Consider the following 57,671-nt stretch of genomic DNA (forward strand, 5'->3'; position numbering starts at 1 on the left):
CCGGCTGAAGCCGGTTGTCGCCCCCCGTCGGGGTTTCTCACCCACCCTCTACGGAGCAATATGCAAAAAAAAAAGTCTGAACGTAAGCTCAGACTTTCTCTTTAAAAATGGCGGTGAGGGGGGGATTGACTCGCTTTGCTCGCCCTTCGGGCAGTTCGTCCGTAGGGCGTCCGACCTGTCCAACCGTCTGAAGCCGGTTGTCGACCCCCGTCGGGGTTTCTCACCCACCCTCTACGGAGCAATATGCAAAAAAAAAGTCTGAACGGTTGCTCAGACTTTCTCTTCAAAGATGGCGGTGAGGGGGGGATTCGAACCCCCGATACGTTGCCGTATACACACTTTCCAGGCGTGCTCCTTCAGCCACTCGGACACCTCACCGTTTTGTTGCCGCAACCAGGTTGCTGACGGGCGCTAATGTAGGCAAAAGCACCGCCGCGGTCAACTCCCTTTCTGCACTTTTCCGTGTCTTTTGCCTGTTTTACGACTGACTGCTGCTTAAATCGCCGGAAGAGGGGGGATTTGCAGCGCTACGGTCGCGCAACACCGCATTTCCCTGCCAGGCGAAAGCAATGATGGCTGCCGAAACTCTTACTCTGCTACCATTTTTTGCTTGCCAGTCGCGGCGTTTTCCCCGAGCCTGAAGAAAAAACAGGAGAGCTAACGTGGATATCATTTACTACCACCCGTCATTTAATGCAGAGATGTGGATCAACAGCTTACAGCAGCGCCTTCCGACGGCGCGTATCCGTCAGTGGCAGGCAGGAGACGACGCGCCGGCCGACTATGCGCTGGTCCGCCAGCCTCCCGTTGATATGCTGCGGGGACGCAGGCTGAAAGGCGTCTTTGCACTAGGGGCGGGCGTTGATGATATTCTCGGCCAGCTTCGCCAGCACCCTGAAATGCTGGCTGAAGGCGTGCCGCTGTTCCGGCTGGAAGATACTGGCATGGGACGGCAGATGCAGGAGTACGCGGTTTATCATGTGCTTGGCTGGTTCCGCCGCTTTACCGAATACCAGCAGCAGAAAACCCAGGCTCTGTGGCAACATCTGCCCAATTATGACCGTGCGGATTTCACCATTGGTATCCTCGGCGCTGGCGTGCTGGGACGCAGCGTGGCGGAGGGCCTGAAGTTCTGGGGATTCCCGGTCCGCTGCTGGAGTCGTTCAGCCAAAGACCTGCCCGGTATCACCAGCTTTCACGGCGCGGAACAGCTTGGCGAGTTCCTTGCCGGTAGTCAGGTATTGATCAACCTGCTGCCGAATACGCCGCAGACGGAAGGTATCCTTAACCGCGCGCTGCTCAGCCAGCTCAGGCCGCAGGCATTCCTGCTCAACCTCGCGCGTGGGCCGCATCTGGTGGAAGAGGATCTGCTGGCAGCCATTGACGCCGGTGAGATCAAAGCCGCTGCGCTGGATGTTTTTGTGCAGGAACCGCTGGATACCCGACACCCTTTCTGGGCGCATCCGGCTATCGCCATCACCCCGCATAATGCTGCTGTCACCTTGCCACACGAAGCTATGGATTATATTGCGAAGTCGATCGTACAGCGGGAGGCGGGAGAAATGCCTTCCGGGCTGGTGGACCGGTCTCGCGGTTATTGAGCCAACCCAGGGCAGGGATGCTATTCTTGCCCTAAGCCTTCAGGAGAAATTTATGTACCCCGTTGACCTTCATATGCACACCGTTGCCAGCACCCATGCCTACAGTACGCTGCGTGATTACGTTCTCCAGGCGCAAACCTGCGGCGTTAAGTTACTGGCGATCACCGACCATGGCCCGGATATGGCCGATGCGCCGCACTACTGGCACTTTGTGAATATGCGCGTCTGGCCGCGAGTGGTGGATGGCGTTGGCATTCTGCGCGGTATTGAAGCAAACATTAAAAACACCGACGGCGATATTGACTGCACCGGGCCAATGATGGATTCGATGGATATTGTGGTCGCTGGATTTCATGAGCCGGTATTCGCGCCGCGCGACAAGGCCACGCATACCGAAGCGATGATCGCCGCCATGGCGAGCGGCAATGTGCATATTATCAGCCATCCCGGCAACCCGAAGTATCCGGTTGATATCAATGCGATTGCGCAGGCGGCGGCAAAATATCATGTGGCGCTGGAGCTGAACAACTCCTCCTTTACCCATTCCCGCCCCGGCAGCGAACCAAACTGCCGGGCTATCGTCGCTGCCGTACGCGATGCGGGAGGGTGGATCTCCTGCGGTTCCGATTCGCATACCGCCTTTACTCTTGGAAACTTCGAACATTGCCTGCGAATCATAAAGGAAGTGGATTTCCCTGAAGATCGCGTATTAAATGTCACGCCGCGCCGCCTGCTGGATTTTCTCGAGCAGCGGACCGGCAAGAAAATTGCTGAATTTGCTGACATGTGACAATGTCACAATTAACCTCTGAATGGACTGACCGTTATGAATGAATTTTCCATCATCTGCCGTATTCTCGGCTCGCTGTACAACCGCCAGCCGCAGGATCCGCTGCTGGTGCCGTTGTTCACCCTGCTACGCGAGGGCAAATTGCAGCAGCACTGGCCGCTTGAGCAGGATGAGCTGCTGACCCGGTTACAGGAAAATAGCGACCCGCAGGCGCTGGCCGCCGATTACAACGCGCTGTTTGTCGGCAGTGATTGCAAGGTACCGCCGTTCGGTTCGCACTGGGATAACGGTCCGCAGGAGAGTGAAATCCGGGGTTTTCTACAGAACCGGGGAATGCCGCTTGGCGATTCGCCCGCCGACCACATCGGCGCGCTGCTGCTGGCCGCTTCGTGGCTGGAAGATCAGTCCGAAGCGGATGAGTCACAGGCGCAAATTACCCTGTTTGATCAGTATCTGTTGCCATGGGTTGGTCAGTTCCTGGGCAAGGTTGAAGCCCATGCCAGCACCGCGTTTTACCGTACGCTGGCCGCGCTGAGCCGCGAAGCCATTCAGGCGATGCGTGACGAGCTGGAAGAAGAAGGGGAAGTCTGACCTTTTGCCCGCTCACCAACTTGTCATAAATAGCCTTCCGGAAGCCAGCGAAACACTGGCCGACGGAGGGTTTTTTATTGGCTATTTCAGCCAGAAAGGCGCTTCGGAACCGAGAGGCGAAGCAGAGCGTGACCAGAGCAGCGGCGTGCCGGGCAGCCACACCGGCGAGCGCAGACGATAGCCGATCCCCCAGTGCGTCAGTTCCGCTTCGACATTATCATCCTGAGGCCTGGCGAGGCCAATACCGGCTGGCCGCTCATCTTCCTCGTAAGGGTTCTCCGTCAGCAGGCACGCTGTCCTGGCAAGAGACAGACGGGCGGTGAAGCCGGTATTATGCAGCAGCCGCTGGCGCAAACCTTCAAGCACCGCCGCCGCCATTAAGTAGCCGGTAGCATGATCGAGCGCCTGTACGGGAAGCGGCGAAGGGGCCTCGCTCATTTTCCAGCGGCGTCCGCTCTCAGCAATGCCGCAGCCCATCTGCACGAGGCTGTCAAAGCCGCGGCGATTGCGCCAGGGACCGGTCCAGCCCCAGGCGTTCAGGCTGACGTCTGTCAGACCTGGCGCGAGCTTTTGCAGCGTCTCGGCGTCGTATCCCAATGCGGGCAGCGCGTCGGCGCGGTAGCCATGCACCAGCACGTCCGCTTCACTTAACAGCGCTTCAAACCGCTGGCGTCCCTCCGCTGATTTCAGATCCAGCCTGGCGCAGCGTTTGCCTGGGGTGAGCTCCTCCTCCAGCGTCGGCTCCTGCCAGTCCGGCGGGTCAAGGCGCAAGACCTCTGCTCCCAGCCCGGCCAGAAACCTTGTTGCCACCGGTCCGGCGATAATTCGGGTCAGATCCAGCACGCGAACGCCGTGCAGGGGGCGGGCGGGTAATAAGCGCCAGAGCGGTGCGGAGGCTTCCGGTTGCAGCGTCTGCTCAATCAGCGATTCGCGCTTTACCGCCTGTCCCTGAGGATGCTGCTGCCACGCTTGCAGGCTGCGCATCCCGGCCGCACAGCCTCCGGCGATAATCACCGCTTCTTCCAGCGCGCTCTTGTCCCACTGACTGACAGCCTGTGCCAGGCTGGCTCGATCCGCGTGGCGGCCAAGTACGCTCTCAACGGCGGCGCGATGGTGGGGCGCATTAGTATGCAGACGGATCCAGCCGTCGCGCGTGGCGTAATCGCCCGCGAACGGGTCCCATAAGGCCGGTGCCGGGCGGTTGAGCGGGCGGAAGCTATGCTGAAACCAGCGCGAGGCCAGATGACAATCGACCTCGGTTTGATGCTGATTCCCCACCAGCTCGGCGGCGGCCTGCATCGCCAGCGCAATGCTGGTGCTGGCGAGTTCGGTCACCGGATACAGAGAGCCGAAGCGCGCCTCGCCGTTAAATTTTACCGCTGGCAGCGGCGTGTTGGCATTGCGCAGCCCGTGCCAGAGCTGCTGCCAGAGCCGTGTCGAATACCTGTTGTCCATTGCTCTCTCCCTTTGTGAGGGTCAGTACCTGGCAACCAGGGCGTTTTCCCCCTCACGCTAACGCAGGCGGCGGAATTTGGGCAGCCTGGCGTGCATCCGCAGATTGCGCAGGTTAATCACCGCAATTGCCGTACCCGCCACCACCAGCAGCGCGCCGATAATTTTGAATATGTTCATGCTGTCTCCCAGCACTATCACGCCCATGATCACCGCCAGCACCGGCGTCAGCAGGGAATAGGGCATGATCAGGTTGACGTTGTAATTGCGCAGCAGCGAATACCACAGCGAATAGGCGACAATGGATGAGAAAATAGCGCTGTAGAGGATGCCAAACCAGCCGCGCCAGCTGGAGTGGATCAGGCTGTGGATCTGGTGGGATTCCAGCAGGAAGGAGGCCAGCCCGACGATGGGAATGGCGAGAAAAGAGAGCCAGCCGGTCATTGCCAGCGGTTTGATTGCCGGAGATTTTTTTACCAGCATATTGCTGATGGCCCAGCCAGCCGCACTGCACAGCAGCAGGCAAAGCACCCACCAGGCGGGGATGGTCGGACTGCCGGCCAGCACCACTACGCCGGTCAGCGAGACAGCGATGCCTGACATCTGTACCAGCGATAACTTTTCCTTCAGGATCACCATCGCCAGGATCATCGCAAACGGCGTGCCGAGCTGCACCACAATCGCGCCGGTTCCGGCATCGGTATACTTCATGCCGACGAACAGCAGCGAAAAATGCAGGAAACCAAAGGTAAACGCCAGCGGCACCAGATAGCGCAGCTGTTCGCGAGTGACACGAGTAAAAGGGACCAGAATCAGCGCGACAACCACAAAGCGCATCAGGGTCAGAAACAGCGGAGGCAGGTCGATCAGCCCCCATTTAATGGCGACGTTATTGAACGCCCAGAGGGTTACCACCAGTAAAATCAGTAAAAAATGACGCAAAGCCACGAGAGGGTCCTGTTGTGGAGGTTATTACCCGGTAATCATGGCATGAATTGACGCTGAATTAAGCAGAGAAAAACGATTTTTTTTCGCGCTGCCCGCCGATCCACGCCGTACGGGTTATCACTTTTTGTCTGCAAGTCCTCAGAAAAAGTGATGAGACAGCCTGCCCGCAAAATGCCATCATTAGCCTCTGCCCGTGATGAAAAAATAAGGATGCCCTCACGCTATGAGTTCTTCGCTCCCGTTAGCCATCATTCAGTTTGAAACGCCTCCTGAAGCGGTCATCGATCGCGTGGGTGAACAGCAGCACTGGTTTATTGCGGCCCTGGGGTTGCAGCCTGGCGACTTTATTGTCGTCCGTCCCGATTTGGGCGAGGCCCTGCCGGAGCCTTCCTCCGTCGCGGCGGCGGTGCTCAGCGGTTCCTGGGCGATGGTCACTGACCACGCTGAGTGGAGCGAACGCAGCGCGGCCTGGGTCCGCAGCGCGGTTGAACAGCAACTCCCGCTGCTTGGCGTTTGCTTTGGTCACCAGCTAATGGCCTATGCGCTTGGCGGCTGGGTAGACGACAACCCGCGCGGCTGGGAACGCGGGTTAAAGCAGCTGGAGATGAATGAATGCTCTGCTGGCGATCCGCTACTGAGCCAGCTTCCCACGCATTTTTCTGCCTGGCTTTCCCACCGCCAGTCGGTGCTCCAGCCGCCGCCTGGCGCGCAGGTGCTGGCGTCGTCTGCGCAGGATGACTGCCAGATTATCCGCTATACCCCTCAGGCGCTTTCCGTGCAGTTTCACCCTGAGTTTACCGGCGGAATCATGACCGCCTGCCTGCAAAACGGGCAGAGCTCGGCCAGCCTGATGGAACATCAGCAGGAACCTGCCAGCCCGCTGCATCTGCTACAGGCGTTCTGGCGCCAGCACCGCCAGGCAAGCAGACTCGCCTGATCCCCGTCATTCCCCTGAAGCGTGACGCCTGGCTACCGTCAGGCCGCGCGCTTCAGCCTTCTTTTTGCCTGCAAATTTGTGTGCGTTACCTCACAATGAGAGCCAAACCTCCGTTTATCCTGGCACCCCGGTCACAGTTTCCTCCCCGGCGATCTGACATGCTCATTTTTAGCAATATTGTTAATGATGGGTTATTTAATTGTTAATATCACTACGGCGAATTTCTCCCGAGGAGAACGATCATGCGCTATGCCTATCCGGGTACTAAAGAGTCACTGATTACGCTGAAGCCGCAATACGGCAACTATATCAACGGTGAGTTTGTGCCGCCGGTCAACGGGGAATACTTCTCTAACACTTCCCCGATTAACGGTTCGGTGATTGGCGATTTTCCTCGTTCTGATAAGGACGACGTGGAAAAAGCGCTGGACGCCGCTCATGCCGCCGCAGACGCCTGGGGGAAAACTTCCGCTCAGGCGCGCTCGCTGGCGCTGCTGAAAATTGCCGACCGGCTGGAAGAGAACCTTGAATATATTGCGGTCAATGAGACCTGGGATAACGGCAAGCCGGTGCGTGAAACGCTGGCGGCCGACCTGCCGCTGGCGGTCGATCATTTCCGCTATTTTGCTGGCTGCATTCGTGCGCAGGAGGGCACCTCGGCCGAGATCGACGAATTCACCGCGGCCTACCACTTCCACGAGCCGCTGGGCGTGGTGGCGCAAATCATTCCCTGGAATTTCCCGCTGCTGATGGCCGCGTGGAAGCTGGCACCCGCGCTGGCAGCCGGGAACTGCGTGATACTGAAACCGGCCGAGCAGACGCCGCTCTCCATCACCCTGTTTGTTGAACTGATTGCTGACCTGTTGCCGAAGGGCGTACTGAACGTGGTTCATGGCTACGGTCGCGAAGCCGGCGAAGCGCTGGCGAGCAATCCCCGTATTGCGAAGGTCGCCTTCACCGGGTCAACCGCCACCGGGGGGCATATTCTTGAGCTGGCGGCGAAAAACCTTATCCCCTCCACGGTTGAGCTGGGAGGCAAGTCGCCGAACATTTTCTTTGAAGACATCATGCAGGCCGAGCCGTCATTTATTGAGAAGGCGGCCGAGGGTGTGGTGCTGGGCTTTCTGAATCAGGGCGAGGTGTGTACCTGTCCTTCCCGCGCGCTGGTGCAGGAGTCGATTTATGAGCCCTTTATGGCAGCGGTGCTGAAGCGGGTGAAAACCATCAAACGTGGCGATCCGATGGATACCGAAACGATGGTGGGCGCTCAGGCCTCGCAGCAGCAGTTTGATAAAATTCTCTCCTACCTGGATATCGCGCAGCAAGAAGGGGCGGAAATCCTGGCTGGCGGCGGCGTTGAAAAGCTGGAAGGCGGGCTGTCGACCGGCTATTACATCCAGCCTACGTTGCTGAAGGGCAACAACAGTATGCGCGTGTTTCAGGAGGAGATCTTTGGGCCGGTGGTCGGCATTCTGACCTTTAAAGATGAGGAGGAGGCCATTGCTATCGCTAACGACTCTATTTATGGCCTTGGCGCGGGCGTCTGGACGCGGGATATTAACCGCGCCTGGCGCGTCGGACGGGCGATTAAAGCCGGGCGCGTCTGGACCAACTGTTATCACCTTTATCCGGCTCATGCCGCTTTTGGCGGCTATAAAAAATCGGGCATTGGCCGCGAAACTCACAAAATGATGCTCGATCACTATCAGCAGACCAAAAACCTGCTGGTCAGCTATGGCGTTCAGCCGCTGGGCTTCTTCTGATCCTTGCTTAACGGGGCCGCAAGTGCGGCCCCTCGGTTGCCTTTTTGCCGACGCTCACATATTGATTTTTCTTATGACTCATCATCTTGCCGACGAAAGCCAAATATGGCACGCTGCCATAGGGTTGTATATACAAGACTAACTACGCAGCCCGGACACTTCATCACGCCACTTTGTCTCATGACGTTCCCATGAGCGGGCGGCTCCCTTTCAGGCAAGGAGTTGGTTATGTCATCAGCATCATCTGCGCAGCAGAACAGCCGGCGTGCGGAAAGCAAACTGATTGAGACGCGCAGCATTGACTATATCCCCGAATCAGAGCGTCACGGCAGCGTGTTCAGCCAGTTCACGCTGTGGTTTGGCGGCAACCTGCAAATCACTGCCATCGTCACCGGCGCGCTGACCGTCGTGCTGGGCGGCGATGTGGTCTGGTCGCTGACTGGCCTGCTGGTTGGCCAGATTATCGGTGCTGGCATCATGGCGCTCCATGCGGTGCAGGGGCCAAGGCTTGGCCTGCCGCAAATGATCACCTGCCGCACGCAGTTTGGCGTGTACGGCGCGGTGATCCCGCTGGTGCTGGTCTGCGTGATGTACATTGGCTTCTCAGCCAGCGGCACCGTGCTGGCCGGGCAGGCGCTGGCGCATCTCGCCAGCATCAGCGACCGGGCGGGGATTGTGGCGTTCGGGCTGATCATCATTGTGGTCGCCGCGCTGGGCTATCGCCTGATCCATGGGCTGGGCAAAGTGGCTAGCGTGGTGGGAGTGCTGACCTTTATCTATCTGTTTTTCCGCCTGCTGCTGGAAAACGACGTTGGCGCACTGCTGAGCAATAGCCACTTCTCGCTGTCGATGTTCTTGCTGGCGATGTCGCTCTCTTCCTCCTGGCAGATTGCCTTTTGCCCCTACGTTTCCGACTATTCGCGCTATCTGCCGCGCAACGTCTCCGCCGGAAAAACGTTTGCCGCGGTGTTTGCCGGTACGGCGCTGGGCACGCAGCTCTCAATGACGCTAGGCGTGGTTGCCGCCGCGCTGGCCGGGAAAGCGTTCTCGGGCAATGAAGTGGGCTATATTGTCGGGCTGGGTTCGACGGGAACGATGGCGCTGGTGCTCTATTTTGCTATTTGCTTTGGTAAAATCACCTTCACCACCCTCAACGCCTACGGCAGCTTTATGTCGCTGACCACCATTGTTTGCGGCTTCCGCAAAACGGCGACCATCACCAGAGCTGGCCGCATCACTTTTATTATCTGCATGGTAGCTATCAGCTGCGCGATCGCCATTCTCAGTGAACCCTCTTTCCTTAAGTCCTTCACTCAGTTCCTGCTGTTTCTGCTGGCCTTTTTCGTTCCGTGGAGCGCAATGAACCTGATGGATTACTATTTTATTACCCGGGGGCACATTGATATCCCGGCGCTTTCTAACCCTGACGGGCGCTATAAGCGCTGGAATCTGGCGGGGATAGGGACTTATGCGGTAGGGGTGCTGATCCAGCTGCCGTTTATCTCCAACGGTTTTTACAGCGGTTCGCTGGTCTATCTGTTCGACGGTAACGATATCTCATGGATCATTGGCTGGATATTTACCGCGCTGTGCTGGCTGCTGGTGAACCGACAGAGCAAGGCTGTCCGCCTGGAAGCCACCATTTTCCCTGAGGGCTGATAAAAGAGAAGGGCGGAATAACCTCCGCCCTTGCTGTCCCCTTGCACCGGGCGGACAGTTCCGTCCGCCTCAGCTGGCCTTTCCTGGCGTCAGCAATCCCGCGATCTGATCCTTTGATACTGCTTCAGAAAACAGATAACCCTGGAGCTGATTGCAGCCCGCTTCGGCCAGCGCGGCCATCTGTAGCTGAGTTTCCACCCCTTCGGCGGTCACCGTCAGCCCCATGGCCTGGCCCAGTTTCACCACCGATTCGATAATTGCCATCGAATTTTCCGTTACCCCCAGCGACTGGGTGAAAGAGCGGTCTATTTTGATCTTGTCTACCGAGAAATGGCGGAGATAGTTCAGGCTGGAGTAGCCGGTGCCAAAATCATCCAGCGCGATATGGAAGCCCGCCTCACGCAGCTGGTCCATGATCTCCTGCGCGCCTTTTTCATCCTCAATCAGCACGCCTTCGGTGATCTCCAGCTCAATGCGCGTGGCCAGCGTTTGCTCCTGCCTGACGATAGCTTTGAATCGCTCGACAAAACCGGCCGAGCGGAACTGCAATGGCGAGACGTTAACCGCAATGGTCAGGTCGGGCCACGCCAGCGAGACGCGGCAGGCTTCGCGCAGTACCCATTCGCCGATCTGAGTAATCAGCCCCATCTCTTCCGCCAGTGGGATAAACTCGCTGGGCGCGATTGCGCCGTGCACCGGGTGATTCCAGCGCATCAGCGCTTCCAGCCCCACGACCTTCTGCCCGGAAATATCCATCAGCGGCTGGTAATAGACCGCCAGGTTTTTCTTACTCAGCATGGCAAGGTGCAGGTCGGCAGCTATTTGCTGGCGGTTTTTTACCGATTCATCCATCACCTGCTCAAAGACCCGGAACTGTCCGCGCCCCCTGGTTTTCGCTTCATACAGCGCGATATCAGCTTTGCGCATCATCTCGGAACGATCTACCGCATCCTCTGGCGCGACGGACACGCCGATGCTGACGCCTATCCAGGCATCGCTGCCCAGCAGCGTAAACGGGCGAGAGAGCGCCGTGATAATTTCTTCGCACATCCGCTCTATATCCTGTGAGGCGTGTACGGCTTCCAGGATCACCACAAACTCATCGCCCCCAAGTCTGCCCACCGTGTTGTGCTCGCCGGCCAGCTCGCTGACTCTGTGGCCAACCTCAATAATCAGCGTGTCACCGGCGTTATGGCCGTAGGTGTCGTTGATCAGCTTGAATCTGTCCAGGTCCAGCAGCAGCAGCGCGACTTGCTGTCCATTACGCATCAGCCTGCCCAGAGCCTGCGTCAGGCGCTCTTCGACCAGCGCGCGGTTGGGCAGGCCGGTCAGCACATCGTGGAACGCCAGGTGCTGAGCCTGCGCCTCGCTGGCGCTGAGTTGCAGCAGCGACTGCGACAGGCGCTGTGAGGAAAGCCACAGGCGGCGGAGCATCACCATGCAGATCAGCGTAATAACAATGACCACAACCAGTACGACTGGGCCAATAACCGCCAGCATGTGGGTCCCCGGCGTATTGGGCTGCCAGGAAAGATGCCCAAGGGGCTGACCGTCGTGACTGACCAGCAGATAGTTGGCGCCGTTTTCGATCGGATTTCCGTCGGTGTAGCGTAAATCTTTGAGCAGGCTGCGCTGCGACAGCGCGTTGAGGTAGTGGTCATCAAGGTATTTGACGCTGAGCAGGGTAAAGCTTCCCGCTGGTCCACCGCTGCCATCAATGGTTTCCATTGCCAGCACGGCAGGGCGACTGTCGATCAGCGTAAAGTCGATGACCTCACGGTGGCCGTTCTCGCTGTCACCAGACGCCTTCAGCCGGGTCATAAAGGCGCTGACCGGCTGTTGCAGGTGAGCAAACTGTGAGTTGTCAACGTTATGACCATTTTCCCAGCGGTAAACCGGCTGATTATCCGCATTAAGGATATAAACCAGCTGGTGACCAAACATGCTCGAAAGCCAGGCACCGACGTTCTCATTAAGCCAGGCGGTATCCGGCGGCGTCCGGTTCAGGCTGCGGCCAAGAGGCTGCCACAACGCCAGGCTTCGCTGTTGCCTGATAGTTTCGTCAAGGCTTTGAGAAAGTGAGGTTTTTATGATTTGTTGCTGCTGCTCCGCCGCGTTGGCGTTGCTTTTTGCCGTTGCCCACCACACGGTGAAGCTGGCCGCAGAAAAAGTAAAAATCAGTACTAAGACCAGAGGGATAAGCACTTCACGGACAAAATGGACGCGAAAACTTTCGGATATTTTCATCTTTTTTATTAACCTGCTCTGCCTGAAGCGCTGCTGCAATCTCCTTTCAGGCTAGCATAAATCTGATTTCTGACTTTTCCAGCGAGTCTGAAACGTGCGCCATGTTGATTTTCAGGCGTTTTATTGTGAAGAAAATTTTAACTTATGCCTTTTATTGCTCTTCAGGTGATTTTTGCTGGCTGGCGGCGATCTTTGCCTGTCGCCAGTTCAACAGCGGCGTGACGGAAATGCCATGCATAATCACGCTGGCTACGATTAGCGTAAAAGCCATATCGGCCATGCGGCTGACCTCTGAGCCGACCAGCCCGTGAGTATAGGCCCAGGCAATATAGTTAATGCTGCCAATCCCACGGATCCCCAGCCAGCCAATGATCAAACGCTGCTCCCGGGGGGCTTTCATGCCGACGGTGGCGATCCACACCGCAAGCGGGCGAATGACGATAAATAGCAGGGCGGCCATCAGTAGCCCCTGCGGGTCCCAGTGTTGGGCCAGCGTCACGCCAAGGACGATGATGATCCCGGCGGCGAACAGCCTTTCCACCGTATCGCCAAACGACAGCGCGTCGCCGACCACCAGACCGACCGAACTGGCGGCATTGGTTTCGCCCGGCTCGTGGCGAATGTGGGGGTTGACCAGCACCTCGGCCGGGGGGCGATTGTCGCTGTCGGAGAAGTCATCCGCCGGCTGACGATTAATCACCCGCATTTCGGCGCGGCGCAGGCCGACCCCGGCGGCAAAGGCGGCCAGGAAGCCAGAGGCATCCAGCGTCTGGGCGGCGGCATAGCTCAGGGCGATCAGCGCCAGCGCGAGGAAATCGTTAGGCGCCACGTCCTGATGAGTATGGCGCAGGTGGGTGATGTACTGACCGACAAACCGTCCAAGCAGGAAGCCAATGCCCAGGCCGCCAACCATCGCCCACGCGACATCAATCAGCGCCCAGTGCGCGAAGGCGGGCAGGGAGAAATCGTGCTGAGTAGTCAGTAGCATCACCGCCAGCATCAGCAGCGGCAGGGCGGTGCCGTCATTCATTCCCGCCTCGCTGGAGAGCGAAACGCGCAGGTTGTCGTCATCCCTGGCGTCGTTGACCGAGATCAGGCTGGCGAGTACCGGGTCCGTCGGGGCGACAATCGCGCCGAACGCCAGCGATAGCGCCCAGGGTAAATCCGTCAGATAGTGCGCGACCACGGTCACGCCTGCTACCGTCAGCAGCATTCCGGGAAATGCCAGCCGCAAGCCGATGCGCCAGCCCTGACTTTTTAATGGCAGCCTGAGTTTCAGCCCGGTAATAAACAGCGACGCGGCCATGGCAATCTCAGTCAGATTTTTGGTCAGCGCCGCGTGGGCGGCAATATCGATCTGCAATACGTTCAGCGCCCACGGGCCGCAGGCAATGCCCGCCGCCAGATACAGGGCAAATGCCGTCACCGGGCCACGGTTTATCCAGCCCGATGCCAGCGACATCAACAGTAGCAATCCGCCGATGGCGGCGGTCCAGCCAAGAAATCCCATTGCACCTCCTTTCTGCTTTATGACCATTAGTATGGACGCTAAAAGCGTGACGCGAAGGATATCCTGTTGAAAAGAAATATTTTTAGCGAGGAGGGATGAAAGATGGCCGCCTCAGCGCGGGCGGCCTTTGATCACGCCTTGCGGTTTTTGCGTGCCCGAACGGCCAGCGCCTCCAGCTGAGCGGCAAGATGGCGCAGAGTATCTTCGTCTTTGACCTTGCCCGTTTCGCCATCAATGCGGGCGAGCGCCTGACCAATCATAATTTCAGGCTTGTTCAGCGTATCGGCATTGAGAAACACCAGGCTCTGACGCAGATGATACTGCGCGCGAGCGCCGCCAATCATGCCCGGTGACGCGCTCTGGATCGCGACGGGTTTAGCTGAAAATGGGTTTTCCGGCAGACGAGACAGCCAGTCGATAGCGTTCTTCAGCGCGCCAGGCATGGAATAGTTGTATTCCGGCGTGACAATAATCACGCCGTCGGCGGCGGCAATGGCTTTTCCCATGGCGACGACTGCTTCCGGGAAACCCTCCGCCTGAATATCGGCATCGTAGTGCGGCAGATCGGCTATTGAGCCCAGCGCGGTTATTGTAACATCGGCTGGCGCCAGAGCGGGCAGGCTCGCGGCCACGGCGGCATTGAGCGAGGCCTTGCGCAGGCTACCCAACAGCGTAACAAAAGTTAAAGAGCTGCCTTCAGACATGACAATCCCTTAATTATCAGAAAAGTGAGAGGGGAAATACGGCATTTATAGCTCAAATCAGTATCCCCCTATCCGTCAGCGGGTGTCAAAGCGCCGGACAATATTACGCATTCCGTGCCGTTATCACCGCGGCCAGAGCGGCAAATATTGTCAGGCTGCGCTCAGAGGTATACTGTTAGCAGACTTCTTTTTTCTCACCGGCGGCTGTTTTTCGCCGATGATTCTCCGCTAAACCGAGGTTGTTGTGTCCAGTTATACGCCTAACCAACGTCCAAGACGTCTGCGTCAGACCCCCTCTCTTCGTGCCCTTTTCCAGGAAACGTCTCTGAGCATCAACGATCTGGCGCTGCCGATTTTTGTTGAGGAAGGTCTTGATGACTATAAAGCCATTCAGGCCATGCCGGGCGTGATGCGTATTCCAGAGAAGCGTCTGGCTTATGAAATCGAACGTATTGCTAAAGCTGGTATCCGTTCGGTAATGACGTTTGGTATTTCGCACCATACCGACGCGGATGGCAGCGATGCCTGGCAGGAAAACGGTCTGGTTTCCCGTATGTCGCGTATTTGCAAAGAAACCGTGCCGGAAATGATCGTGATGTCCGATACCTGCTTCTGCGAATACACCACTCACGGACACTGCGGCGTGCTGCACGATCACGGCGTTGATAACGACGCCACGCTGATCAACCTGGGCAAGCAGGCCGTTGCCGCCGCTCACGCTGGCGCCGATTTTATCGCGCCCTCGGCAGCCATGGATGGGCAGGTGGCGGCTATCCGCCAGGCGCTGGACGCCGCCGGTTTCACCGACACGGCGATCATGTCCTACTCCACCAAGTTCGCCTCGTCTTTCTATGGTCCGTTCCGCGAGGCGGCGGGAACTTCGCTGAAAGGCGATCGTAAAACTTACCAGATGAACCCGATGAACCGCCGCGAAGCGCTGCGTGAGTCGTTAATCGATCAGTCTGAAGGCGCAGATGCGCTGATGGTGAAACCGGCCGGGGCGTATCTGGATATTATCCGCGACGTACGTGATCACACGGAGCTGCCGCTGGCGGCCTATCAGGTTAGCGGCGAGTACGCGATGATCAAATTTGCGGCACAGGCGGGCGCGATTAGCGAGCGAGACGTGGTGCTGGAGAGTCTCGGGGCGATTAAACGCGCCGGTGCGGATCTGATCTTCAGCTACTTCGCGCTGGATCTGGCAGAAAAGAAACTGCTGTAGCCCTGCGTGGCGCAGAAAAAACCGGCTGCTATGCCGGTTTTTTTTATGTCTGACGGCGGGTTACGCCACCACTTCAGCGAGCCATTTCACCGATGTGATATTGGTAAAGTTGTCCACGTCACCGACAATCTCGTCCAGATGCCCGGCCATGCCTTTTTGCAGCTCTTCGGCCGAATGACAAATCAGATGGCAGGCCGCCACGTAGGGCGCTGGCGATCCGTCCGGGCTGGTGAGGATTTTGTCGATGCTGTAAGAGACCAGATAATCACCCATCCGCGCCTTGATCAGCGGCAAGTGCACGTCGCGATAGTAGTCATGATCAAAGTGGCCGTTGTCGGTTGTCGGATAGAACACGCTGTATTTAATCAAAACTTCACCTCGTTGAGTTACCCCGGTGCGCCTCCCGCACCCTTTCTTCTAGTATAGCGAAGCTGCCAGCGACGTGATGAGCGCTCTGAGCCACCGCTGGGCAGAGGAGGTTTCGTGACGGCGGTGCCAGATCAAATCGAAAGGGATGACGGGCAGCGCCAGCGGCGGTGGATAGATTGCCAGCTGGCCGCTTACCGTAGCATATTGCGCTACGCGCTTCATGACCGTTGTGCTCATGTCGCTGGCGGCCACGATGGCTGGCGCGGCAAACATCTGCGGCAGCGTCAGCGCGCAGGTGCGGCGCAATCCCTGCCGATCCAGCGCCTGGTCGACAAGGCCATAGCCGTCTCCCTCCGGGGAAACCAGCACATGCCGCAGCGCCAGAAAGGTGGCCAGGTCCAGCGTTTCCCCGGCAAGGGGATGATCCCGGCGCAGCAGCGTGACAAATTCATCCTGTAAAAGAGGGTGGGAAAGGATGCGGTTGTCCTGCTGTCCCGTTGGCACGCCAATCGCCGCGTCGATTTTACCCGCGTCCAGCAGCGTGACGGCATCGTCACGATGGCTGATGGCCAGCACGTTCAGCGTGATGCCGGGCGCCTGCCGTTCAAGCGTCTTGCTCAGCAGCGGCAGCAGCACGTAAGCCGGGTATTCAGACAAGCCGAGTCGGAACGTCTGGTTAACCTTAGTGGGATCAAAAACCGGTCGGGTAATCAGCGTCTCCTCCAGCTGCCGCAGAACGTTAGCTACCGGTACGGCCAGTTCTCTGGCTCTGGCCGTGGGCTGTAGCCCCTCAGCGCCGCGCTGAAAAAGAGGATCGCCAAACAGCGTACGCAGGCGACCCAGCGCCGCACTCATTGCCGGTTGGCTGACGCCAACGTGGCTGGCGGCGCGGGTAACGTTGCGCTCCTCAATCAGCGCATTAAAAGCGACCAGCAGGTTGAGATCGATACCGTGGAAATCCATAAATCGTATAAACATCTATATCGGTTATTTGTTGGATTGATAATAGCCGCCGATTTATGCTCAGGCAATCACTTACCCATCTGGAGCCTGACCATGAGCCATTCCGACACTGCCCGCCTGCTGGACGAACGCACTGCCGTTGAGACACTGTACCGCGCGTTTAACGATAAAAACCCTGACCTGCTGGATAGCGTCGTCAGCGCCGACTGGCAGGATATCCCGCTGGCACCGGGACAGGGACCGGGCGCGGCGGGTTTAAAACCGATTATCCTTGGCTTTATCGCCGCGATGCCGGACGTGCATATCCAGATTCACGATCTGATTCAGACACCGGGTCGCGTTGCCGTGCGGGCAGAAATTACCGGCACGCACCTCGGCAGCTTTATGGGGATTGCCGCCACCGGGAAAAAAGTAAGCTTCGCCATTCATGAATTTCACCATTTCACCGCCGGGCGGATCGCCACCACCTGGCATCTTGAAGACTGGTTCGGTCTGTTCCGCCAGCTTGGGCAGTTTCCCGAGTTGAGCTGAGAGGGCATTGGCTAATGGGGAGGAGGAGAGGCATTTTCTCCTCCTGTCTAAATTTATAGCCTGTTCAAACGCTTGTTGGAATCTTCTGACAAGGCCCTTGATTCGCCGCTGCATTCAGTAATGCTGTATATAAACACAGTATTGTCAGGATAAACACCATGCAGTTCACTCGCCCCTCTGAGATTTACCCTACCGTCACGCTTCCGCTGTTCACCGAGCGCGTACCCTGTGGCTTTCCCAGTCCGGCACAGGACTATATTGAAGATCGGATTGATCTCAACAAGCTGGTCATTAAGCACCCCAGCGCGACTTACTTTGTCAAAGTCAGCGGTGATTCTATGCAGGGAGCCGGGATTAGCGATGGCGATCTGCTGGTGGTCGATCGTTCACTTTCTGCCGGGCATGGCGATATTGTTGTCGCGGCGGTGGCTGGCGAATTTACCGTCAAAGAGCTTCGTACTCGTCCATTTGTACAGTTAATGCCCCACAATAATAATTACTCTGCCATTTTATTTCAGCGTGAGGAAGAGCTGGAAATATTTGGTGTGGTCACTTTCTCTATCAAAGCCCATAAGTAATTATGTTTGCTCTTGTTGATGTGAATAGCTTTTATACTTCTTGCGAGGTTGTTTTTCGACCTGACTTGCAGGGGAAGGCCATTATCGTGGTGTCCAATAACGATGGCTGTGTTATTTCCCGATCCGCCGAGGCAAAACAGCTGGGAATAAAAATGGGGGAGCCTTACTTTAAATTAAAAAATAAATCCTACAATGCCCAACTCCATGTCTTCAGCTCTAATTATGCGCTCTATGCCGATCTCAGTGAGCGCGTGATGCAGACGCTTACGGATATGTCTCCCGCCATTGAGCGTTATTCAATAGATGAAGCATTCGTGAATTTATCTGCAGTCAATAATTGCGTCTCATTAGAAGCGTTTGGGCATGACATGCGCAACCAGGTGCTTCGTCATACCGGACTAACGGTAGGTGTAGGGATTGCACAAACCAAAACGCTGGCAAAATTAGCTAATCATGCCGCAAAAACATGGCGAGGGACTGCCGGTGTGGTCGATCTGTCAAACAGGGACCGGCAGCGTAAACTGCTGGCGCTTGTTGCGGTAGAGGATGTTTGGGGGATTGGCAGACGCCTTAGTAAAAAGCTAAATATGATGGGAATCGAGACGGCACTCGATCTGGCCGAAAGCTCGCTGTGGGTCATCAGAAAGCATTTTAACGTGGTGCTGGAAAGGACGGTCCGTGAACTCCGTGGCGAGCCATGTCTGGAGTTGGAAGAGTTTACGCCAACGAAACAGCAGATCATTTGCAGCCGCTCCTTTGGTTACCGCATTACGCAATATATTGATATACATCAGGCAATCTGCGCCTATGCGGAGCGTGCGGCAGAGAAGCTTCGGGGTGAGCGTCAGTTTTGCCGTTTTATCAGCGTATTTGTCCGCACAAGTCCACATGCGGATGACGAAGTATTTTATGGCAATCAGGCTTCAATTCGCCTCACGATCCCTTCTAATGACACGCGGGATATTATCTGTGCGGCGACACAATGCCTGGAGCGTATATGGAAAGAGGGGCATCGTTATATGAAAGCTGGCGTAATGCTGGCTGATTTTTTCAGCAGCGGGGTAGCGCAGTTCGATTTATTTGATGACGGCGTACAGCGAGCCGACAGTGCCGTATTAATGAAAACGATTGATAATATAAATTCATCAGGAAAAGGGAAAATATGGTTTGCCGGACAGGGAATTGAGAAGGCCTGGGCGATGAAGCGAGAGATGCTTTCACCTGCTTATACGACAAGATACTCCGATCTGCCGGTAGCAAAATAGTGCTAATTACTGGCCCGGTAAAGGTAGCCGGTGATTTCCCGACAGGCGGTTGAAGGCTGTGTCAGCTAATCACTGGCGGTGCCTGATGACACCGTCAGTTTCTGGGGGCATAACTTAACTCTGCGCCTTTGCCGCCAGCGCCGCCGCTTTGTTACTAAAATCAGCGGCAAGTTCGATCATCGCTTTTTTGACATCAGCAGGCGCGGTTTGCATCGACCCGGGCAATTGCAAGCTTGCAACGGAGTATTATCTTACGCTGACGCATTACGGTTTTCCTTCTCAGGGAACACATATTCCGACCGGTGCGATCGGGCGCGCGCACCGGTCGGGCTAATCAGAACGTCACATTAATTTTTGCCCATCCGGTTCTGCCAGGCTCGCTAACCGGCGTGTTGGCGGAATAGCCAAAGCTGCTGTTCCCGGCGAGATTAAGGTGCTCGCTGTAGGCGGTATCAAACAGGTTGTCGACGCCGACGCTGAGCTTCACATGCTGGGTGGCTTTATAAGCGACATTGGCGGAGAAGATGGCGAAGCCTGCGCTGCGACCAAAATCCTTACCCACCACGTTCCCCTCATTTTCCGCAAGGCGATGTTGAGCGCTGACCAGCCTTAACAGGCCGCCGCTGCTCCATTTGCCAGACTCCCAGTTCAGCCCAAGCCGTGCTTCCAGCGGTGGGATCTGCGGCAGCGGCTTATGGTCGTCGCGATTTTGCGCGTATGAATAGGCCAGGCTGGCATCCGTTTTCCATCTGTCGGTAAGCTGGTAGCTGAAGCCGGTTTCGCCGCCCAGGGTGAGGGCATCAACATTGTCGGCCTCGCTGATACGGGCATTATTGGGGTCATAGCGGAACAGAATAAAATCGTTTACCTGGCCCATATAGGCCGACACCCAGCCGGTAAAGCGCTGGCCGCTGTACTGTGCGCCGATATCCAGCTGCGTGGTTTTTTCTGTTTTCACCGTGTCGAACGCGCTGGCGCTACCGCCAGGTCCGTAGGTTGGCGAGAAGAGCTCCCAGTAATCTGGGAAGCGTTCGGTATACCCGACGCCTGCGTAGAGCATGAGCGGCATGTCGCTCAGCGTGTGTTCAAAGCGGATAAAACCTGCGGGAAGGGTGGCGCTGCGGCTGTCTTCGCCGGTGCCGGTATAGTTATCGACAATCGCCCGGTCCAGACGAGCGCCGCCGATGGTCTTGCTTTTGTCCGTGGTATACCAGGTGAGTTCACTGAAAACCCCGTAATCGTGGAACCGCGCATCTTTCGTCCAGCCGTTGTCGCCCTTGCTCCGATGGCTGTTGAGCTGCATATCTGCGCCGCTCTGGAGCTGGAAGTCCTGCCACAGCCAGGTTCCCATCATGCGGCCGCCTACCGTGCGGCGATCGAGCTGCATCGCCATCGGCGTGCTCATGTTCATGGAGGAGCCCCCAGACATCGCCATAGACGAACCCATATCCATGGAGGAGCCCATACTCATGCCGGCGCTCATGCTGCCCGGCGATCGCAACGAGTAGTTATCCATGATGTGATTGGCGTAATTGTAATAAGCGCTGGCTTCAAACTTATCGAACACGTCGCCAATGTTAGATTTTTCAAAACGTATGCCGAGACTTTCACGTTCGAACTGCGATCCGTCCATGCTGCGACCAGCGTAGCGGGCTTCTCCGTTGCCTTTACCCGCCGTCAGCTCCAGCAGCGAGTCCGTATCCGGCGTCCAGCCCACGGCGACATCGGCATTCCACTTGTCCCATTTCGACGGAACGCGATCGCCATTGCCGTCTTTATAGTCTCCGGCGCGGGATTTATTGCCGGTCAGACGGATATACCCCTGTTCGCTGCCCAGGCTGACGTCCGCGTTTTCATCAAAACGGCTGTTGGAGGCCGCCAGCAGGCTGGCGTTGCCCTTGATGCCTGGTTTATCAAACTGCGGCGGCTCGCGGTCAAAGCGCAATGTGCCTGCCGAATTACCCGGTCCCCATAAAACGGTTTCAGGTCCTTTAATCAGCGTCAGCACATCGAAGCTCTCCGGGGAGATGTAAGAGCTCGGTGCATCCATGCGTGCGGGGCAGGCGCCCAGCATTTCACTGTTATTGGTCAGGATACGCAAACGCGAGCCAAACATACCGCGGAATACCGGGTCACCATTGGTGCCGCCGTTACGGATTTGTGAGAAGCCGGGGATGGTTTTCAGATAATCAGAACCGTCACTGGCAGGCACCGGCTGGCGAGGCGTTTTAAGATTGGTCACCACGGTCAGCGGTGAGAGATCGGGGGCCGTTACGGTCATTACCGGATCGGACGGCGGCGTTTTGGGTTTAGCAACTTCATGCGCTGAATGAAGTTCATCAGCCCAGGATATTGCTGGCATAAAGCAACCGATGGCAACAGCAAAGCTGAGTGCCCGCAGAGGAAAGTAATCCTTATACATAATCTGTCCTGATTTTAGCGTGTAATAATCCTGTCCGCTGCCGTTGGCAGAAGATATGTGAGCGTTGGCAGGGCCGGACGTTTTAAAAAGTCAATTAACAGATGGCGCTATATTTCAGACTGGCGCCTGGTTTATCTGTATCTGAAGGTGAAAATTACTTTCAGAGTGCTTTTTTAAAACGATATTAACCCTGCGCCGTGCGCATTATTTTTGAAAAATAACGGGGCCAGCTGATATAGAAAAATTAAGCTGACAATAAGCAAGGTTAATTAACTGGAGGTGCGCGAGGTTGCGCCGTGCCGGGGAAGAAAAGAGTGAACGTCGGGAGGATAAGACGCGGCGGCGGTGCGTTCGCCACTCTGATGATAAGCCAGATAATGGCGACAAATATCCAGAGCATCAGCGGAAGATGGAGCAGCATGACGCAGTAATTACAGGCGATATCATCCATCATGCTGCCAGACATCATCCCAGCCATGCCGGGCATCGGAGAAGGCTGCTGGGCATGAGGGGGCATATCATGATGCAGGGGCATCTCCGCAGAGCTCATCGCCATGCCTTCCATCATGCCCGACATATCATCGACGTTGGAACTGCTGTCAGCGTCATGCACAGAGTGCATATTATCTGCATCGGGAGTGGCTGGCTGTTCGTTATGGTTCTCCATCCGCCGGTGTTCCAGCGTTTTCGACACTTCCGGCGCAACAAACAGCAGCAGTATCGCAATAATTGCGATACAGGCAGGCAGCTTATTCCGGGAAAGTCTAATAAGAGAAAACAATTCCGCACATCCATGACAGTTTTATCAGAGAGTGCAGTGTAAGTGAATTACCCCGGCTTGTTAATATTATTCTTAGTCTTTTGTCTTAAGTGTCTGGTATTTGTGTTAACAATAATATAACATTTCCTGCCGTTATCTTCCCGTGGTTAAATTAGCTTTTCAATTTAGTATTTAACGGACATAGCCGAATAGAGAACGGTTTAAACTGAGCGACAGGATCTGCGGGTTACCGAATAGAGCAATGATGAGAGGGGTAAATGGAAGAGATCCGAATAGATGTATCAGAAAGTATCACAGCAGAACATCTGATTCCGATCGAGGAAGGCCTGAATGTGTTTAACGACGAGATGGCCGGGTTCAGCGATCGTAAACCTTTATCCGTAGTTATCCGGGGAGCCGATAGTGGGAAAGTCCTCGGGGGCATGTTGGGGCGTTCGTCCCTGGGATTATTGTTCATCGATCTTCTTTATCTTCCCCCTGAACTCAGGTCGATGGGGCTGGGAAAAGAACTTTTACAGCGGTTTGAAGAAGAAGGAAGGCAACGAGGCTGCGTGGCGGCATTCCTGTATACCATCAGTTTTCAGGCCCCCGATTTTTACCGGAAAAATGGCTGGGAGGAATTTGGTAAAATTGACTGTTTACCCGATGGGACCAGCCGTATTTTTATGAAAACAATGCTCTGAACATTAGGGTAACGGCTTAAACGCGGCGGTAATGTATGTAAAAAGGCCCCGAACGGGACCTCCCTTATCCTGGCATCAGGCGATGAAAAACGCGCTCAGCTCCCGCGCTATAGCCTGCGGCTGCTCCTCCGGCAGGAAATGGCCGCAGTGCGATACCACTACGCCAGAAACCTCTTTCGCGTAAGGCCGCAGCGGCGCGGCCATATCAGCAATCGACCCCTGGTCCGCGCTGATTGCAAGGATCGGCATACTGAGCAGGCCTTCCGCCTGTAGCGCTTTGTTCTGCGCGGCGGAAAGCGCGGCTGAGCGATAGTAGGCAAGGCCCGCGCGCAACCCGCCGCTGCTGTTCAGCACCCGCAGATATTCCGTCATATCTTCTTCAGAAAACACGTCTGGACAGGCGGTTTTTCGCTTCAGGAACCACTCAAGGTAAACGCGTTCGTGACCAGCGATCAGCGCTTCGGGCAGATCGGGGATAGCATGAAAAGCAAAGTGCCAGGTTTTCCAGGCCTTGTCCGGCGTCACGGGCAGGGCATCCGGCAGGGTAATGCCGGGGATGCCGGCATCCAGCAGGGCCAGCCTTTTGACCTCGTCGCCAAAAAGGGCCGCATAAGGCCATGCTACCCAGGCCCCCACATCATGTGCGGCAAGAAAGTAGCGGGAGAGGCCAAGTGCGGAAAGCAACCCATGAATTTTCTCCGCCAGCGACTGCGTATCGTAGCCCGTTTCCGGGCGATCGGAATCGCCCTGGCCGGGCAGATCGGGGGCGATAATATGGTAAGTCGGCGCCAGCAGCGCCATCACCTGTCGCCAGGCATACCAGCTCTGAGGAAACCCGGCCAGCAGTACCACAGTTTCTCCGTCAGGATTGCCGCCAGAGACGTAATGCAGCCTGACGCCGTCGACGGTGGCGTAGCAATGGGCGAAACCGGCCAGCGTCGGGTCGGCGAATGTCGTCGGCTGCGCGTCGCTGTGGCGGAGCGTCGGGAGCGGAGCGGTTTGTTTAGTTTGAGTTGGCATCACTGGACCTCTGTGGTTAATTTCCCGTGACTGCACGGGAGATAATTAGGAAATGATTAATTCCTAAATGGATAAATTTTTAATCAAGCAGCTTCATTGCCAGACTTAGGGTGGGTTCTCTGGCGGTAACGTTTTGCATTTTCCCGACGATGCGCATACCGAAAGTCAGGCAGAGGATCAGTTCAGCGGCGACCTCTGTGTCAAGACTTGCCGACACGGAACCATCCTGCTGACCCTGAGCCAGCAGGGAAACAAGCAGGCTTTTATTACGGATGACGGCCTGACGGACCAGCCCGGACAGCGCTTCATCCAGTACCTGAAGCTCCGTAGCGCTGCCGACTACCAGACAGCCACGCCTTCCCTCAACGTCCTGCGCCGATTCAAGATAGAATCTCAGCAGCTCTGCGAGCTTTTCCCGGCCGGTGGCTTGTGTCGCCAGGCGCTGGCGCAGCGCCTCATTGCGCAACGAGGTGTAGCGCTCGAAGACGTTAAGAAACAGGGTGCGCTTATCCTTAAAAGCCTTATAAATGCTGCCTGCGGTCAGATGCATCGCCTCGCCCAGCTCGGCAATGGAGGCGGCATGAAACCCTTTTTCTCTGAACACTAGCATGGCGTTATCCAGAGCCAGTTCGGTATCAAACTCTCTTGGTCTGCCGCGATCTTTATTTTTCCCATTGGGTAAGCGTGAACGGTTCATAGTGTCTGAATAAGGAAATGAGTGCTTCCAAAATACAGCGATCGGTTTGAGCTGGCAAGGGGAGAGCACGATAAAGGCAGAATGCGGCTGGCGTGGCCAGCATATTTATTCCAGCCGTGGCCTGTATTACTCTGCCTCAACACAGAGATCGCATCAGGAGTGAACGTGGCTATACGTATTGCAATACCGGACGATTACCAACGGGCAACCGCCAGCCTCAGCTTTTTGCAGGATAACCCGGCTTTCAACTGCACCGCGTTGGGTGACCTGACAAGCGATCCTGACGCCCGTTCAGTATTAGCCCGCGCCCAGGGGCTGATACTGATCCGTGAGAGAACGCTGATCGACGAGGCTTTCCTGCGGAAAACGCCGGAGCTGAAGATCATCAGCCAGACTGGAAAGCTGGCGCGCAATATCGATCTTGCCGCCTGCCGTCGGGCTGGCGTGGTGGTGGTCGAAGGCTCTGGCTCCCCGGTGGCGCCAGCCGAGCTGACCTGGCTGCTGATCATGGCGTCGCGCCGCAGGCTGGTGTCGTCAGTTAACGCCATGAAGGCCGGGCAATGGCAAACGGAGCTGGGCAGGGCCGTTCATCGCCAGACGCTGGGCATTCTCGGCTATGGCAAGATCGGCAGGCGAATCGCCCACTACGGTAAAGCCTTTGATATGCAGGTTCAGGTATGGGGCAGCGAACGGGCCAGGGAAGAGGCGCGGCGTGAGGGCTGCCTGGTGCCCGACGATCGGGAAACTTTTTTCGCCACCTGCGATGTGCTTTCGGTGCATCTGCGGCTGGTAAAGGAAACGGAGGCGTGTATTGATGAAGGGGATCTGCTGGCAATGAAGCCAGATGCGCTCTTTGTCAATACCAGCAGAGCTGAGCTGGTTGCGCCGGGGGCGCTACTGGCGGCATTACGCCAGGGACGACCCGGCTTCGCGGCGCTGGACGTGTATGAACAGGAGCCGGTCTACGACCCGGCCGCTCCGCTGCTCCAGATGCCAAACGTCCTTTGTACGCCGCATCTCGGCTATGTGGAGCAGGCCAGCTATGAATCCTATTTCCAGACGGCTCTCGACAACCTGATGCGCTTCTTTAACGACGATTTTTCCCCTGAGATGGACCTTGCGGCGCAAAGTTAGCGATCTTTTTTTGTAAGTAAAATGTAAAAACTGCACGCATCCCTCGTAACCCTTCAAGCTTTTAACGGGCAGGCCGATACCAGAGCTGATGGCGGCGCAAGCCCAGGAGGTGGAGGATGATAAGACGAATTCCGGTACAGGAACTGCGCATCGGAATGTATGTGCACAAGCTTGAAGTGTTCTGGCTGAAGCACCCGCTGGTTCACAACCATATGCTGCTGACTGCCGACCGGCAGATCCAGGTGATTGCAGAAAACGGCATTAAAGAAGTCTGGATCGATTTGTCGAAAGGGCAAAGCCCGGATGAGTTCGGACAGCAAGCCGCAGAGGAGCACGCTGCCGTCTCTCGTGGCTTCGTTAGTATGCATGAAGAAGTTGAGCAGGCGCAGGCCATCTGCCTGAATGCCAAAGGGCAGGTGATGGAGATGTTCAGCGATGTCCGGCTGGGACGCACTATCGATACGACCAGCACGCTGCCGCTGGTGGATGAAATCGGCGGGTCGATTAGCCGTCATCCTGCCGCGCTGCTGAGCGTGGTACGTCTGAAAACGCACGATGATTATACCTATCTTCACTCGGTGGCCGTCTGCGCGCTAATGGTGGCGCTTGCGCACCAGCTGGAGCTGGATGAACAGCTGGCGCGGCGCGCAGGTACGGCCGGGTTGCTGCATGACGTAGGCAAAGCGAGGATCTCGCTGGCAATCCTTAACAAGCCTGGCAAATTGACCGATGCAGAGTTCGACATTATGAAACAGCACCCGGCTATTGGTGAAGCGCTGCTGCGTCAAAGCGGCGGCGATGGGGATCTGCTGGACGTGGCGCGGCACCACCATGAGAAGGTGAACGGCAGCGGCTACCCGGACGGGCTAAAAGGCAAAGAGATCTCTTTACTCGCCCGCATGGCCTCGGTCTGCGATGTCTATGATGCCGTGACCTCCAACCGGCCTTATAAGGCTGGCTGGAATCCGGCCAGTGCGATGCACCAGATGGCGAGTTGGGAAGGGCATTTTGACCGTAAGGTTCTCTTTGCCTTTGTGAAGGCGGTCGGCATCTATCCAGTCGGCTCAATTGTCCGCCTCGCCTCCGGACGGATTGCCGTGGTGGTCGAGCCGGGCCACGGCTCGCTGCTACAGCCAAAAGTCTGCGTGTTTTACTCCCTGACGATGAATCGATCCCTGCCGCCGGAGATGCTCGATTTAGCCGATCGCTTCTGCTGGGACAGTATCACCGGCCCGGAAGAGTCTTTAAGCTGGCCTGGCATCAATATTGATGCGCTGTGGATGAAGCCAGTAGCCTGATGGTGTCAGCCGCATTGGCAGCATGATGTTGCGGAATCTTTGCCGCTTCACCAACAGTTTTTCCGAGTTATTCCTGCCGACATTTCACCTTTCTCCTATGTCTATTTCCCCAGTGATTTACCATTCTTAGCGCGTAGCTGCGGGCTAAAAGCCCCGGATTATCTGGCGCAATCACGATCGCTGACTATACTTAACACAGATATGCCGCGTTTTCCTCGTGCGTTGTGGATGATTCAGATACGCCATCTGACCCCGCCAGCGTTAGTTGGGCCGAACATGAGCCTGATGAACGTATCGACGTAACACACTCAATCAGGAGGAATACTTTGAAGAATCAGAACGAGTCCGTACCCCCACTATCCGCCAGTAAAAAGTACGCATTTTTCTTTGATGTGGATGGCACGCTGGCCGCTATTCAGTCCCGTCCGGACCAGGTTTTTATCCCGCAGCAGGTTATCGCTAACCTGAAGCGACTCGCTCAGCTGTCAGAAGGAGCGCTTGCGCTGGTGTCCGGTCGCCCGATGAGTGAACTGGACGCGCTGGTATCCCCTTTGCATCTTCCACTGGCTGGCGTACATGGCGCTGAGCGGCGCGACGGCGAGGGCAATATTGAACGCCTCTCTTTACCGGATGAGGTTGCTGCCTCGCTCTCTGCCCTGCTGAGCGAAGCGATGGCAAAGCTCCCGGATACCCAGTTGGAACCCAAAGGAATGGCCTTCGCACTGCACTATCGCCGTGCGGAACATCATCAGCAGGCGGTGCTGGCGCTGGCTGAAGAGACCATAGCTCGTTTCCCGATGCTGGTCCTACAGCCGGGAAAATGCGTGGTGGAACTGAAGCCGAAAGGGGTAAGTAAAGGAGCGGCGATTGAGGCATTTATGCAGCAGGCGCCGTTTGTCGACAGAACGCCCGTCTTTATTGGCGATGACTTAACGGATGAAGCGGGCTTCAGGGTTATCAATACCAGGGAGGGAGTGGCCATTAAAGTGGGAGAGGGCGAGACGCAAGCCCCCTGGCGGCTGGCGGATGTGCCTGCCGTTCATCACTGGCTGGAACAGACACTATTACAATTAGATCAAGACGAAACAACGTCGGTAAGGAGTAAAGGTTATGAGTCGCTTAGTAGTCGTATCTAACCGCATCGCTGTACCTGATGGGTCGAAAGCCAGCGCTGGCGGTCTGACCGTTGGGATTATGGATGCCCTGAAAACCACCGGTGGACTGTGGTTTGGCTGGAACGGCGAAATCAATGAAATCGGTGAAGATGACGAGGAGATGAACCTCTTTGAACAGGATAGCGTCACCTACGCTTCCTTCGGACTGAACCAGAACGATTATGACCTGTATTATCTGCAATTTTCCAATGCGGTAATCTGGCCCGCTTTCCACTACCGGCTTGACCTGGTGAACTTCCAGCGTGAAGCCTGGGACGGTTACTGCAGCGTGAATACCCTGCTGGCTAAACGCCTGCTGCCGCTGCTGAAGCCTGATGACGTGCTGTGGATCCATGATTACCATCTGCTGCCTTTTGCCGCCGCGCTGCGTAAGCTGGGCGTTAACAATCGCATCGGGTTCTTCCTGCATATTCCGTTCCCCACGCCGGAAATCTTCAATGCGCTGCCGCCTCATAGCGAGCTGCTGGAGATGATGTGCGATTACGACCTGCTGGGATTCCAGACGGAGAGTGACCGCACCGCATTCCTGGAGTGCCTGTCGCTGATGACCCAGCTACAAACTAAGGGTAAGCAGCATCGTGCCTTTGGCAACAGCTTTGTCACCGAGGTTTATCCGATTGGTATCGAGCCGGACAGCATCAAAGAGATGGCTGAAGGCCCGCTGCCGCCAAAAATGGCGGCAATGAAGAAAGACCTCGGCGATGCGAAAAATATTATCGCCTGCGAGCGTCTGGATTACTCCAAAGGGTTGCCGGAGCGTTTTCTGGCTTATGAAGCGCTGTTGGAAAACTACCCTGAACACCACGGAAAAATACGCTATTCACAGATTGCCCCCACCTCGCGGGGCGATGTGCAGGCCTATCAGGACATCCGCCATCAGTTGGAAACCGAAGCCGGGCGCATCAATGGCAAATACGGCACGCTGGGATGGACGCCGCTGTACTACCTCAATCAGCATTTCGATCGCCGCCTGCTGATGAAGATTTTCCGCCTGACCGACATTGGTCTGGTGACGCCGCTGCGTGACGGGATGAACCTGGTCGCCAAAGAGTATGTTGCGGCCCAGGACCCGGCCGATCCCGGCGTACTGGTGCTGTCGCGCTTTGCCGGAGCGGCAAACGAGCTGACTTCCGCGCTGATAGTGAACCCGTACGATCGTGATGAGGTGGCCGCTGCGCTGAATCAGGCGGCGACCATGCCCCTGAATGAGCGTATTTCTCGCTACAACGACATGATGGCCGTGCTGCGCAGGAACGATATTACCCACTGGCGCAAATCATATCTTAAGGATTTGCAGGCGGTGGCGCTGCGCTCCCCGGAGCAGGGAGAGGCCAATAAGGTCGCGACCTTTCCACGCTTAGCATAAGTTGTGCCAGGCACATATCAAGGGGCGGTCGCAGACCGCCCCTTTTATTGCCAACATGCTGGCAGCCAGAAAGGCTGGCGCTATTTTTACTACCAAAAAATAGCCAGTTATAAAAAAATCGTCAAAAAAAGTGATTTTTTTCTAAAGGTTATTCCCCTGCTGCCGATACCAACCCTGTAAGGTCAAATTTCCGCAAAAACATTCATATCACTAATGTAACCGTCCGTTACATCCCTTGACGTACCCTAAACACAGTCGGAATAAGGCTTACGTAACGTTATCGCTTCCTGATGAAATCATGCGTTATGTCACATTTCTGTCATCCCTGATCCGGTCGACAGCCATCAGCGGTGACGATTTCCTCCACAGGTCTTAGCGCATAAAAGTAGTTTTTAATTCTGTTTATTTTTGTCAATACAGGTATTTGATCTGAGTTTGATCTGAATCAAGCTGCCGCTCCGCTTAATGCTCGTAAACGGAATCATTTTCATCTGCAGCGGATCGTTTTTTGTTAAAAATTAACAAAAAGTGGGCAAACTGGTTAGTTAGTGAACTAATCAACAGTAAAGCTGAAGAGTTTTTTTAGTTAAAATAAGGGAAAAGTGTGACACAGGTCACACTTTATCTAAAATTTAGCCTGGCTCTCGTTGTATGTCTAAATCAGAGGCGATAGAGTTGCCTTGTTTTCGGAATAGTCCTAAACGCACTAAGAAAAATCTGACGAATCAGGTAGAGGTTTAGGACGAAAACAGGGGAGCAGTAACTGGCAAAATGAGTTAATGACTACTTTCTGGACAGCCGCCGTGATGGCAGCTGACAGCTTCGCGAACGTTTGGCTTCTGCCACTAAATTATTTGCCAATTTTAAGATTACCAATCAGCAACCAAGGTAGCGGCGCAATCCGCAAACGTTTAAGTAGTGTCAGTCAGGATGGAAAAAAATGGGTACATCAGAATTACTCAAACATATTTACGACATCAACTTGTCATATTTATTGCTTGCGCAACGCCTCATTAACCAGGAAAAAGCGTCCGCCATGTTTCGTCTGGGCATCGATGAACAGATGGCTGATGCCCTGTCTCAGTTAACGCTGCCAGAAATGGTTAAGCTGGCCGAAACTAACCAGTTAGTTTGCCAATTCCGCTTTAATGATCACGCGACAATTGCTCGCTTAACGCAGGAGTCCCGGGTGGATGATTTACAGCAAATCCATACCGGCATCCTGTTGTCCAGCCGTTTATTGCGCAACGTTTCGGGTAAAAGCGATGAGTTGCCGAAAAAGAGGGCGAGCTAATGGGCGAAAAAAGTATTGTGCAGGAAGCGCGCGATATTCAACTGGCGATGGAATTAATCTCGCTGGGCGCTCGCCTGCAAATGTTAGAAAGCGAAACGCAGCTGAGCCGCGGACGCTTAATTAAATTATATAAAGAACTGCGCGGCAGTCCGCCGCCAAAAGGCATGTTGCCTTTCTCAACCGACTGGTTTATGACCTGGGAACAGAATATCCACTCTTCAATGTTCTGTAATGCCTGGCAGTTCTTACTCAAAAGCGGGTTGAGCCACGGGGTGGATGCGGTGATCAAGGCATACCGACTCTATCTTGAGCAGTGCCCGCAACAGGACGAAGGCCCGCTGCTGGCGCTGACGCGCGCCTGGACCCTGGTCCGGTTTGTTGAGAGCGGAATGCTGGAGCTGTCGGACTGCAAATGCTGCGGCGGCAGCTTTATTAACCACGCTCACCAGCCGATCGGCAGCTTTGTTTGCAGCCTGTGCCAGCCGCCATCGCGCGCGGTAAAAAGACGTAAACTTTCAGCAGAGCCTGCCGATAACATTTCACAACTGCTGGATGAAGAGATTAAACAGGCCGTTTAATTCTCTTTACCACGAGGAATGAATCCAGCAGCGGTTATTTAACCGCTGCTTTTTTTTTGCCCGCGGCGGCCAGGACAAGCTGAAGTACTGATCTTCAACCCACGCGTCAGCAGACGTAAGGATTTAGCGTGTTAATTATTTTGGGGTATATCCTGGTACTGGGGTCGGTGTTGGGTGGCTACGTGATGGTAGGCGGCCACCTTGGCGCACTCTATCAGCCTTCTGAGCTGTTAATCATCGGCGGTGCCGGCATCGGCGCGTTTATCGTGGGCAATAATGGCAAGGCGATCAAGGCCACCATGAAAGCGTTGCCATTATTAATGCGCGGCTCCAAATATAATAAAGCCCTGTATATGGATTTAATGGCCTTACTGTATCGCCTGATGGCTAAATCCCGCCAGCAGGGGATGCTTTCGCTGGAAGGCGATATTGAAAACCCGCTGGAAAGTGAAATTTTCGCTAATTACCCGCGCATCATTGCCGATAAAAGATTGGTGGACTTCATTACTGATTATTTACGCCTGATGGTGAGCGGCAATATGAACGCCTTTGAAATTGAAGCGCTGATGGATGAAGAGATCGAAACCTACGAACACGAATGCGAAGTCCCGGCAACGGCGCTGCAAACGGTGGGCGATTCTCTTCCCGCGTTCGGCATCGTGGCGGCGGTAATGGGGGTCGTGCATACGCTGGCTTCCGCCGATCGCCCGGCGGCGGAGCTGGGGGCTTCGGTGGCCCACGCGATGGTAGGAACCTTCCTCGGCATCCTGTTGGCCTACGGATTTGTTTCTCCGCTTTCAGGGGTGCTGCGCCAGAAATGTGCCGAAACGACCAAGATGATGCAATGCATTAAAGTCACATTGCTCTCCAGCCTCAATGGCTATGCGCCGCAGATCGCCGTCGAGTTCGGCCGTAAAACGCTGTACTCAACCGAAAGGCCGTCGTTTACCGAGCTGGAGGAGCATGTTCGTAACGCGAAATCACCAGCGAAACAGACTTCGGATCAAGACGCATGAAGCATAACAATCACCCCATTATTCTGGTTAAAAGAAAGAAGCATAAAAGGCATGAGGGCGGCCACGGCTCATGGAAGATTGCTTATGCCGACTTTATGACCGCGATGATGGCTTTTTTCATGGTGATGTGGCTGCTTTCGATCTCAAACCCTCAGGAACTGGTGCAGATTGCCGATTACTTTAAAACGCCGCTGAAGGTGGCGCTGACCGGCGGCAGTAAAAGTAGCGAAAGCATCAGCGTTATCCCCGGCGGCGGCGAAGACCCAACTCAGAAGTCGGGTGAGGTGCGCAAAGTGGTGGATATGGACGCGCAGAAACGCAAGCTGGATGAAATTCGACTGAACCGCCTGCGTGAAAGGCTCGACCAGCTGATAGAGGCGGACCCGCGGCTCAGGGTTCTGCGTCCTCATCTGATTATCAATATGGTGGAAGAGGGGCTGCGCATCCAGATTATTGACAGTGAAAACCGGCCGATGTTTAAAACCGGCAGTGCGGAGGTGGAGCCGTATATGCGCGATATCTTACGTGCGATTGCGCCGATCCTGAACGATATTCCGAACAAAATCAGTCTTGCCGGCCATACCGATGATTTTCAGTATGCCAACGGTGACCGCGGATACAGTAACTGGGAGCTGTCGGCCGATCGGGCGAATGCCTCCAGACGTGAGCTGGTGATCGGCGGGCTGGACAGCGGCAAGATGCTGCGCGTGGTCGGGATGGCAGACACCATGCGATTAAAAAATCGCGGCGCGGATGATGCGGTTAATCGCCGAATCAGTCTGCTGGTGCTGAATCATGACACGGAAATGCAGATTGAAAAAGAGAACTCGGAAAGCGATGCGATGCAGATCGATGACAGCGCGGCGAGCAACCTCAAAGAAATAGTCGCACCGGCGATACCGTCCGGTGCCACCCATAAACCAGACCCTCAACCGCCAGCGGCTGAGCCAGCGGGTGATAAGGACCAGCCGGGAGCGTTTGCTCCGGCGAACCCTACACCGACGGCCCAGACCGGGCGCGACTCACAGCAGAGGTGATACCGTGAGCATGGATATCAGCGACTTTTATCAAACGTTTTTCGATGAAGCCGACGAACTGTTGGCCGACATGGAACAACACCTGCTGGGGTTAGACCCGCAGGAACCGGACTCGGAACAGCTTAACGCTATCTTCCGTGCAGCCCACTCGATTAAAGGCGGAGCGGGAACCTTTGGTTTTACCGTATTGCAGGAAACCACGCACATTCTGGAAAATATTCTCGACGGGGCACGCCGCGGCGAAATGCAGCTGAGCACCGATATCATCAACCTGTTTTTGGAAACCAAAGATATTATGCAAGAACAGCTGGATGCCTACAAAACCGCCACCGAACCGAATGCCGAGACCTTCGAGTACATCTGTCAGGCGCTGCGCCAACTGGCTCTGGAAGCCAGGGGCGAAGCGGTAGAGCCGCCAAAAACGCTGGCGGTTGCCGCCATCGCACCGACGCCTGGGCCGGCTGCTGGCCTGCGCCTGGCGCTGGTGGATCTGAAGCCGAACGAAATCCCGCTGATGCTGGAAGAGCTGGGCAATCTGGGTAGCGTCTCTGACGTCATTAAAGGCGAAACCTCGCTGGAAGTGACGCTGGATTCCTCGGTAGGTCAGGACGACATCGTTGCCGTGCTGTGCTTTGTGATTGAAGAGTCGCAGATCAGATTCATTACCGCTCAGGCTGCGGCGCCAGAAGTCGTTAATGCGGTAGCCGAAGTGGCAGAACTGCCGGTGGCCCAGTTGGCGACGGTCAGCGATATTAATTCCGCGAAGCGTGAGGCGCCGAAAAAAGTGGCCGCGCCGAAGGCCAGCGAATCCACCAGTATCCGCGTAGCCGTGGAAAAGGTGGACCAGCTGATCAACCTGGTTGGCGAGCTGGTGATCACGCAGTCGATGCTGGCGCAGCGTTCCGGCGAGCTGGACCCGGTCGCCCACGGCGACCTGCTTAACAGCATGGGGCAGCTGGAGCGTAACGCCCGCGATTTGCAGGAATCGGTGATGTCTATCCGCATGATGCCGATGGAGTATGTCTTCAGCCGCTTCCCACGCCTGGTGCGCGACCTGGCCAGCAAGCTGGGAAAAGAGGTCGAGTTAACGCTGCTGGGCAGCTCGACCGAGCTGGATAAGAGCCTGATTGAACGCATTATCGATCCGTTAACCCACCTGGTGCGTAACAGCCTGGATCACGGTATCGAATCGCCAGATAAACGCCTCGCCGCCGGGAAACACGCGGTAGGTAACCTGACCCTGTCGGCGGAACACCAGGGGGGCAACATCTGCATCGAAGTGGTTGATGACGGTGCCGGGCTGAACCGTGAACGCATTCTGGCTAAAGCGCTCTCTTCCGGCCTGCCGGTCAGCGAGGCGATGAGCGATGAAGAGGTAGGGATGCTGATTTTCGCGCCGGGCTTCTCCACGGCAGAGCAGGTGACCGATGTCTCTGGCCGCGGCGTGGGCATGGACGTGGTAAAACGAAATATTCAGGAGATGGGCGGCCACGTTGAAATCGCCTCTAAACAGGGCAAAGGCACGACAATTCGTATCCTGCTGCCGCTGACGCTGGCAATTCTCGACGGCATGTCCGTGCGGGTGGCGAACGAAGTGTTCATCCTGCCGCTGAACGCGGTAATGGAATCCCTGCAACCGCTGGCCGATGACCTTCATCCGCTGGCCGGGGGCGAGCGCGTGCTGGAAGTCCGTGGCGAATATCTGCCGCTGGTTGAACTGTGGAACGTTTTCGATGTGCAGGGGGCGAAAACCGAAGCCACTCAGGGCATCGTGGTGATCCTGCAAAGCGCGGGAAAACGTTATGCGATGTTGGTTGATCAATTGATTGGCCAGCACCAGGTGGTGGTAAAAAATCTGGAAAGCAACTATCGCAAAGTTCCGGGCATCTCGGCGGCCACCATTCTGGGCGATGGCAGCGTGGCGCTGATTGTTGATGTCTCGGCTCTGCAGTCTCTCAACCGTGAAAAGCGTGTGGCGGGAGCCGCAGCCTGACGTTAACCGATTAAGGGTAAATTATGACTGGAATGGCAACTGTCTCTAAACTCACTGGCGAAACCGTAGGCCAGGAGTTCCTGGTGTTTACGCTGGGTGACGAAGAGTACGGCATCGATATTCTGAAAGTGCAGGAAATCCGTGGCTACGACCAGGTGACGCGCATTGCGAACACGCCAGCTTTTATCAAAGGGGTGACCAATCTGCGCGGCGTGATCGTGCCGATCATCGATCTGCGCATCAAATTCGCACAGTCTGACGTTGGCTATAACGAAAACACCGTGGTTATTGTGCTCAATCTGGAGCAGCGCGTGGTGGGTATCGTGGTGGACGGCGTATCTGACGTGCTGTCGCTCACTACCGACCAGATCCGGCCTTCCCCGGAGTTTGCGGTGACGATGTCTACCGAATACCTGACCGGCCTGGGTGCGCTGGGCGAGCGTATGCTGATCCTGGTTGATATTGAAAAGCTGCTGAACAGTGAAGAAATGGCGCTGGTTGACGTGCTGCGTAGCGCCTGATAACCGTGCCTGAGTGGCGACAAAGGGCCGTGCAGCGACTGCATGGCCCTTAATTATTTCAATATCGCTTGCTGTAACTTTTAAATACAAAATAATTATCTTAATTTTAGCAATATAGCCGCATAAAGTTTCACTTTCTGGCGCCGATAGATCTGGTGTTGTTCCACTTTACACACCAAGGGTACGCCATGTTTACACGTATTAAAGTTGTTACCAGTCTGCTGTTAGTGCTAATGGTTTTTGGCTCATTGCAGCTGATTTCCGGTGGGTTATTTATCCGCGCGCTGACCAGCGACAAAAATAGTTTCTCCGTTGCTCAGAACTCAAGTGACAACATGGCGGCATTTACCGACGCCTGGATCGCACTGAATCAGACCCGCATTGCGCTGAATCGCGGTATGTTGCGCCTGCAAAGCGAAACCGCCAGCACCGTCTCCAGCACTTCATTAAGCATGATTTCCGCCCAGGGCAAAAAGCTGCTGGCGGATGCCGACAAGTCTTACGCGCTGTACAAAAAGATCCCTGATACCAAAGGGATCGACCCGAAAGTCGTCGAGACAATGGAACAAAATTACGATAGCTACTCTAAAGCGCTGGCCAACATGCTTGGCCTGATGGAAAACAAGCAGTTGAACGAGATGTATAAGCTCAATATTGAGCAGAAGCAGAACGATATGCAGGCGGCCTACACCACCTGGCGCGACGCACAAAACGTGATTACCGTCCGGGGCGTGGCGGCGAATGAAGCGGCTTACGCCAGAATGCTGTGGGTGGTGGGTATGGTGATGGCGCTGGTCGTCGCGCTGATCGTGCTGTGCTGGATCGGCCTGCGCAAGGTGCTAATCACCCCGCTGCAAACCAATATTACTCATATCAGCCACATTGCTGGCGGTGACCTGACCCACACCATTGAGGTGATCGGGCGTAACGAAATGGGGCAACTGGCCGCCAGCCTGCAGGAGATGCAGCAGGCGCTGGTGCGCACCGTCAGCGACGTGCGCGACGGTTCTGACGCCATCTATACCGGTGCCAGCGAAATTGCGGCGGGTAACAACGATCTCTCTTCCCGCACCGAGCAGCAGGCCGCCTCCCTCGAAGAAACCGCTGCCAGCATGGAACAGCTGACCGCCACCGTGAAGCAAAATGCGGAGAACGCCCGTCAGGCATCCCAACTGGCGCTCAGCGCGTCTGAAACCGCGCTGAAAGGAGGTAAAGTGGTGGATGGCGTGGTGAAAACCATGAGCGACATCGCCGTCAGTTCGAAAAAAATCGCCGACATCACCAGCGTCATCGACGGCATTGCCTTCCAGACCAATATTCTGGCGCTGAACGCTGCCGTTGAGGCCGCCCGAGCGGGTGAGCAGGGACGGGGCTTTGCCGTGGTCGCGGGTGAAGTGCGTAACCTGGCCCAGCGCAGCGCGCAGGCAGCTAAAGAGATTAAAGGGCTGATTGAAGACTCGGTAGCCCGCGTGGATAGCGGTACCACGCTGGTTGGCACCGCCGGTGAAACGATGAGCGATATCGTCAATGCCGTCACTCGCGTGACTGACATTATGGGGGAAATCGCCTCTGCCTCGGATGAGCAGAGTAAGGGTATCGATCAGGTGGGGACCGCCGTGACCGAGATGGACCGTGTTACTCAGCAAAACGCCTCACTGGTAGAAGAATCCGCCACCGCTGCCGCTGCGCTGGAAGATCAGGCCAGCCGCCTGACGCAGGCCGTGGCGGTGTTCCGGCTACGGAAAGATCCGGGAATCAATCCAGTCGCCGCCCGGACGTTGCCGGCGAGCCGTCCAGCACTGTCGACGGCGCGAAAAATCGCTGCGCCCGTCGCCTCTGAAGGGAACTGGGAGACCTTCTGACCGCTAAGCATGATGTGTGACGGTATCCGCTGAGAAATTGGCGGATACCCGCATAAAGATCCCCGTCTGCCTGCCGATAACTGTGCCACTTGTGTTTTTTCCTGAGGTGGTCATGTTCAAGCGTATGAAAGTTGTTACCGGCCTGATCGGCGTGCTGGTGCTGTTTGCACTGCTCCAGTCCGGGACCGGCGGTCTGTTTTTCCACACGGTCAAAAATGACAGGGACAATTTTGCCTTTAACCAGCGTCTGCGCGTGTTGCAGCAGTCAATGGGGACAGCGTGGGTATCTCTGGTGCAGGCGCGTAATACGCTGAACCGCGCCGGGATACGCTACCTGATGGATGCCAGCCAGATGGGATCGGGAGCGACGCAGAAAGAGTTGCTGGCCCTGGCGCAGCAAGAGCTGGACGTTGCGGATAAATCGCTGGCGGTCTTCAATGCCAACCTGTCGGAAAAGGGGAAAACGGCGGATAACGTGAAGGCGTTACGGGACGGTTACCGGCAGCTGCACGACGCGCTGGGGCAGCTGATTGTGATGATGCAGAACGGCCGCTTCAATGATTTTGTCGCTCAGCCGACCCAAAGCTATCAGGAGCAATTTGAAAAAATCTATAACGAGTGGCTGGAAACCAATAATCAGCTGACGGCAGAGGGCCTGAAGGTTAACGCATCGGCTTACCAGCATACCCTGTGGATACTGCTGGCGGTACTGCTGATCTCCCTGACGGTGATCGCGCTGGCCTGGCGCGGAATCGACAAAATTCTGCTGCGGCCATTAAAAACCAATATTGAACATATTCGCCATATCGCCAGCGGCGATCTGACCCAGAACATTGAGTCTCATGGCCGCAACGAGATGACTCAGCTAGCCGACAGCCTGCGGGAAATGCAGCAGGCGCTGGTGCGCACGGTCAGCGACGTTCGCGACGGATCTGACGCTATTTATACCGGGGCCAGCGAAATTTCCGCAGGCAACAACGACCTCTCATCGCGCACCGAGCAGCAGGCCGCCTCGCTGGAGCAAACCGCTGCCAGCATGGAGCAGCTGACCGCCACGGTGAAGCAGAACGCCGAGAATGCCCGCCAGGCTTCTCAACTGTCGCTGAGCGCATCTCAAACCGCGCTAAAGGGCGGCAAAGTGGTGGATGGCGTGGTGAAAACCATGAACGACATCGCCGGGAGCTCAAAGAAAATCGCCGACATTACCAGCGTGATTGACGGCATTGCCTTCCAGACCAATATCCTGGCGCTGAATGCGGCGGTTGAAGCCGCCAGGGCCGGTGAGCAGGGGCGTGGATTTGCGGTAGTCGCTGGAGAAGTTCGTAACCTTGCCCAGCGCAGTGCGCAGGCGGCGAAAGAGATTAAAGGGCTGATTGAAGACTCCGTATCGCGAGTGGATACCGGCTCGGTGCTGGTTGAAAGCGCGGGTGAAACCATGACGGATATCGTCGGCGCGGTCACTCGCGTTACCGACATCATGGGCGAGATCGCCTCGGCTTCGGATGAGCAAAGTAAAGGGATTGACCAGGTTGGCACCGCGGTGAGCGAGATGGACCGGGTAACCCAACAAAACGCCTCGCTGGTTGAAGAGTCTGCCGCCGCCGCCGTTGCGCTGGAAGAACAGGCTAGCCGACTGACTCAGGCGGTGGCGGTATTCAGAATCCGTAAAGAAAATGTCGTTCAGGCCGTTAATAACAATAAGGCAAATAAAACCCCGCTGTTGATGCCCGTCGCCGCACCGCGCAAAGCGCTGGCGGCCCGGACATCAAATGAGAATTGGGAAACTTTCTAACAGGACTTTTTGCCGCCTGCATTGGGCGGCAGAACCCGGAGGCTGTAATGGTTAGTCAGATTCGTATCTCTACCGCAATCTTTTTTCTGCTTGGGCTGTTTTGTGTCATGCAGATCGCTGGCAGCGGGCTGTCGTTTAACGCTTTTCGTCAGGATACCGGCAATTTACAGGCGGTTGAAGTCAGCAGCGCGCAGCGCGAGGCCTTAGGGGAAACCTGGGCCGCCTTGCTAAGCGCCCGCGTAACGCTGAGCCGCGCCGGTACTCGTGCCGCACTGAGCCTGCCGCGCGATCAGGTAACAAGTTTGATGGGTAAGGCTCAGGAAGATCTGAACACTGCCGATAACGCTTTTAAGCGGTTCGATGCTATTCAGGCGGCGACGCCTGCGGATGTGGAGCTGAAGAAGGCGATGACCGCCGTATATGGCGACTATAACCATGAGCTTTCTCAACTGATCGCCTACCTGCAGAACTATCAGTTACAGGATTTTCTCGATTCGCCGACGCAGGGCGTGCAGGACCGGTTTCAGGCGCAGTACAACCGCTGGATGAGCCATATCGATATGCTGCGCGAACACGCCAGCCGGGCCGGAAAAGGGTTTTATCAGCAGTCGAAAGTTATTTTTATCGTGGCGGTAATTCTTTCACTGCTGGTAACGCTCAGCGGCGTCTGGTGGATACGTAAGGCGGTTGTTGCTCCGCTGGCGATCATGCGCGGCCATTTTGAGCGGATGGCTGGCGGCAACCTTGGCGGGACCATCGTGGCCGAAGGGCGTAACGAGTTGAGCGAGCTGTTTGCAAGCCTGAAGGCGATGCAGCAGTCGCTGGCGGAAACGGTTAGCAGCGTACGTGACGGCACGCACGCTATGCACACCGGTATTCGTGAAATTGCCTCCGGCAATAGCGATTTGTCCTCCCGCACCGAGCAGCAGGCTGCCTCGCTGGCTGAAACGGCCGCCAGCATGGAGCAGCTGACCGCTACGGTGACCGGCAACGCGGAAAATGCCCGTCAGGCTTCGCAGCTGGCGAAAGACGCGTCAACCACCGCCAATAAAGGCGGCACGCTGACCGGTAAAGTGGTCACTACTATGAGCGAGATTGCCGAGAGTTCGCGCAAGATCGGCGATATTACCAGCGTGATTGATGGTATTGCCTTCCAGACCAATATTCTGGCGCTGAATGCGGCGGTAGAAGCCGCCCGCGCGGGTGAACAGGGCAGAGGGTTTGCCGTGGTGGCCGGGGAAGTTCGCAGTCTGGCCCAGCGCAGCGCGCAGGCGGCCAGGGAGATTAAAGCGCTGATTGAAGCTTCGGTCAGCCGCGTGGATCAGGGAGCGAAGCAGGTAGCCTCAGCAGGCGAGACGATGGAAGAGATTGTGCAAAGCGTCACCCGCGTTAACGACATCATGGGTGAGATTGCTTCGGCCTCGGATGAACAGCGTCGGGGAATTGAACAGGTTGCGCTGGCGGTTAGCCAGATGGACCAGGTCACACAACAGAACGCCGCGCTGGTTGAGGAAGCGGCGGCCGCCACCGAAGCCCTTGAAGCACAGGCCGACCATCTGACGGGCACAGTGACCAGGTTCTCACTGGACGCGGAGCAGGCTGCAACAGGAAATTCGAATGGCTTACAGGGAATATAGCGTTGTTTTACGCTCTTAATCAGCACGTTGCAGGATAGCCCTGGATGAAAAAATCGACGCTGTTAGCCCCACAGGAGAACGCCACGCTACTGTCCCAGATGGTTCAGCGCCTGCCGTTATCCGATACGCATTTTAAGCGTATCAGTCAGTTGATCTACCAGCGAGCGGGCATCGTTCTCGCCGATCACAAGCGGGAGATGGTTTACAACCGGCTGGTTCGCCGGCTGCGGATGCTGGGCATAGACGACTTTGGTCGTTACCTTGCGCTGCTGGAGAGCGATGCCAGCAGCCCTGAGTGGCAGGCGTTTATTAACGCGCTGACCACTAACCTGACGGCGTTTTTCCGTGAGGCGCACCATTTCCCGATTCTGGCGGACCACGCCAGACGGCGGGCGGGCAGCTTTAACGTCTGGTGTGCCGCGGCCTCGACCGGCGAGGAGCCTTACTCCATCGCTATGACGCTGGCTGAAACGCTGGGCGCCGGGCCGGGGAAATTCCAGATTCACGCCAGCGATATTGACACGCAGGTGCTGGAGAAGGCGCTGACCGGCGTCTACCGCCAGGAGGAGCTGCGCACGCTCTCGCCACAGCAGCTACAGCGGTTTTTCTTCCGCGGAACCGGGCCGCATTCGGGAATGGTAAGAGTGCGTCCTGAACTGGCGAACTCAATTACCTACGCGCAGCTCAATCTGCTGGGGCACGAGTGGGCTTTACCGGGGCCGTTTGACGCCATTTTTTGCCGTAACGTGATGATTTATTTCGACAAAGAGACGCAGGAGAAAATTTTACGGCGCTTTGTCCCGTTGCTAAAACCTGGCGGGATCCTGTTTGCCGGCCATTCGGAGAATTTTAGCCAGATAAGCAAAGAGTTCTATCTGCGTGGCCAGACAGTCTACGGACTGACTAAGGAAAGATAATGGGAAAAATCAGAGTGTTATGCGTTGATGATTCGGCACTGATGCGCCAGCTGATGACCGAAATCATCAACAGCCATGCGGATATGGAGATGGTAGCTTCGGCACCCGATCCGCTGGTCGCCAGGGACATGATTAAAGAGTTTAACCCGGACGTGCTGACGCTGGATGTTGAAATGCCGCGAATGGATGGCCTCGACTTTCTGGAAAAGCTGATGCGCCTGCGGCCGATGCCGGTGGTGATGGTTTCCTCGCTGACCGGAAAAGGCTCAGAGGTGACGCTGCGAGCGCTGGAGCTGGGCGCGGTGGATTTTGTCACCAAGCCTTCGCTGGGCATTCGTGAGGGGATGCTGGCCTACAGCCAGATGATTGCCGATAAGGTTCGTGCCGCGTCGCGGGCAAAGCTGCATGTGCGTGGGCATCACCCTGCGCCGGTGATGCTGAAAGCCGGGCCGCTGTTGAGCAGTGAAAAGCTGATTGCGATTGGCGCCTCAACCGGGGGAACCGAAGCGATTCGCCACGTACTGCAACCGTTACCGGCAACCAGCCCTGCGCTGCTGATCACCCAGCATATGCCGCCAGGCTTTACCCGCTCGTTTGCGGAGCGGCTGAACAAACTTTGTCAGATTACGGTGAAGGAAGCGGAAGACGGCGAGCGTATTTTACCCGGGCACGCCTATATTGCTCCCGGCGCGATGCATCTGGAGCTGGCGCGAAGCGGCGCTAACTACCAGGTCAAGCTGAACGAAGGGCCGCCGGTTAACCGGCACAAGCCGTCAGTAGACGTGCTGTTTAAATCAGTAGCGCAGTTCGCCGGGCGTAACGCCGTAGGCGTCATTCTCACCGGGATGGGCAACGACGGCGCGGCGGGATTGCTGGCAATGAACAAAGCTGGCGCCTGGACCATCGCCCAGAACGAAGCGAGCTGTGTGGTATTTGGTATGCCGCGAGAGGCGATTGCCCTCGGCGGCGCCAGTGAAGTGGTGGATCTCCACCAAATCAGCCAGCACATGCTGGCAAAAATTAGCGCCGGACAGGCATTACGTATTTAACGCAGCGCCCGTCCCGCGGGGCTACACAAAACAGGAGTAACTATGGCTGATAAAAATATGCGGTTTCTGGTGGTCGACGACTTCAACACGATGCGTCGTATCGTCCGTAACCTCCTGAAAGAGCTTGGCTTCAATAACGTTGAAGAAGCGGAAGATGGCGTGGATGCGCTGAATAAACTGCGCGCTGGCGACTTTGACTTCGTTATCTCCGACTGGAACATGCCCAATATGGACGGCCTGGAACTGCTGCAAACCATTCGCGCCGACGGCGGCATGGCCAAGCTGCCGGTGCTGATGGTGACGGCGGAAGCCAAGAAAGAGAACATCATTGCGGCTGCTCAGGCTGGTGCCAGCGGCTACGTTGTTAAACCATTCACAGCAGCCACCCTTGAAGAGAAGCTAGGTAAAATCTTCGAAAAGCTGGGTATGTAAGGAGCCGAGATGAGCGAACTTTCGAAACCAGACAATGATGCGGCCCCGGCGCAGGACATTATCTCCCGCATTGGCTCGCTGACGCGGATGTTGCGCGACAGCCTCCGTGAACTGGGGCTGGATCAGGCTATCGCTGAGGCGGCAGAAGCCATTCCGGACGCCCGCGATCGCCTGGACTATGTAGTGCAAATGACCGCTCAGGCGGCCGAACGCGCGCTGAACTGCGTGGAGGCTTCGCAGCCGCGCCAGACGCTGATGGAAGACGGAGCGAAAGCACTGAAAGGACGCTGGGATGAGTGGTTTGAAAATCCTATCGAACTGGCAGACGCCCGCTCGCTGGTTTCGGATACCCGCGGCTATCTGGATTCGGTACCGGTGCATACTTCGTTTACCAATGCCCAGCTAATGGAAATCATGATGGCTCAGGATTTCCAGGATCTGACCGGTCAGGTGATCAAACGCATGATGGATGTGATCCAGGAAATCGAGCGCCAGCTGCTGATGGTGCTGCTGGATAATATTCCGGAGCAGGCTGCCCGTCCTAAGAAAGATGGGGACAGCTTGCTGAACGGGCCACAGATCAACGTTGCGGCTCCTGGCGTGGTGGCTAATCAGGATCAGGTTGACGATCTGCTGGACAGCCTTGGGTTTTAAGTTCGTGGGGCGAAGGTGTTCGCCCCCTCTCTTCGGCGTTACCGCCATCCGCTAAATAACCCCCTTTTTACGCGTTTACTCGCGGCATTATCCCTGCGCCAATTTGTCATGCTAGCTCCTGAAATTCTGTATTGAGGGTGAGCTGGCGTGGCCGGAGACAGCGAAGAGGAAAAGACCGAATCCGCAACCCCCCACCGATTGGAAAAAGCACGGGAAGAAGGGCAGATCCCGCGTTCGCGCGAGCTGACCTCGGTGCTGATGCTGGTGGCGGGGCTGAGTATTTTGTGGATTAGCGGGGCTTCACTGGCGCGCAAAATCGGCGCGCTGCTGGCCGACGGCCTCAAATTCAATCATTCCGTGGTCAGCGATACCAGCCAGATGCTGCATCTGCTGGGCAACCTGGTGATTCAGGGCGTGCTGGCGCTGATCCCGATGATGGCGGGCCTGGTGATTGTCGCTATCGCCGCGCCGATGCTGCTGGGCGGTGTGGTGATCAGCGGAAAAGCCATCAAGTTCGACCCAGGCAAACTGAACCCGATTAAAGGGATTGGCAGGCTGTTCTCAGGCCAGACTGCCGCTGAGCTGCTGAAGTCGGTGCTGAAGGCGATTCTGGTGGGCTGCGTCACCTGGCTGTACATTCGCCATCACTGGCCGGACATGCTGCGGCTGATGGCGGAATCACCCTTCAGCGCGCTGGCGAACGCGCTGAACATGATCGCCATGTGCAGTGTGCTGGTGGTGCTGGGGCTGTCACCGATGGTTGGTTTTGACGTTTTCTGGCAGCTCTACAGCTATTTCAAAGGTCTGCGCATGACGCGCCAGGATATCCGCGATGAGTACAAGCAGCAGGAAGGGGACCCGCACGTAAAGGGCCGCATTCGTCAGCAGATGCGCGCAGCCGCCCGCAGACGCATGATGGCGGACGTGCCAAAAGCGGACGTGATCGTCACCAACCCCACCCACTATTCCGTGGCCTTGCAGTACGACGAACGCAAAATGAGCGCGCCGAAAGTGGTGGCTAAAGGGGCCGGAGAAATTGCCCTGCGCATCCGCGAACTCGGTAAAGAGCATCGCATCCCCGTTTTAGAAGCACCGCCGCTGGCGCGTGCGTTGTACCGGCACAGTGAAATTGGTCAGCATATTCCGGGTACGTTATATGCCGCCGTAGCAGAAGTGTTAGCCTGGGTGTGGCAACTCCGTCGCTGGAAGCTGGAGGGTGGCCTGGCCCCGAAAAAACCTGACAATTTACCGGTCCCGGAAGGACTGGACTTTGCCACAAGAGAAGATGACTGATGGCGAATCTGGCCGCTCTATTACGGTTACCGAATATAAAAGATACCCAGTGGCAGGTGATGGCCGGGCCGGTATTGATTTTGATGATCCTGTCGATGATGGTGCTGCCGCTGCCGCCGTTTGTCCTGGATCTGCTGTTCACCTTTAATATTGCGCTCTCCATCATGGTGCTTCTGGTCGCCATGTTTACCCAGAAGACGCTGGAATTCGCCGCATTCCCAACCATCCTGCTGTTCTCGACGCTGCTGCGCCTGGCGCTGAACGTGGCCTCCACCCGCATTATTCTGATGGAGGGGCATACCGGTGCCGGTGCGGCGGGCAGGGTTGTTGAAGCTTTCGGTCATTTCCTGGTCGGCGGTAACTTCGCCATCGGTATCGTGGTGTTCATCATCCTGGTCATCATCAACTTTATGGTGATCACCAAGGGTGCCGGTCGTATTGCCGAGGTGGGCGCGCGTTTCGTGCTTGACGGTATGCCGGGCAAACAGATGGCGATCGATGCCGACCTCAATGCCGGTTTGATTGGCGAAGAAGAAGCGAAAAAGCGCCGCTCCGACGTGACTCAGGAAGCGGATTTCTACGGCTCAATGGACGGTGCGAGTAAATTCGTTCGCGGCGACGCCATCGCCGGTATCATGATTATGGTGATCAACGTGGTGGGAGGCCTGCTTGTCGGGGTGATCCAGCACGGGATGGACGTGGGGCACGCGGCGGAAAGCTATACGCTGCTGACCATCGGTGATGGCCTGGTAGCCCAGATCCCTGCGCTGGTAATCTCTACCGCCGCTGGCGTTATCGTCACCCGAGTCGGAACCGATCAGGACGTTGGCGAGCAGATGGTGACCCAGCTGTTCAGGAATCCCCGCGTGATGATGCTGAGCGCTGGCGTACTGGGATTGCTGGGGCTGGTGCCGGGGATGCCAAACTTTGTCTTCCTGCTGTTCACCGCCGCGCTGCTGGGGCTGGCCTGGTATCTTCGCGGTAAAGAAGTCAGGCCGAAGATCGCGCCGCAGGTCCAGACCCGACCGGTAGAGACCCCCTCCAACACCGAAGCCTCCTGGACTGACGTTCAGCTCGAGGATTCGCTTGGCATGGAAGTGGGCTACCGCCTTATTCCGATGGTCGATCACCAGCAGGACGGCGAACTGCTGGGGCGTATCCGCAGCATTCGTAAGAAATTCGCGCAGGAGATGGGCTTTCTGCCGCCCGTGGTCCATATTCGCGACAATATGGATCTGCCGCCCGCACGCTACCGTATTTTGATGAAGGGCGTAGAAATTGGTAGCGGCGACGCATATCCGGGTCGCTGGATGGCGATTAACCCCGGCACGGCGGCTGGCAGCCTGCCAGGCGAGCCCACTATCGACCCGGCGTTTGGCCTCGCGGCCACCTGGATTGACAGCGCGCTGAAAGAGCAGGCGCAGATTCAGGGCTTTACCGTGGTGGAAGCCAGCACCGTGGTCGCTACGCACCTTAACCACCTGATCGGCCAGTATGCCAGCGAGCTGTTTGGTCGTCAGGAAGCTCAGCAACTGCTGGATCGCGTAACTCAGGAAATGCCTAAGCTCACCGAGGATTTGATTCCCGGCGTGATTACGCTGACGACGCTGCATAAAGTACTGCAAAACCTGCTGGCCGAGCGCGTTTCTATCCGGGATATGCGGACCATTATCGAAACGCTGGCTGAACATGCCGCCGTGCAGACCGATCCCCACGAGCTGACCTCAGTAGTGCGCGTGGCGCTGGGCAGGGCAATCACCCAGCAGTGGTTCCCCGGAACCGGCGAGGTGCAGGTGATTGGGCTTGATACCACGCTGGAACGGCTGTTGCTCCAGGCTTTGCAGGGCGGAGGCGGGCTGGAACCCGGCCTGGCGGATCGCCTGATGGCTCAGGCTCAGAGCGCGCTGGAGCATCAGGAGTCGCTGGGGGCGCCGCCGGTGCTGCTGGTGAATCATCCGCTGCGCGCGCTGCTGGCCCGCTTCCTGCGCCGCAATATGCCGCAGATGATGGTGATTTCAAATCTGGAACTGACCGATAATCGCCAGATTCGCATGACCTCCACTATTGGAGGGCACTGATGAAACCCATGTTGTTGCTGCTGCTTTGCTTGCCCGGACTGGCTACGGCGGCGAGCGGCGCCTGGCAGGCCAGCGCTACGGGGCCCGGGCTGCAAAACCGGGGAATGCAGGCCTCTTCACCGGGGCTGGCTCCGGCCGAAAAGGTCAACGGCTCGATTACCGAGGTGGCCTGGCGCTATGTGCTGAACGGCCCGATACCGTCGGGCATCAGGGTGCACCTCTGCGCCGAGACTCGTTGCGTACCGCTGGACGGTGCCAGTGGCACGACGCGAGGGTTGAGCAACCTGATGGCAAATCAGAGCCTGTATTTTGTCTATGGCGTTGAGGGGAAAGGGCGCTTAAACCGGGAGCTGAGGGTGCTGAGTAACCAGGTGATGGTCAATTACCACTAGATAAAAAAAGGAGACGAATCGCTTCGTCTCCTTTCTTCTTTACACAGATACCCGCGTTACATTCTTTCTACGGTATCAATACCCAGCGTATCCAACCCTTGCTTGAGGGTTTTAGCCGTCAGCAAAGCCAATTTAAGGCGGCTCTGCTGGGTGGCTTCGTCGCCAGCGGTAAGGATTGGGCAGTGCTCATAGAAACCAGAGAACAGGCCCGCCAGGTCATACAGATAAGCGCACATGACGTGTGGCGTACCTTCACGGGCAACCTGAGTGATGGTTTCTTCGAACTGTAGCAGACGAACCGCCAACGCCGCTTCGCGCTCATCCTCAATGCGTGCCTTGCCGGTTACGCCGCTCTCGTCAATTCCGGCCTTACGGAACACCGAAAGCACTCGGGTGTAAGCATACTGCATATACGGCGCCGTATTGCCTTCGAAGGCCAACATGTTATCCCAGTCGAAGATATAGTCCGTGGTGCGGCTTTTCGACAGGTCGGCGTACTTCACTGCGCCAATCCCAACGCTGTTAGCCAGCGTTTTCAGCTCGTCCTCCGGCATCTCCGGGTTCTTCTCCGCCACCAGTTTGGTTGCGCGCTCAACGGCTTCATCCAGCAGGTCGGAAAGCTTAATGGTACCGCCAGCGCGGGTTTTGAAAGGCTTGCCGTCTTTACCCAGCATCATGCCAAAGGCGTGGTGCTCCAGTGAGACTGACTCCGGCACGTAGCCCGCTTTACGCACGATAGTCCATGCCTGCATCAGGTGCTGGTGCTGGCGGGAGTCGATGTAGTAGAGCACGCGATCGGCGTGCAGGGTTTCAAAACGGTATTTGGCGCAGGCAATATCCGTGGTGGTGTAGAGGTAGCCGCCATCTTTTTTCTGGATGATGACGCCCATCGGATCGCCGTCTTTGTTTTTGTATTCGTCAAGGAACACCACGGTAGCGCCTTCGCTTTCCACCGCCAGCCCTTTGGCTTTCAGATCGGCAACGATACCCGGCAACATGTCGTTGTAGAGGCTTTCCCCCATCACGTCTTTGCGGCCCAGGGTCACGTTCATCCGATCGTAGATGATCTGATTTTGCGCCATAGTAATGTCGACCAGCTTTTTCCACATGGTCCGGCAATATTCATCGCCCCCCTGCAATTTCACCACGTAACCGCGAGCGCGCTCGGCAAACACCGGGTCTTCGTCGTAGGTGCGCTTGGCTTCACGGTAGAATGCTTCAAGGTCGGAGAGGGCGATGTCTTCATGATGCTCGTTCTGCTGCTTCTCAAGGAAGGCGATCAACATGCCGAACTGGGTTCCCCAGTCGCCGACGTGGTTAGCGCGGATCACGTTGTGGCCCAAAAACTCCTGCGTACGCACCGCCGCATCGCCAATGATGGTTGAGCGTACGTGGCCGACGTGCATCTCTTTGGCAACGTTAGGCGCGGAGTAATCGATGACGATAGTTTGCGGCGTAACGGCAGCTACGCCAAGGCGGGGCGCGGCCGTTACGCTGTCGACCTGTTGAGACAGCCACTGCCTGTCCAGAAACAGGTTGATAAAGCCCGGACCGGCAATCTCGACCTTGCTGGCAATCCCTGACAGGTCAAGGTGCTTAAGGACTTCTTCTGCCAGCTGTCGGGGAGCCATGCCCAGTCGTTTGGCCACGGCCATCATGCCATTCGCCTGGTAATCACCAAACTGGACCTTGGCTGACTGTCGTACCTGCGGTTCGCAATCGGCAGGAGCCCCTGCTGCGATCATCGCCTGACTGACTTTTTCTGAGAGAAGAGCCTGAATATTCACCGAGTTACCTTATATGCTAAAAAGCCTGCGCCAGCCGCGCAGGCCATCACCCTGAACGCCGTCGGCAGACAGAACGAACTTCTGCAAGTCGACACCGTTAAAAAAGAAGGGGAAAAGTATACTGCATTTCAGGCGAGATTATCCAGGAACCTGAATAAAGTAAGTGAAAGCGGGGATGGCGGAAAACAGGGCTTTACCTGTTTTCCGCCGAGGTATTCAGGGACGGCGGCGGACTATGCGCTGCGGGCGATAGCGATTCGCGACGGTGGATTTATCATTACGGGCCTTCCAGTGGCGGAACAACGCATACCCCATCATCGCAATCAGCACTGCAACTAAGATAATTAACATAAGCATGTTGCTTTTCCTTGTATGAGGGTTGGAACAAATCTATAAGAGTGCACAATACCCTACAACCAGCCCTGAATGATTTAGGAAAATTCGCATTGTATAAATTTAACTGAACTAAAAACAGAAAGTTAAAGGACGTTTTCTAAAAAAAAGAGTGGTCCTGAACCAGCTAAAGCTGAGGGTTTCAGGCATAAATGGCCTTTCCAGGGTAAATAAATCAGTAAAACCGATGCTTTCAACAGTTAAGCTGGCCCGGTAATCTGGCTGGGTCGGAATAATATGATTAACAAAATTACAGTAAGGAGTGGGGATGACGCTGTTTTCGGGGCAATATGCAGAAGAATTAAAGGATTTGGCTAATGATATGCCCTATTTTTTACACTCTCTTGACGATCTGGCCACCCGGCTGGGGCTGGATTTGGCGCAGCTTGACGTCGATCATATCGCGCTGCGCTGCCATCAGAACAGCACCGCAGAGCGCTGGAAATCAGGTTTTATGCAGCACGGTACGCTCTTTTCTGAAAAGGAAATAAACGGTCGTCCCGTGGCGCTGTTCGAATTGACAACGCCGCTAAGCGTCGGTCCCTGGCAGATAAGCGTGGTTGAACTTCCCTGGCCTGGACAGCGTCTCTATCGCCATGAAGGCTGGGAGCATGTTGAAGTGGTGCTTCGGGGAGATCCGGACCTGCTTGGCGCGCGCGCGTTGGCGCTCTGTTCCGATCGAGGGCTGACACAGCAGGGCATCTCAATAAAAAGCAGTGCGCCAAAGGGAGCTGGGGAGCGGCTGCCCAATCCTACGCTGGCGATTTCCGATGGCACAGTGACCATTAAGTTCCATCCATGGAGCCTGAAAGAAGTCGTAGAGAGCGAACTATAGCGCTGGCTGACGGGGAAGCGACCTGACAGCATTCTCCATTCGCCTGAGCGCTTCATTAACCAGGTCGCGCGGGCAGCCGAAGTTGAAGCGCACAAAACCATCATCGCCAAATTCACGCCCTGCCGAAAAGCCCAGCCCATGACGCTCGAAGAACAGCGCCGGGCTGGCGATTTTCAGCTGGCTGGCATCTATCCACGCGAGGTAGGTTGCTTGCGGAGCCGCCAGCGACAGGCCGGGAATCGCATTTACTCTTTGCGTGAGCAGGTCGCGCGTCTGACGCAGGTAGGTCAGCTTTTCGTCCAGCCACGACTGCCCATCCCGCCAGGCGGCGGTAGCCGCTACCATAGCGAGAATATCAACATCAGGCACCATCCCCAGGCGCTGGCGGGTAAAACGCTTGCGCAAATCCTTATCCGGAATGATCGCCAGCGAAGCGCCCAGTCCGGCAATATTAAAGGTTTTGGAAGGGGAGATAAGCGTGATTGAGCGCTGCTGCGCATCCTCACTCAGGCTGGCGAAGGGAATGTGCTGTACGCCCGGTTCAAGCAGCAGATCGCAGTGAATTTCATCGGAACAGACAATCAGATCGTGCTGCTGCGCGAAGCGAAGCTGGGCCTCCAGCTCTTCACGACGGTAGACCGTACCGCCAGGATTGTGCGGGTTACAAAGCATCAGCAGCTTTTCGCTGCCGGTCATCTGCGGCTCCAGGGCGGCGAGATCCATCACCCAGCGCTGGCCTTCCAGCCTCATCTGCGCGTTCAGCTGTGAACGATTGGCAAGGGAGGCGGCGGTACGGAAGGGCGGATAGATTGGGGTAGGCGCAATGGTCCCCTGATGAGGCTCGGTAAACGCGCGGACGGCCAGATTGAGGCCGGTGACCACTCCCGGCAAGAAAACCAGCCATTCAGGCTTCACTGCCCACTGATAGCGCGCCAGCAAACGGGCAATAATCACCTCAGCCAGCTCGTGAGGGTAACCGCCGTAGCCAAACACACCGTGCGCAACCCGCTGCTGCAGAGCGTCAATAATACAGTCTGGTGAACGGAAGTCGGTGTCGGCTACCCATAGCGGGAGGATATCCTGATCACCATATTTCTGCCATTTAAGGCTATCGCTGTGACGGCGATCGATCCGTTCATTAAAATTGGATGCCATGTTAGTGATTCCCGTTAATATTATTCCTAAGTTCTTGCGTCAGACTAAACACCCGCAATGATTTACACAACCAGCCAGCAGTCATTAACAGGAGGATGGGATGCTCAAACTGGAAGTATGCTGCTATGGAGTCGATTGTGCCCTGGCCGCCGAGAAAGCCGGAGCCGACCGCGTTGAACTTTGCGCCGCGCCAGCAGAAGGAGGGTTAACCCCTTCCGCGGGCAGCCTGCATCAGGCGCGTAAAGCGTTAACCTTGCCGGTTCACCCGATTGTTCGCCCAAGGGGCGGTGATTTTTGCTTCACGGCCAGCGAATTTAATGAGATAAAATCGGATATCGCGCTGATCCGCGAGCTGGGTTTCCCCGGCCTGGTGGTCGGCATTCTGGACGTTGACGGCCATATCGATCTGCCCAGAATGAAACAGGTGATGGCGCTGTGCGAGGGGATGGCGGTGACGTTTCACCGCGCCTTCGATCTTTGCCACAGCCCGCTGATGGCGCTACAGCAGCTGACGGATCTGGGTATTGCCAGAATCCTGACCTCGGGACAGCAGCAGAGCGCCGAGAGCGGATTAGCACTGCTGAAGGAACTTAATAAGCTAACGCGTGGTCCTATCATTATGGCTGGGGCTGGCGTGCGCCTCAGTAACCTGCAGAAGTTTATTGACGCTGGCCTGAGCGAGGTTCACAGCTCCGCCAGCCAGAGAGTTGCCTCACCGATGCGCTATCGTAAAGCGGGGGTTTCGATGAGTTCCGTGGCTGAAACGGATGAGTTCAGCCGCACCTGCGTGGACACCGACATGGTCGAAGCGATGAAAGTCGCACTTTCCCTCAGTTCCCCGGTGAGCGTCGCCTCCTGACCCAGATTTTGCCGCGCAGCACGCCTCTACTCGACGTGATGTTTGCAAGTACCAGGCCCCATCGTCTTGATGGGGTCTTTTTTCTCTCTTTTTCTCCAGAATGCAGGTAGCAGGGCGATACTTGCATAATGCCTGTCTCATCCAGGCCTGACTAACTAAATGGAAAGGGCCACAAAAGTGGCCCGTTGATGGTAAATGTTCACGACTTACCTTTAAACCAGTCTACAAAACGAAAGCAGCCGGAATAAAAGGATCTTATACCTATTATCATAAATAGCCATGCCAGTAAGTCTACCGGTTTGTCTGTCAGGTTTGTACTTCCAAGCCCAATCTTTGGTATTAAAGTAAATACTGTACCAATCCATAATAACTGGATGAGAAGGGGCCGCTTGTTGGTAATATATAACGGTTGATTATTTTTTTTTGCCGTCAGTGATTTATCATTTACCACGTACATTGCGCTCCATAATTAGGGCCTGACGAATGATTGTTACATCCATTATCGCTGGCTCTGTAAGGGCTGGCATCAGGACCATTCAGGCTGGCATATGCAGCGGCAGCTGTTGCAAGCATTCCGGGGATGCCGAAAGGAATGCCAGTAAGCGCACCAATAATCATTGCCGCCCCAGTATTATTAGCACAGGTCTTAGGCGCGCCACCTTTACCCCCACGGTATTGGCTATCCAGCCTTCCGCCGGATGACTTATCCGCAAAATTTCCGGCACCCCTAACCACAGATAATTGAGTGACAGAGAGTTCCTTCATCATAATCATGTCCTTATATTATTTGAAAATAAATGCCACTTTCATGGCAATTTGAATTTATTACATTAGTCAGGATTTTAAAAGTGATTTTGAGGGTGAAATATTAAATTTCATTTCTCAGGGGATTAGGTGATTTAATTTGATGCGCAAAATTAATGGCGGCTTACCTGATACAGCCTGAGGACACTTACGGCAAACATTGGTGAATTCGCAACCAAATATATACATATTTTATTTACAGAGGAAAAGTTGATGCTACTTTTGAATAATATATTAATTTACAGGTGGGTTATTGCTGGCACGTATTGAGTGAAACCTGACGCCGGGAAGAGGATTTTTTTCATCCTGAACCGCCCCGTTAGCAGAAATTCCTTTTACACTAACGCTATTCCCTTTCCTCTTTGACGAGATGACTCATGAGAATCATCATGCTGGGTGCAGGATGTTTTGCGTTGTGGATCGGGTTATCGGGCGCGGCATTTGCCGCAGAGCGCTGCCCGGCGCAGGCTCGGCAAATCAACGACAGCAACAGTGTGCTGCTGCTGGGCGGCACGGCCAGGGGGCCGATCAAGCAGGTAGTGGTGGGGGAGTTTGGCAAGGACGTCGATCAGCAAAAACGTATTTTGGGACAGTTCGATCGCTGCGGGGCACTGGTCAGAGCGGACATCAGCTTTGATAAAAGCGAAGGCAACATGAAGTTGGCGATGGTACAGAGCATTGCACGGGTCAGCGATGGCTGGCAGTCGGTGTATGACCTGTCGGTATTTGTGATGAAACAGGGACAGTCAGTAGAGGTGAACCGCAAGCAGGGTACCGTGAACTATCTGGTGAGTAAAAAAGGCATCATCACCAGTTCGACCGATGCGTTTCTGCTTAAGGGCGAAAAGGGATTTACCGAAACGACTAACAGCTTCGACTCGCGTCTGCGGCTGATTAAAAGCGTGGCGCGTGGGTCGGACGAGCAGGCTAACGGCGAGTATCGCTACCAGTGGAACAGCAAAAATCAGCTGACGAGTGCCAGTTCAGACAGCAATAAAATGACCTGGTCGTACGATAAGCAGGACCGCGAGCTGCGTTTGTTGACGTTGACCCATAATGCCAACAGCGAACTCACCTCAGTGGATGAGTGCCAGCTCTGGGACCAGCAGGGTAACTGCACGCTAAGCTATTCACATGAAACCGAAGTGTTTGCCAAAGGCGAAATCAATCGTCATATCAGCGCGGCGTACCGCTTCGAATACTGGGACCGCTAAGCAGGAAAGAGAAATTACGGGGGCCGCGATTTCCGGCCCCAGGATAGAACTCAGCTCACCGTCTGGCTGAAGGCGTCCACGGCCAGAATGGCGCTGGCAATGTCTTCAGCGCTAAGGTTTGGATTGAGATTTTTTAGCGTATCGCCTTCGCTGTTAGCGAGTGCGCCCACTTTCACCAGGTTATCCCAGCTTTCGTTTTCCAGATGCAGCTCTTTCAGCGTGGTAGGCATCTTAATTGAGCGGTAGAAACGAATATAGCGGGCGATCTCTTCATCTTCGCGCTGCTCCAGCACCATCTGCGTCAGCGTTCCGTAAGCGACTTTTTCGCCATGAGTAAGGTGATGGATATCACCGTCGATGGCGGTAAAGCCGTTATGGATGGCGTGCGCAGCGGCCAGTCCGGCATTCTCAAATCCCAGCCCTGAAAGCAGCGTGTTGGCTTCGACGACCGCCTCAACCGCTGGCGTGACCACATTTTTCTCCACGGCCTGATAAGCGCTGAAGCCATAGGTCAGCAGCGTTTTCTCGCAGGCTTCGGCAATCGCCATCCCGGCTATTGTCGGGTCGCCGTTGACCATTGATTTGCTGTGCGAGCGTTTCACCGCCTGCGCTTCGACAAAGGTGGCAAGGCCGTCAGCAATCCCTGAGGCGAAAAGGCGTACGGGAGCACGGGCGCAAACCTGAGTATCTACCAGCACCAGATCGGGGTTTTTGCTGTAGAAGCGGTAGCTTTCAAACACGCCCGCATCTGAGTAAATGACCGAAAGGGCGCTGCACGGTGCATCGGTTGAGGCAATCGTCGGCACAATAACCACCGGCTGTTTCAGCTCGTCAGCCACGGCCTTGACCGTATCCAGCGTTTTACCGCCCCCGAGGCCAATCACCAGCCTGGCGCCGCTATTTTTAGCCAGGCCTGCCAGACGGGTAATCTCATTGCCCGACGCTTCGCCATTAAACTGCTGATAGTGAAATTCAATTTTACTGTTTTTCAGTGAGGCCTGAACGTCTTTACCAATCAGTCCCCAGACGATCTCATCGGCAACAACAAAGGCATTGTCGCCGAGCTCTGCAACATAATCGCCTAACTGGGCCATCACACCTGCACCCTGAACATACTTACGTGGTGAAGAGAAAACGAATCGACTCATGTTGGACTCCTTTCGGTTAAATGAAACAGACGTCTTACTGGTTTCATAATGAACCTCCGTCAGGCATTGCGCTTGTTAAAAAATGGGATAACTAAGCCGTGAAGCTGGCGCATTCACGGCGTTAGGGAATGGGAAAGATGAAAAGCGGGGTTGGCTGTGCAGCGAGCCGAAAAATTAAGGCTTCTGAGCAACCAGAACGGCGCGCAGCGGGGCCGGGTAGCCCTCAACGGTTTTCGTGGGATCCTCGGGGTCGAGAAACTCAGCCAGCGATTCACTGGTCATCCAGTCCGTGCGGCGCTGCTCGTCGGTGCTGGTAGCGGAATAGTCAACAATGCGCACGTCCTCAAAACCACATTTTTCCAGCCAGCTCTTCAGCGCGCCAGTTGAGGGGATGAAATAGACGTTGCGCATCTGCGCGTAGCGTTCGCCCGGCACCAGCACCTCACGATCGCCACCCTCAATCACCAGCGTCTCCAGCACCAGTTCGCCCCCGCTCACCAGTTGGTTTTTCAGCTGAAGCAGATGATCCAGCGGCGAGCGACGATGGTATAAGACGCCCATTGAAAATACCGTATCAAATGCCTTTAGCTCAGGCAGTTGCTCAATGCCCAGCGGCAGCAGGTGGGCCCGCTGGTCGTCACCCAACAGCTTGCGCACCGCTTCAAACTGACACAGGAAAAGCTGCATCGGGTCGATGCCCACCACCAGCCTGGCGCCGGCGCCGACCATCCGCCACATGTGATAGCCACTACCACAGCCCACGTCCAGCACGGTTCTGCCCGCCAGGGGAGAAATATGCGGCAGCACGCGCTGCCATTTCCAGTCTGAACGCCATTCGGTATCAATCTGCACGCCGTACAGCGAGTACGGGCCTTTACGCCAGGGCATCAGATTGCGCAGCAGCTTTTCAATGCCGTCGCGTTGGCGGTCGGTCAGATCGGGGCGATCGGCCGTCACGCTATGCAGTAGATCCAGCGTTTCTGGTTGCAGCGCCGGAAGATATTCCACTGCGCGATCCCAGTTCTTAAAATGACCGTGCAGCTGTTCGCGCTGCCAGGTGGCAATCTGCGCTGGCAGCGTCTCCAGCCAGTGGGAAAGGGGGCTTTTTGCTATTAGCTGGTAAAAATTACCGAAATCCATCAGACCGAACCTGCTTTCAGGGCTATCAGTGACCCAAAATTAAAACACTGGAACCATAACTCAGCGTGCTCAAACCCGGCCGTCC

The 57,671-nt window shown here is 55.9% G+C and carries 52 protein-coding genes and 1 tRNA gene (1 of these 53 running past the window's edge); 34 read left to right on the forward strand and 19 right to left on the reverse strand.

Annotation, left to right across the window (positions count from 1 at the left end):
• Positions 1-290: 290 nt before the first annotated feature.
• Positions 291-378 (reverse strand) — tRNA-Ser (locus NG99_RS17665).
• A gap of 284 nt (positions 379-662) precedes the next feature.
• Here NG99_RS17665 and ghrA point away from each other — a divergent pair.
• Genes ghrA through NG99_RS17680 form a run of 3 tightly spaced genes read left to right on the forward strand, consistent with a single transcriptional unit; the run spans position 663 to position 2,982 of the window.
• Entirely contained in the window at positions 663-1,601 is a 939-nt protein-coding gene (gene ghrA / locus NG99_RS17670; protein WP_034895781.1) for a glyoxylate/hydroxypyruvate reductase GhrA, read from the forward strand.
• Positions 1,602-1,653: 52 nt separating this feature from the next.
• Positions 1,654-2,391, forward strand: a complete 738-nt coding sequence (locus NG99_RS17675; RefSeq protein WP_034895782.1) for a phosphatase — start codon at positions 1,654-1,656, stop codon at positions 2,389-2,391.
• Positions 2,392-2,427: 36 nt separating this feature from the next.
• Positions 2,428-2,982, forward strand: a complete 555-nt coding sequence (locus NG99_RS17680; protein ID WP_034895784.1) for a TorD/DmsD family molecular chaperone — start codon at positions 2,428-2,430, stop codon at positions 2,980-2,982.
• 81 nt (positions 2,983-3,063) lie between these two features.
• On the opposite strand, the gene NG99_RS17685 is transcribed toward NG99_RS17680, so the two are convergent.
• Positions 3,064-4,437 carry a CoA transferase gene (locus NG99_RS17685; RefSeq protein ID WP_034895786.1) on the reverse strand — a complete coding sequence of 458 codons (1,374 nt, stop codon included), beginning with the start codon at positions 4,435-4,437 and terminating at the stop codon, positions 3,064-3,066.
• A gap of 57 nt (positions 4,438-4,494) precedes the next feature.
• Positions 4,495-5,382, reverse strand: a complete 888-nt coding sequence (locus NG99_RS17690) for a DMT family transporter (protein ID WP_034895788.1) — start codon at positions 5,380-5,382, stop codon at positions 4,495-4,497.
• A 223-nt stretch (positions 5,383-5,605) separates the two neighbouring features.
• Between NG99_RS17690 and NG99_RS17695 the strand changes: the two genes are divergently transcribed.
• From NG99_RS17695 to NG99_RS17705, 3 genes are all read left to right on the forward strand, one after another.
• The gene (locus tag NG99_RS17695; protein WP_034895789.1) at positions 5,606-6,319 is read left to right on the forward strand and encodes a glutamine amidotransferase; all 714 of its coding nucleotides are present in this window, start codon (positions 5,606-5,608) and stop codon (positions 6,317-6,319) included.
• Positions 6,320-6,561: 242 nt separating this feature from the next.
• A complete protein-coding gene (gene exaC, locus NG99_RS17700) occupies positions 6,562-8,082 on the forward strand; it encodes an acetaldehyde dehydrogenase ExaC (RefSeq protein ID WP_034895791.1) in 1,521 nt (506 codons plus the stop codon).
• 228 nt (positions 8,083-8,310) lie between these two features.
• Entirely contained in the window at positions 8,311-9,741 is a 1,431-nt protein-coding gene (locus NG99_RS17705; RefSeq protein ID WP_034895793.1) for a purine-cytosine permease family protein, read from the forward strand.
• A 69-nt stretch (positions 9,742-9,810) separates the two neighbouring features.
• Here NG99_RS17705 and NG99_RS17710 read toward each other — a convergent pair whose 3' ends face one another.
• From NG99_RS17710 to NG99_RS17720, 3 genes are all read right to left on the reverse strand, one after another.
• Positions 9,811-11,988, reverse strand: coding sequence for a bifunctional diguanylate cyclase/phosphodiesterase (locus tag NG99_RS17710; RefSeq protein ID WP_034895795.1), 2,178 nt, complete (start codon positions 11,986-11,988; stop codon positions 9,811-9,813).
• A gap of 151 nt (positions 11,989-12,139) precedes the next feature.
• Entirely contained in the window at positions 12,140-13,498 is a 1,359-nt protein-coding gene (locus tag NG99_RS17715) for a cation:proton antiporter (protein ID WP_034895797.1), read from the reverse strand.
• A gap of 131 nt (positions 13,499-13,629) precedes the next feature.
• Positions 13,630-14,202 carry an NADPH-dependent FMN reductase gene (locus NG99_RS17720; RefSeq protein ID WP_034895799.1) on the reverse strand — a complete coding sequence of 191 codons (573 nt, stop codon included), beginning with the start codon at positions 14,200-14,202 and terminating at the stop codon, positions 13,630-13,632.
• Positions 14,203-14,446: 244 nt separating this feature from the next.
• Here NG99_RS17720 and hemB point away from each other — a divergent pair, with 244 nt between their 5' ends.
• On the forward strand, positions 14,447-15,424 hold the full coding sequence (hemB, locus tag NG99_RS17725; RefSeq protein ID WP_034895802.1) for a porphobilinogen synthase: 978 nt from the start codon (positions 14,447-14,449) through the stop codon (positions 15,422-15,424).
• Between the two features lie 60 nt (positions 15,425-15,484).
• Here the strand turns inward: hemB and NG99_RS17730 are convergent, their stop codons facing one another.
• A complete protein-coding gene (locus NG99_RS17730) occupies positions 15,485-15,793 on the reverse strand; it encodes an EthD family reductase (RefSeq protein WP_034895804.1) in 309 nt (102 codons plus the stop codon).
• A gap of 48 nt (positions 15,794-15,841) precedes the next feature.
• The gene (locus tag NG99_RS17735; RefSeq protein WP_332308357.1) at positions 15,842-16,771 is read right to left on the reverse strand and encodes a LysR family transcriptional regulator; all 930 of its coding nucleotides are present in this window, start codon (positions 16,769-16,771) and stop codon (positions 15,842-15,844) included.
• Between the two features lie 78 nt (positions 16,772-16,849).
• On the opposite strand from NG99_RS17735, the gene NG99_RS17740 reads away from it, so the two are divergent.
• From NG99_RS17740 to umuC, 3 genes are all read left to right on the forward strand, one after another.
• Positions 16,850-17,287, forward strand: coding sequence for an ester cyclase (locus NG99_RS17740; protein ID WP_034895809.1), 438 nt, complete (start codon positions 16,850-16,852; stop codon positions 17,285-17,287).
• A 158-nt stretch (positions 17,288-17,445) separates the two neighbouring features.
• The gene (umuD, locus tag NG99_RS17745) at positions 17,446-17,865 is read left to right on the forward strand and encodes a translesion error-prone DNA polymerase V autoproteolytic subunit (RefSeq protein WP_034895810.1); all 420 of its coding nucleotides are present in this window, start codon (positions 17,446-17,448) and stop codon (positions 17,863-17,865) included.
• 2 nt (positions 17,866-17,867) lie between these two features.
• Positions 17,868-19,130: a translesion error-prone DNA polymerase V subunit UmuC gene (gene umuC / locus NG99_RS17750; protein WP_034895812.1), complete on the forward strand. Its 1,263-nt coding sequence runs from the start codon at positions 17,868-17,870 to the stop codon at positions 19,128-19,130.
• A 334-nt stretch (positions 19,131-19,464) separates the two neighbouring features.
• On the opposite strand, the gene NG99_RS17755 is transcribed toward umuC, so the two are convergent.
• A complete protein-coding gene (locus NG99_RS17755) occupies positions 19,465-21,552 on the reverse strand; it encodes a TonB-dependent receptor domain-containing protein (RefSeq protein WP_034895814.1) in 2,088 nt (695 codons plus the stop codon).
• Positions 21,553-21,817: 265 nt separating this feature from the next.
• Positions 21,818-22,333, reverse strand: a complete 516-nt coding sequence (locus NG99_RS17760) for a DUF2946 domain-containing protein (RefSeq protein WP_034895815.1) — start codon at positions 22,331-22,333, stop codon at positions 21,818-21,820.
• A gap of 257 nt (positions 22,334-22,590) precedes the next feature.
• Between NG99_RS17760 and NG99_RS17765 the strand changes: the two genes are divergently transcribed.
• A complete protein-coding gene (locus tag NG99_RS17765; protein WP_034895817.1) occupies positions 22,591-23,016 on the forward strand; it encodes a GNAT family N-acetyltransferase in 426 nt (141 codons plus the stop codon).
• Between the two features lie 75 nt (positions 23,017-23,091).
• Here the strand turns inward: NG99_RS17765 and NG99_RS17770 are convergent, their stop codons facing one another.
• Both NG99_RS17770 and NG99_RS17775 read right to left on the reverse strand, forming a co-directional pair.
• Positions 23,092-24,036 (reverse strand): alpha/beta fold hydrolase, encoded by a 945-nt coding sequence (locus NG99_RS17770; RefSeq protein ID WP_034895821.1) that lies wholly within the window; start codon positions 24,034-24,036, stop codon positions 23,092-23,094.
• Positions 24,037-24,115: 79 nt separating this feature from the next.
• Positions 24,116-24,733 carry a TetR/AcrR family transcriptional regulator gene (locus NG99_RS17775; RefSeq protein ID WP_034895823.1) on the reverse strand — a complete coding sequence of 206 codons (618 nt, stop codon included), beginning with the start codon at positions 24,731-24,733 and terminating at the stop codon, positions 24,116-24,118.
• Positions 24,734-24,898: 165 nt separating this feature from the next.
• On the opposite strand from NG99_RS17775, the gene NG99_RS17780 reads away from it, so the two are divergent.
• The 20 genes from NG99_RS17780 to flhE all read left to right on the forward strand — a co-directional run bounded on the left by NG99_RS17780 (position 24,899) and on the right by flhE (position 48,251).
• On the forward strand, positions 24,899-25,867 hold the full coding sequence (locus tag NG99_RS17780) for a D-2-hydroxyacid dehydrogenase family protein (RefSeq protein ID WP_034895825.1): 969 nt from the start codon (positions 24,899-24,901) through the stop codon (positions 25,865-25,867).
• Between the two features lie 116 nt (positions 25,868-25,983).
• A complete protein-coding gene (locus tag NG99_RS17785) occupies positions 25,984-27,165 on the forward strand; it encodes an HD-GYP domain-containing protein (protein WP_034895827.1) in 1,182 nt (393 codons plus the stop codon).
• Positions 27,166-27,491: 326 nt separating this feature from the next.
• Positions 27,492-28,301 (forward strand): trehalose-phosphatase, encoded by an 810-nt coding sequence (otsB, locus tag NG99_RS17790; protein ID WP_034895830.1) that lies wholly within the window; start codon positions 27,492-27,494, stop codon positions 28,299-28,301.
• A complete protein-coding gene (gene otsA, locus NG99_RS17795) occupies positions 28,276-29,706 on the forward strand; it encodes an alpha,alpha-trehalose-phosphate synthase (RefSeq protein ID WP_034895832.1) in 1,431 nt (476 codons plus the stop codon). Before otsB ends, otsA begins: the two co-directional genes overlap by 26 nt.
• Before the next feature lie 940 nt (positions 29,707-30,646).
• Positions 30,647-31,000: a flagellar transcriptional regulator FlhD gene (gene flhD, locus NG99_RS17800; protein WP_034895834.1), complete on the forward strand. Its 354-nt coding sequence runs from the start codon at positions 30,647-30,649 to the stop codon at positions 30,998-31,000.
• On the forward strand, positions 31,000-31,578 hold the full coding sequence (gene flhC / locus NG99_RS17805; RefSeq protein ID WP_034895837.1) for a flagellar transcriptional regulator FlhC: 579 nt from the start codon (positions 31,000-31,002) through the stop codon (positions 31,576-31,578). Before flhD ends, flhC begins: the two co-directional genes overlap by 1 nt.
• Before the next feature lie 128 nt (positions 31,579-31,706).
• A complete protein-coding gene (motA, locus tag NG99_RS17810; RefSeq protein ID WP_034895839.1) occupies positions 31,707-32,594 on the forward strand; it encodes a flagellar motor stator protein MotA in 888 nt (295 codons plus the stop codon).
• Positions 32,591-33,631 (forward strand): flagellar motor protein MotB, encoded by a 1,041-nt coding sequence (gene motB / locus NG99_RS17815; RefSeq protein ID WP_034895842.1) that lies wholly within the window; start codon positions 32,591-32,593, stop codon positions 33,629-33,631. Before motA ends, motB begins: the two co-directional genes overlap by 4 nt.
• A gap of 10 nt (positions 33,632-33,641) precedes the next feature.
• Positions 33,642-35,624: a chemotaxis protein CheA gene (gene cheA / locus NG99_RS17820; protein WP_198138807.1), complete on the forward strand. Its 1,983-nt coding sequence runs from the start codon at positions 33,642-33,644 to the stop codon at positions 35,622-35,624.
• Positions 35,625-35,647: 23 nt separating this feature from the next.
• Positions 35,648-36,145 carry a chemotaxis protein CheW gene (gene cheW / locus NG99_RS17825; protein WP_034895846.1) on the forward strand — a complete coding sequence of 166 codons (498 nt, stop codon included), beginning with the start codon at positions 35,648-35,650 and terminating at the stop codon, positions 36,143-36,145.
• Between the two features lie 188 nt (positions 36,146-36,333).
• Positions 36,334-38,007, forward strand: a complete 1,674-nt coding sequence (locus NG99_RS17830) for a methyl-accepting chemotaxis protein (protein ID WP_034895847.1) — start codon at positions 36,334-36,336, stop codon at positions 38,005-38,007.
• Between the two features lie 112 nt (positions 38,008-38,119).
• The gene (locus NG99_RS17835) at positions 38,120-39,799 is read left to right on the forward strand and encodes a methyl-accepting chemotaxis protein (protein ID WP_034895849.1); all 1,680 of its coding nucleotides are present in this window, start codon (positions 38,120-38,122) and stop codon (positions 39,797-39,799) included.
• Positions 39,800-39,846: 47 nt separating this feature from the next.
• Positions 39,847-41,436 carry a methyl-accepting chemotaxis protein gene (locus NG99_RS17840; RefSeq protein WP_034895851.1) on the forward strand — a complete coding sequence of 530 codons (1,590 nt, stop codon included), beginning with the start codon at positions 39,847-39,849 and terminating at the stop codon, positions 41,434-41,436.
• A 44-nt stretch (positions 41,437-41,480) separates the two neighbouring features.
• Positions 41,481-42,353, forward strand: coding sequence for a protein-glutamate O-methyltransferase CheR (gene cheR / locus NG99_RS17845; protein ID WP_034895853.1), 873 nt, complete (start codon positions 41,481-41,483; stop codon positions 42,351-42,353).
• Positions 42,353-43,402, forward strand: a complete 1,050-nt coding sequence (locus tag NG99_RS17850; RefSeq protein WP_034895855.1) for a protein-glutamate methylesterase/protein-glutamine glutaminase — start codon at positions 42,353-42,355, stop codon at positions 43,400-43,402. Before cheR ends, NG99_RS17850 begins: the two co-directional genes overlap by 1 nt.
• A 42-nt stretch (positions 43,403-43,444) precedes the next feature.
• Complete coding sequence (gene cheY / locus NG99_RS17855; protein ID WP_034895858.1) at positions 43,445-43,834, forward strand: chemotaxis response regulator CheY; 390 nt, start codon at positions 43,445-43,447, stop codon at positions 43,832-43,834.
• Positions 43,835-43,843: 9 nt separating this feature from the next.
• Positions 43,844-44,488 carry a protein phosphatase CheZ gene (cheZ, locus tag NG99_RS17860; protein WP_034895860.1) on the forward strand — a complete coding sequence of 215 codons (645 nt, stop codon included), beginning with the start codon at positions 43,844-43,846 and terminating at the stop codon, positions 44,486-44,488.
• 147 nt (positions 44,489-44,635) lie between these two features.
• A complete protein-coding gene (flhB, locus tag NG99_RS17865; protein WP_034895862.1) occupies positions 44,636-45,781 on the forward strand; it encodes a flagellar biosynthesis protein FlhB in 1,146 nt (381 codons plus the stop codon).
• Positions 45,781-47,859, forward strand: a complete 2,079-nt coding sequence (flhA, locus tag NG99_RS17870) for a flagellar biosynthesis protein FlhA (RefSeq protein ID WP_034895864.1) — start codon at positions 45,781-45,783, stop codon at positions 47,857-47,859. Before flhB ends, flhA begins: the two co-directional genes overlap by 1 nt.
• A complete protein-coding gene (gene flhE / locus NG99_RS17875) occupies positions 47,859-48,251 on the forward strand; it encodes a flagellar protein FlhE (RefSeq protein ID WP_034895866.1) in 393 nt (130 codons plus the stop codon). The genes flhA and flhE overlap by 1 nt, the downstream gene beginning before the upstream one ends.
• A gap of 56 nt (positions 48,252-48,307) precedes the next feature.
• On the opposite strand, the gene argS is transcribed toward flhE, so the two are convergent.
• Positions 48,308-50,038: an arginine--tRNA ligase gene (argS, locus tag NG99_RS17880; RefSeq protein WP_034895868.1), complete on the reverse strand. Its 1,731-nt coding sequence runs from the start codon at positions 50,036-50,038 to the stop codon at positions 48,308-48,310.
• A 216-nt stretch (positions 50,039-50,254) separates the two neighbouring features.
• Positions 50,255-50,395, reverse strand: coding sequence for a hypothetical protein (locus tag NG99_RS29740; protein ID WP_198138805.1), 141 nt, complete (start codon positions 50,393-50,395; stop codon positions 50,255-50,257).
• Positions 50,396-50,699: 304 nt separating this feature from the next.
• Here NG99_RS29740 and NG99_RS17885 point away from each other — a divergent pair, with 304 nt between their 5' ends.
• A complete protein-coding gene (locus tag NG99_RS17885) occupies positions 50,700-51,266 on the forward strand; it encodes a VOC family protein (protein ID WP_034895870.1) in 567 nt (188 codons plus the stop codon).
• Here NG99_RS17885 and NG99_RS17890 read toward each other — a convergent pair.
• Positions 51,261-52,421 carry a MalY/PatB family protein gene (locus NG99_RS17890; RefSeq protein ID WP_034895873.1) on the reverse strand — a complete coding sequence of 387 codons (1,161 nt, stop codon included), beginning with the start codon at positions 52,419-52,421 and terminating at the stop codon, positions 51,261-51,263. The genes NG99_RS17885 and NG99_RS17890 overlap by 6 nt on opposite strands.
• A gap of 100 nt (positions 52,422-52,521) precedes the next feature.
• On the opposite strand from NG99_RS17890, the gene cutC reads away from it, so the two are divergent.
• Complete coding sequence (gene cutC / locus NG99_RS17895; protein WP_034895876.1) at positions 52,522-53,280, forward strand: copper homeostasis protein CutC; 759 nt, start codon at positions 52,522-52,524, stop codon at positions 53,278-53,280.
• A gap of 444 nt (positions 53,281-53,724) precedes the next feature.
• On the opposite strand, the gene NG99_RS29325 is transcribed toward cutC, so the two are convergent.
• On the reverse strand, positions 53,725-54,048 hold the full coding sequence (locus NG99_RS29325) for a hypothetical protein (RefSeq protein ID WP_157032649.1): 324 nt from the start codon (positions 54,046-54,048) through the stop codon (positions 53,725-53,727).
• Positions 54,049-54,461: 413 nt separating this feature from the next.
• Here NG99_RS29325 and NG99_RS17905 point away from each other — a divergent pair, with 413 nt between their 5' ends.
• The gene (locus NG99_RS17905) at positions 54,462-55,298 is read left to right on the forward strand and encodes a hypothetical protein (RefSeq protein WP_034895879.1); all 837 of its coding nucleotides are present in this window, start codon (positions 54,462-54,464) and stop codon (positions 55,296-55,298) included.
• Between the two features lie 50 nt (positions 55,299-55,348).
• Here the strand turns inward: NG99_RS17905 and NG99_RS17910 are convergent, their stop codons facing one another.
• From NG99_RS17910 to cmoA, 3 genes are all read right to left on the reverse strand, one after another.
• Complete coding sequence (locus tag NG99_RS17910) at positions 55,349-56,446, reverse strand: glycerol dehydrogenase (protein ID WP_034895882.1); 1,098 nt, start codon at positions 56,444-56,446, stop codon at positions 55,349-55,351.
• Positions 56,447-56,620: 174 nt separating this feature from the next.
• On the reverse strand, positions 56,621-57,589 hold the full coding sequence (gene cmoB, locus NG99_RS17915) for a tRNA 5-methoxyuridine(34)/uridine 5-oxyacetic acid(34) synthase CmoB (RefSeq protein WP_034895885.1): 969 nt from the start codon (positions 57,587-57,589) through the stop codon (positions 56,621-56,623).
• Positions 57,586-57,671, reverse strand: the 3' end of a protein-coding gene (cmoA, locus tag NG99_RS17920; RefSeq protein ID WP_034895888.1) for a carboxy-S-adenosyl-L-methionine synthase CmoA. Its footprint extends 655 nt past the window's final position; only the last 86 of its 741 coding nucleotides appear in the window; its start codon lies off the right edge, out of view — the gene reads right to left on this strand; its stop codon occupies positions 57,586-57,588. Before cmoA ends, cmoB begins: the two co-directional genes overlap by 4 nt.

The sequence above is a fragment of the Erwinia typographi genome, assembly GCF_000773975.1.
In the GTDB taxonomy this organism is placed as follows: Bacteria; Pseudomonadota; Gammaproteobacteria; order Enterobacterales; family Enterobacteriaceae; genus Erwinia; species Erwinia typographi.

Bases quoted from the DNA above. Each gene is read 5' to 3' on its own strand.
- otsA (WP_034895832.1), top strand. From the start codon at position 28,276: ATGAGTCGCTTAGTAGTCGTATCTAACCGCATCGCTGTACCTGATGGG.
- NG99_RS17740 (WP_034895809.1), top strand. From the start codon at position 16,850: ATGAGCCATTCCGACACTGCCCGCCTGCTGGACGAACGCACTGCCGTT.
- NG99_RS17850 (WP_034895855.1), top strand. From the start codon at position 42,353: ATGGGAAAAATCAGAGTGTTATGCGTTGATGATTCGGCACTGATGCGC.
- NG99_RS17775 (WP_034895823.1), bottom strand. From the start codon at position 24,733: ATGAACCGTTCACGCTTACCCAATGGGAAAAATAAAGATCGCGGCAGA.
- NG99_RS17715 (WP_034895797.1), bottom strand. From the start codon at position 13,498: ATGGGATTTCTTGGCTGGACCGCCGCCATCGGCGGATTGCTACTGTTG.
- cheW (WP_034895846.1), top strand. From the start codon at position 35,648: ATGACTGGAATGGCAACTGTCTCTAAACTCACTGGCGAAACCGTAGGC.
- cheR (WP_034895853.1), top strand. From the start codon at position 41,481: ATGAAAAAATCGACGCTGTTAGCCCCACAGGAGAACGCCACGCTACTG.
- NG99_RS17735 (WP_332308357.1), bottom strand. From the start codon at position 16,771: ATGTTTATACGATTTATGGATTTCCACGGTATCGATCTCAACCTGCTG.
- cheZ (WP_034895860.1), top strand. From the start codon at position 43,844: ATGAGCGAACTTTCGAAACCAGACAATGATGCGGCCCCGGCGCAGGAC.
- NG99_RS17685 (WP_034895786.1), bottom strand. From the start codon at position 4,437: ATGGACAACAGGTATTCGACACGGCTCTGGCAGCAGCTCTGGCACGGG.
- NG99_RS17885 (WP_034895870.1), top strand. From the start codon at position 50,700: ATGACGCTGTTTTCGGGGCAATATGCAGAAGAATTAAAGGATTTGGCT.
- cutC (WP_034895876.1), top strand. From the start codon at position 52,522: ATGCTCAAACTGGAAGTATGCTGCTATGGAGTCGATTGTGCCCTGGCC.
- umuC (WP_034895812.1), top strand. From the start codon at position 17,868: ATGTTTGCTCTTGTTGATGTGAATAGCTTTTATACTTCTTGCGAGGTT.
- NG99_RS17755 (WP_034895814.1), bottom strand. From the start codon at position 21,552: ATGTATAAGGATTACTTTCCTCTGCGGGCACTCAGCTTTGCTGTTGCC.
- NG99_RS17710 (WP_034895795.1), bottom strand. From the start codon at position 11,988: ATGAAAATATCCGAAAGTTTTCGCGTCCATTTTGTCCGTGAAGTGCTT.
- cheA (WP_198138807.1), top strand. From the start codon at position 33,642: ATGGATATCAGCGACTTTTATCAAACGTTTTTCGATGAAGCCGACGAA.
- cheY (WP_034895858.1), top strand. From the start codon at position 43,445: ATGGCTGATAAAAATATGCGGTTTCTGGTGGTCGACGACTTCAACACG.
- NG99_RS17675 (WP_034895782.1), top strand. From the start codon at position 1,654: ATGTACCCCGTTGACCTTCATATGCACACCGTTGCCAGCACCCATGCC.
- NG99_RS17840 (WP_034895851.1), top strand. From the start codon at position 39,847: ATGGTTAGTCAGATTCGTATCTCTACCGCAATCTTTTTTCTGCTTGGG.
- exaC (WP_034895791.1), top strand. From the start codon at position 6,562: ATGCGCTATGCCTATCCGGGTACTAAAGAGTCACTGATTACGCTGAAG.
- NG99_RS17720 (WP_034895799.1), bottom strand. From the start codon at position 14,202: ATGTCTGAAGGCAGCTCTTTAACTTTTGTTACGCTGTTGGGTAGCCTG.
- NG99_RS17695 (WP_034895789.1), top strand. From the start codon at position 5,606: ATGAGTTCTTCGCTCCCGTTAGCCATCATTCAGTTTGAAACGCCTCCT.
- NG99_RS17835 (WP_034895849.1), top strand. From the start codon at position 38,120: ATGTTCAAGCGTATGAAAGTTGTTACCGGCCTGATCGGCGTGCTGGTG.
- NG99_RS17765 (WP_034895817.1), top strand. From the start codon at position 22,591: ATGGAAGAGATCCGAATAGATGTATCAGAAAGTATCACAGCAGAACAT.
- NG99_RS17770 (WP_034895821.1), bottom strand. From the start codon at position 24,036: ATGCCAACTCAAACTAAACAAACCGCTCCGCTCCCGACGCTCCGCCAC.
- umuD (WP_034895810.1), top strand. From the start codon at position 17,446: ATGCAGTTCACTCGCCCCTCTGAGATTTACCCTACCGTCACGCTTCCG.
- NG99_RS17705 (WP_034895793.1), top strand. From the start codon at position 8,311: ATGTCATCAGCATCATCTGCGCAGCAGAACAGCCGGCGTGCGGAAAGC.
- flhA (WP_034895864.1), top strand. From the start codon at position 45,781: ATGGCGAATCTGGCCGCTCTATTACGGTTACCGAATATAAAAGATACC.
- NG99_RS29740 (WP_198138805.1), bottom strand. From the start codon at position 50,395: ATGCTTATGTTAATTATCTTAGTTGCAGTGCTGATTGCGATGATGGGG.
- flhD (WP_034895834.1), top strand. From the start codon at position 30,647: ATGGGTACATCAGAATTACTCAAACATATTTACGACATCAACTTGTCA.
- NG99_RS29325 (WP_157032649.1), bottom strand. From the start codon at position 54,048: ATGATGAAGGAACTCTCTGTCACTCAATTATCTGTGGTTAGGGGTGCC.
- NG99_RS17785 (WP_034895827.1), top strand. From the start codon at position 25,984: ATGATAAGACGAATTCCGGTACAGGAACTGCGCATCGGAATGTATGTG.
- motB (WP_034895842.1), top strand. From the start codon at position 32,591: ATGAAGCATAACAATCACCCCATTATTCTGGTTAAAAGAAAGAAGCAT.
- NG99_RS17905 (WP_034895879.1), top strand. From the start codon at position 54,462: ATGAGAATCATCATGCTGGGTGCAGGATGTTTTGCGTTGTGGATCGGG.
- NG99_RS17830 (WP_034895847.1), top strand. From the start codon at position 36,334: ATGTTTACACGTATTAAAGTTGTTACCAGTCTGCTGTTAGTGCTAATG.
- flhC (WP_034895837.1), top strand. From the start codon at position 31,000: ATGGGCGAAAAAAGTATTGTGCAGGAAGCGCGCGATATTCAACTGGCG.
- NG99_RS17910 (WP_034895882.1), bottom strand. From the start codon at position 56,446: ATGAGTCGATTCGTTTTCTCTTCACCACGTAAGTATGTTCAGGGTGCA.
- NG99_RS17890 (WP_034895873.1), bottom strand. From the start codon at position 52,421: ATGGCATCCAATTTTAATGAACGGATCGATCGCCGTCACAGCGATAGC.
- NG99_RS17680 (WP_034895784.1), top strand. From the start codon at position 2,428: ATGAATGAATTTTCCATCATCTGCCGTATTCTCGGCTCGCTGTACAAC.
- flhE (WP_034895866.1), top strand. From the start codon at position 47,859: ATGAAACCCATGTTGTTGCTGCTGCTTTGCTTGCCCGGACTGGCTACG.